Source organism: Leucobacter sp. Ag1 (genome assembly GCF_000980875.1).
Taxonomy (GTDB): Bacteria; Actinomycetota; Actinomycetes; order Actinomycetales; family Microbacteriaceae; genus Leucobacter; species Leucobacter iarius.
On the sequence record NZ_LAYO01000082.1, the window covers coordinates 1 to 44,535 of the forward strand.

45 protein-coding genes and 1 pseudogene are annotated in these 44,535 nt (G+C 70.7%); 22 read left to right on the top strand and 24 right to left on the bottom strand.

What is annotated here, in order from left to right:
* Positions 1–59: 59 nt before the first annotated feature.
* From XM48_RS05060 to XM48_RS05070, 3 genes are all read right to left on the bottom strand, one after another.
* Complete coding sequence (locus XM48_RS05060; protein WP_156174930.1) at positions 60–386, bottom strand: hypothetical protein; 327 nt, start codon at positions 384–386, stop codon at positions 60–62.
* Between the two features lie 547 nt (positions 387–933).
* On the bottom strand, positions 934–1,128 hold the full coding sequence (locus tag XM48_RS05065; protein ID WP_046454717.1) for a hypothetical protein: 195 nt from the start codon (positions 1,126–1,128) through the stop codon (positions 934–936).
* Positions 1,129–1,197: 69 nt separating this feature from the next.
* Entirely contained in the window at positions 1,198–2,889 is a 1,692-nt protein-coding gene (locus XM48_RS05070; protein ID WP_369699850.1) for a 2-isopropylmalate synthase, read from the bottom strand.
* Positions 2,890–3,153: 264 nt separating this feature from the next.
* Here XM48_RS05070 and XM48_RS05075 point away from each other — a divergent pair, with 264 nt between their 5' ends.
* Together XM48_RS05075 and XM48_RS05080 are read left to right on the top strand one after the other, a co-directional pair.
* Complete coding sequence (locus XM48_RS05075; protein ID WP_046454719.1) at positions 3,154–3,837, top strand: FadR/GntR family transcriptional regulator; 684 nt, start codon at positions 3,154–3,156, stop codon at positions 3,835–3,837.
* Between the two features lie 219 nt (positions 3,838–4,056).
* Positions 4,057–5,130, top strand: a complete 1,074-nt coding sequence (locus XM48_RS05080) for an FUSC family protein (protein ID WP_046454720.1) — start codon at positions 4,057–4,059, stop codon at positions 5,128–5,130.
* A gap of 64 nt (positions 5,131–5,194) precedes the next feature.
* Here XM48_RS05080 and XM48_RS18220 read toward each other — a convergent pair whose 3' ends face one another.
* A complete protein-coding gene (locus XM48_RS18220; protein ID WP_197074148.1) occupies positions 5,195–6,802 on the bottom strand; it encodes a DUF4822 domain-containing protein in 1,608 nt (535 codons plus the stop codon).
* A gap of 181 nt (positions 6,803–6,983) precedes the next feature.
* Here XM48_RS18220 and XM48_RS05095 point away from each other — a divergent pair, with 181 nt between their 5' ends.
* Positions 6,984–8,264 carry a threonine/serine exporter family protein gene (locus XM48_RS05095; RefSeq protein ID WP_197074149.1) on the top strand — a complete coding sequence of 427 codons (1,281 nt, stop codon included), beginning with the start codon at positions 6,984–6,986 and terminating at the stop codon, positions 8,262–8,264.
* 37 nt (positions 8,265–8,301) lie between these two features.
* Here XM48_RS05095 and XM48_RS05100 read toward each other — a convergent pair whose 3' ends face one another.
* Both XM48_RS05100 and XM48_RS05105 read right to left on the bottom strand, forming a co-directional pair.
* Positions 8,302–8,928: a response regulator transcription factor gene (locus tag XM48_RS05100; protein ID WP_197074150.1), complete on the bottom strand. Its 627-nt coding sequence runs from the start codon at positions 8,926–8,928 to the stop codon at positions 8,302–8,304.
* Positions 8,925–10,094: a sensor histidine kinase gene (locus tag XM48_RS05105; protein ID WP_084821004.1), complete on the bottom strand. Its 1,170-nt coding sequence runs from the start codon at positions 10,092–10,094 to the stop codon at positions 8,925–8,927. Before XM48_RS05105 ends, XM48_RS05100 begins: the two co-directional genes overlap by 4 nt.
* 78 nt (positions 10,095–10,172) lie before the next feature.
* Between XM48_RS05105 and XM48_RS05110 the strand changes: the two genes are divergently transcribed.
* Both XM48_RS05110 and XM48_RS05115 read left to right on the top strand, forming a co-directional pair.
* On the top strand, positions 10,173–10,991 hold the full coding sequence (locus XM48_RS05110; RefSeq protein WP_046454721.1) for a tyrosine-protein phosphatase: 819 nt from the start codon (positions 10,173–10,175) through the stop codon (positions 10,989–10,991).
* 26 nt (positions 10,992–11,017) lie between these two features.
* The gene (locus XM48_RS05115) at positions 11,018–11,917 is read left to right on the top strand and encodes an AfsA-related hotdog domain-containing protein (RefSeq protein ID WP_046454722.1); all 900 of its coding nucleotides are present in this window, start codon (positions 11,018–11,020) and stop codon (positions 11,915–11,917) included.
* Here the strand turns inward: XM48_RS05115 and XM48_RS05120 are convergent.
* Positions 11,833–12,546, bottom strand: a complete 714-nt coding sequence (locus XM48_RS05120; RefSeq protein ID WP_046454723.1) for a ScbR family autoregulator-binding transcription factor — start codon at positions 12,544–12,546, stop codon at positions 11,833–11,835. The two genes, XM48_RS05115 and XM48_RS05120, sit on opposite strands and share 85 nt — an antisense overlap.
* 92 nt (positions 12,547–12,638) lie before the next feature.
* Between XM48_RS05120 and XM48_RS05125 the strand changes: the two genes are divergently transcribed.
* Positions 12,639–13,562: an NAD(P)-dependent oxidoreductase gene (locus tag XM48_RS05125; protein WP_052961310.1), complete on the top strand. Its 924-nt coding sequence runs from the start codon at positions 12,639–12,641 to the stop codon at positions 13,560–13,562.
* 37 nt (positions 13,563–13,599) lie between these two features.
* On the opposite strand, the gene kdpC is transcribed toward XM48_RS05125, so the two are convergent.
* Genes kdpC through kdpF form a run of 4 tightly spaced genes read right to left on the bottom strand, consistent with a single transcriptional unit; the run spans position 13,600 to position 18,128 of the window.
* Positions 13,600–14,217 (bottom strand): potassium-transporting ATPase subunit KdpC, encoded by a 618-nt coding sequence (kdpC, locus tag XM48_RS05130; RefSeq protein WP_046454724.1) that lies wholly within the window; start codon positions 14,215–14,217, stop codon positions 13,600–13,602.
* Between the two features lie 13 nt (positions 14,218–14,230).
* A complete protein-coding gene (kdpB, locus tag XM48_RS05135) occupies positions 14,231–16,366 on the bottom strand; it encodes a potassium-transporting ATPase subunit KdpB (protein ID WP_052961311.1) in 2,136 nt (711 codons plus the stop codon).
* Positions 16,363–18,036: a potassium-transporting ATPase subunit KdpA gene (gene kdpA, locus XM48_RS05140; protein ID WP_046454725.1), complete on the bottom strand. Its 1,674-nt coding sequence runs from the start codon at positions 18,034–18,036 to the stop codon at positions 16,363–16,365. The genes kdpB and kdpA overlap by 4 nt, the downstream gene beginning before the upstream one ends.
* Positions 18,036–18,128 (bottom strand): K(+)-transporting ATPase subunit F, encoded by a 93-nt coding sequence (kdpF, locus tag XM48_RS18225; protein ID WP_158234942.1) that lies wholly within the window; start codon positions 18,126–18,128, stop codon positions 18,036–18,038. Before kdpF ends, kdpA begins: the two co-directional genes overlap by 1 nt.
* A 190-nt stretch (positions 18,129–18,318) precedes the next feature.
* Here kdpF and XM48_RS05145 point away from each other — a divergent pair, with 190 nt between their 5' ends.
* Together XM48_RS05145 and XM48_RS05150 are read left to right on the top strand one after the other, a co-directional pair.
* Positions 18,319–18,705, top strand: a complete 387-nt coding sequence (locus XM48_RS05145) for an MmcQ/YjbR family DNA-binding protein (protein WP_046454726.1) — start codon at positions 18,319–18,321, stop codon at positions 18,703–18,705.
* Positions 18,702–19,292, top strand: coding sequence for a hypothetical protein (locus tag XM48_RS05150; protein WP_052961312.1), 591 nt, complete (start codon positions 18,702–18,704; stop codon positions 19,290–19,292). The genes XM48_RS05145 and XM48_RS05150 overlap by 4 nt, the downstream gene beginning before the upstream one ends.
* Here the strand turns inward: XM48_RS05150 and XM48_RS05155 are convergent, their stop codons facing one another.
* Positions 19,293–19,841, bottom strand: coding sequence for a hypothetical protein (locus XM48_RS05155; RefSeq protein ID WP_046454727.1), 549 nt, complete (start codon positions 19,839–19,841; stop codon positions 19,293–19,295).
* A 69-nt stretch (positions 19,842–19,910) separates the two neighbouring features.
* Between XM48_RS05155 and XM48_RS05160 the strand changes: the two genes are divergently transcribed.
* Complete coding sequence (locus tag XM48_RS05160) at positions 19,911–20,495, top strand: TetR/AcrR family transcriptional regulator (RefSeq protein ID WP_046454728.1); 585 nt, start codon at positions 19,911–19,913, stop codon at positions 20,493–20,495.
* 4 nt (positions 20,496–20,499) lie between these two features.
* Here the strand turns inward: XM48_RS05160 and XM48_RS05165 are convergent, their stop codons facing one another.
* Together XM48_RS05165 and XM48_RS05170 are read right to left on the bottom strand one after the other, a co-directional pair.
* Positions 20,500–21,612, bottom strand: a complete 1,113-nt coding sequence (locus tag XM48_RS05165) for a hypothetical protein (protein ID WP_046454729.1) — start codon at positions 21,610–21,612, stop codon at positions 20,500–20,502.
* Complete coding sequence (locus tag XM48_RS05170; RefSeq protein WP_046454730.1) at positions 21,596–22,084, bottom strand: MarR family winged helix-turn-helix transcriptional regulator; 489 nt, start codon at positions 22,082–22,084, stop codon at positions 21,596–21,598. Before XM48_RS05170 ends, XM48_RS05165 begins: the two co-directional genes overlap by 17 nt.
* Positions 22,085–22,138: 54 nt before the next feature.
* Here XM48_RS05170 and XM48_RS05175 point away from each other — a divergent pair, with 54 nt between their 5' ends.
* Complete coding sequence (locus tag XM48_RS05175) at positions 22,139–22,864, top strand: hypothetical protein (RefSeq protein ID WP_046454731.1); 726 nt, start codon at positions 22,139–22,141, stop codon at positions 22,862–22,864.
* A 5-nt stretch (positions 22,865–22,869) separates the two neighbouring features.
* Complete coding sequence (locus tag XM48_RS05180) at positions 22,870–23,229, top strand: Fe-S protein (protein ID WP_156174933.1); 360 nt, start codon at positions 22,870–22,872, stop codon at positions 23,227–23,229.
* Positions 23,230–23,247: 18 nt separating this feature from the next.
* Here XM48_RS05180 and XM48_RS05185 read toward each other — a convergent pair whose 3' ends face one another.
* Complete coding sequence (locus XM48_RS05185) at positions 23,248–23,952, bottom strand: VOC family protein (protein WP_046454732.1); 705 nt, start codon at positions 23,950–23,952, stop codon at positions 23,248–23,250.
* A 95-nt stretch (positions 23,953–24,047) separates the two neighbouring features.
* On the opposite strand from XM48_RS05185, the gene glsA reads away from it, so the two are divergent.
* From glsA to XM48_RS18230, 3 genes are read left to right on the top strand one after another with little or no spacing between them, the layout of a single operon-like run.
* Positions 24,048–25,085, top strand: coding sequence for a glutaminase A (gene glsA, locus XM48_RS05190; RefSeq protein ID WP_046454733.1), 1,038 nt, complete (start codon positions 24,048–24,050; stop codon positions 25,083–25,085).
* On the top strand, positions 25,082–26,752 hold the full coding sequence (locus tag XM48_RS05195) for an MFS transporter (RefSeq protein WP_046454734.1): 1,671 nt from the start codon (positions 25,082–25,084) through the stop codon (positions 26,750–26,752). Before glsA ends, XM48_RS05195 begins: the two co-directional genes overlap by 4 nt.
* Positions 26,749–27,510, top strand: coding sequence for an META domain-containing protein (locus XM48_RS18230; protein WP_197074151.1), 762 nt, complete (start codon positions 26,749–26,751; stop codon positions 27,508–27,510). Before XM48_RS05195 ends, XM48_RS18230 begins: the two co-directional genes overlap by 4 nt.
* 34 nt (positions 27,511–27,544) lie before the next feature.
* On the opposite strand, the gene XM48_RS05210 is transcribed toward XM48_RS18230, so the two are convergent.
* The 6 genes from XM48_RS05210 to XM48_RS05235 all read right to left on the bottom strand — a co-directional run bounded on the left by XM48_RS05210 (position 27,545) and on the right by XM48_RS05235 (position 33,241).
* Positions 27,545–28,144, bottom strand: a complete 600-nt coding sequence (locus XM48_RS05210) for a hypothetical protein (RefSeq protein WP_046454735.1) — start codon at positions 28,142–28,144, stop codon at positions 27,545–27,547.
* Between the two features lie 61 nt (positions 28,145–28,205).
* A complete protein-coding gene (locus tag XM48_RS05215) occupies positions 28,206–28,979 on the bottom strand; it encodes an ABC transporter ATP-binding protein (protein ID WP_231580807.1) in 774 nt (257 codons plus the stop codon).
* Positions 28,976–30,043, bottom strand: coding sequence for an iron chelate uptake ABC transporter family permease subunit (locus tag XM48_RS05220; protein WP_046454736.1), 1,068 nt, complete (start codon positions 30,041–30,043; stop codon positions 28,976–28,978). Before XM48_RS05220 ends, XM48_RS05215 begins: the two co-directional genes overlap by 4 nt.
* Positions 30,036–31,022 (bottom strand): ABC transporter permease, encoded by a 987-nt coding sequence (locus tag XM48_RS05225; protein ID WP_046454737.1) that lies wholly within the window; start codon positions 31,020–31,022, stop codon positions 30,036–30,038. The genes XM48_RS05220 and XM48_RS05225 overlap by 8 nt, the downstream gene beginning before the upstream one ends.
* A 58-nt stretch (positions 31,023–31,080) precedes the next feature.
* Positions 31,081–32,076: a siderophore ABC transporter substrate-binding protein gene (locus XM48_RS05230; protein ID WP_046454738.1), complete on the bottom strand. Its 996-nt coding sequence runs from the start codon at positions 32,074–32,076 to the stop codon at positions 31,081–31,083.
* Between the two features lie 241 nt (positions 32,077–32,317).
* Entirely contained in the window at positions 32,318–33,241 is a 924-nt protein-coding gene (locus XM48_RS05235; RefSeq protein WP_046454739.1) for a LysR family transcriptional regulator, read from the bottom strand.
* A 130-nt stretch (positions 33,242–33,371) separates the two neighbouring features.
* On the opposite strand from XM48_RS05235, the gene XM48_RS05240 reads away from it, so the two are divergent.
* Entirely contained in the window at positions 33,372–34,556 is a 1,185-nt protein-coding gene (locus tag XM48_RS05240) for an NAD-dependent formate dehydrogenase (protein ID WP_046454740.1), read from the top strand.
* A 2-nt stretch (positions 34,557–34,558) separates the two neighbouring features.
* Positions 34,559–35,092, top strand: coding sequence for an HPP family protein (locus XM48_RS05245; RefSeq protein WP_046454741.1), 534 nt, complete (start codon positions 34,559–34,561; stop codon positions 35,090–35,092).
* A gap of 67 nt (positions 35,093–35,159) precedes the next feature.
* Here XM48_RS05245 and XM48_RS05250 read toward each other — a convergent pair whose 3' ends face one another.
* Complete coding sequence (locus XM48_RS05250) at positions 35,160–36,101, bottom strand: Dyp-type peroxidase (protein WP_046454742.1); 942 nt, start codon at positions 36,099–36,101, stop codon at positions 35,160–35,162.
* A gap of 131 nt (positions 36,102–36,232) precedes the next feature.
* Between XM48_RS05250 and XM48_RS05255 the strand changes: the two genes are divergently transcribed.
* Positions 36,233–37,054 (top strand): endo alpha-1,4 polygalactosaminidase, encoded by an 822-nt coding sequence (locus XM48_RS05255; RefSeq protein WP_046454743.1) that lies wholly within the window; start codon positions 36,233–36,235, stop codon positions 37,052–37,054.
* Between the two features lie 27 nt (positions 37,055–37,081).
* Here the strand turns inward: XM48_RS05255 and XM48_RS05260 are convergent, their stop codons facing one another.
* Positions 37,082–37,906 carry an ABC transporter ATP-binding protein gene (locus XM48_RS05260; protein ID WP_046454744.1) on the bottom strand — a complete coding sequence of 275 codons (825 nt, stop codon included), beginning with the start codon at positions 37,904–37,906 and terminating at the stop codon, positions 37,082–37,084.
* Positions 37,907–38,093: 187 nt separating this feature from the next.
* Here XM48_RS05260 and XM48_RS05265 point away from each other — a divergent pair, with 187 nt between their 5' ends.
* Positions 38,094–39,764, top strand: a complete 1,671-nt coding sequence (locus XM48_RS05265) for an ABC-F family ATP-binding cassette domain-containing protein (RefSeq protein WP_046454745.1) — start codon at positions 38,094–38,096, stop codon at positions 39,762–39,764.
* Positions 39,765–39,766: 2 nt separating this feature from the next.
* Positions 39,767–40,189, top strand: a pseudogene (locus XM48_RS05270) (YbaK/EbsC family protein); the annotation flags it as partial.
* Between the two features lie 101 nt (positions 40,190–40,290).
* Here XM48_RS05270 and XM48_RS17465 read toward each other — a convergent pair.
* Complete coding sequence (locus tag XM48_RS17465; RefSeq protein ID WP_231580808.1) at positions 40,291–40,890, bottom strand: TetR/AcrR family transcriptional regulator; 600 nt, start codon at positions 40,888–40,890, stop codon at positions 40,291–40,293.
* Positions 40,891–41,062: 172 nt separating this feature from the next.
* Between XM48_RS17465 and pdhA the strand changes: the two genes are divergently transcribed.
* From pdhA to XM48_RS05285, 3 genes are read left to right on the top strand one after another with little or no spacing between them, the layout of a single operon-like run.
* On the top strand, positions 41,063–42,211 hold the full coding sequence (gene pdhA / locus XM48_RS05275) for a pyruvate dehydrogenase (acetyl-transferring) E1 component subunit alpha (protein WP_046454746.1): 1,149 nt from the start codon (positions 41,063–41,065) through the stop codon (positions 42,209–42,211).
* The gene (locus XM48_RS05280; protein WP_046454747.1) at positions 42,208–43,200 is read left to right on the top strand and encodes an alpha-ketoacid dehydrogenase subunit beta; all 993 of its coding nucleotides are present in this window, start codon (positions 42,208–42,210) and stop codon (positions 43,198–43,200) included. The genes pdhA and XM48_RS05280 overlap by 4 nt, the downstream gene beginning before the upstream one ends.
* A 21-nt stretch (positions 43,201–43,221) precedes the next feature.
* Positions 43,222–44,472 carry a dihydrolipoamide acetyltransferase family protein gene (locus XM48_RS05285; protein ID WP_046454748.1) on the top strand — a complete coding sequence of 417 codons (1,251 nt, stop codon included), beginning with the start codon at positions 43,222–43,224 and terminating at the stop codon, positions 44,470–44,472.
* Positions 44,473–44,535: the final 63 nt, after the last annotated feature.

The following is a 44,535-nucleotide window of genomic DNA, read 5'->3' on the forward strand; positions in this document are numbered from 1 at the left end:
GACGGGCCTTCGCCGTTCCCGGTGACGATCCCCGGCGCCGCGCCGTCGGACCGTTCGGATCAGAAGAGGCGCAGGCTCGGTGCGTAGCCGACGCGGAGCGCCTCGTGCTCGGCGAGCGCTCGCTGCGCGGCGAGCTGCGCTTCCCGGAGCTCGAGCGCCCGGAGCCGGGCGGACTCGGTGCCCGAACAGGCCTCCGGTGTCGCGACGCCCCGCCGAGGCAGGGCGCGATCGGGTTCGACCGCTCGCACAGCCGGCAGCGGCTCAGCGGGTCGATCGGTGGTGAGGAGAGTGGAATTCACGATCGTGACTTTCTTTCGAAGAATGCGTGGAATATTTAAAATTTGGCGCGACGAATAGACCTTTTTCGGGTCGGCGAAATCGCGCAACAGCGAATTCGCCGGATCGGATCATCGATTCGAGATTCGATCCGGGGACCCGGCGAGCCGGGTCAGGGCCCCGGCGCGGACGCCCCGATCGAGCGGGGCGCCCGCGCGTTCAGCGGGAGCAGGAGCTCACCGCCGTCCGATCCGGTGCCGCCCCTCGCTCCTCACGAAATCGCGCGAGGAGTCAGGCGAGTGCCGGAAGGCCCGGGATCACGGAACCCGACGGTTCACAGCCGATCTCGGTGACGAGTCGTCTCGCGGCCCCGAAAGCGGAGCGACGGTCGACCTAATCTGCCGTGCGGCAGAAGGAGCCACGGGGAGCGGCGGAGCCGAAGGAGTTCCCGACAAATGGAACTTTGATATCAAACTTAGGCATCTTACGCACCTCCCTCTCGTGACTTGATTCATACAGACACTATTGAACGACCGAGCCACCTGTCAAGCGATTCGAGCGAAAAGAATAGCGACGGGTGAAATCCTCGGCACGACCCGAGAACGCAGAACACCCCCGCTCCCGGAAACGGGAGCGGGGGTGTTCGCACGATCGGACTCAGTCGCGGAGCTGATCCTTGGCCTCGTTGCGGGCCTTCACCGAGTCGCGTTCGGCCTCCGCCTTCTTGACCTCGGCCTCGGCCTGCAACTCCTCGGCCTTGTCCTTCACCTTGTCGACGGTGTCCTCCACTGCGCGGCCGGCCTGCTTGGCCGCCTCGCCGATGGTCTCCTTGGCGTCATCGAGAATCCCCATGTTCGCCCCTCTCTGTCGGTGTTCGGGCTTCCAGCCCAGCAGACGAAGCTGCACGTCCGGTGAGTGCGTTCAGGATCCGGAGCCGATCGCGTTCGCCGCCGCGATCACCGCCGCGAGGCTCGCGGAGAGGACCGATTCCGCCCGCCCGCCGGCCCAGCCGGTCTCTCCGGCATGCCGATACTCGATGAGCGTGAGCGCATCGCTGTCGCTCCCCGAGCGCACGCTGGCCTGGTGCAGTTCCAGCACTTCCAGGGCGGTTCCCCGCTCGGCGAGCGCCGACACGAGCGCCTCGACCGGGCCCTCTGCGGTCCGCTCGTGCACGGAGCGGGCCTCCCCCACGCGGATCGACATCCGGGCCCGCGCCGCTCCCGCGGCCTCCGCGACCTCGTACTCTTCCAGTTCGACCCTCCGGCCCACCGCTTCCGCACCGAGATAGACCCGCTGGAAGATCCGGTGGACCTCGGCCGCGGTCACCTCGGTGCCGGTCGCATCGGCGTGCAGCTGCACGTGCCGCGCCAGATCGATCTGCATCCGTCGCGGCAGCTCGATCCCGTACTCGGACTCGAGCAGGTGGGCGATCCCGCCCTTGCCGGACTGCGAGTTGACTCGGATGACCGCGTCGTAGCTGCGCCCGATGTCGGCCGGATCGATCGGCAGGTAGGGCACCCGCCACGCGATCTCGCGCTCGGACCGCCCCTCCGCCGCGGCCCGGGACCGGTGCTCCGCGAACCCCTTCCGGATCGCGTCCTGGTGGGTTCCGCTGAACGCCGTGTGCACCAGATCCCCGACGTAGGGGTGCCGCGGATGCACCTCGATCCGGTTGCAGTACTCCACCGTGCGCCTGATCTCGTCGATGTCCGAGAAGTCGATCATCGGATCCACACCCTGCGCGTGGAGGTTCAGCGCGAGGGTCGCGATGTCGACGTTGCCCGTGCGCTCGCCGTTCCCGAAGATGCACCCCTCGACGCGCTGCGCCCCGGCCAGCACCGCGAGCTCGGCGCAGGCGATGCCCGTGCCGCGATCGTTGTGCGGGTGCACCGACAGGATCACACCGTCCCGGCGCTCGAGGTGCCGGTGCATGTACTCGATCTGGTCCGCGTACACGTTCGGCGATGCGATCTCGACCGTGGCCGGCAGGTTCAGGATCACGGGCCGCTCGGGGGTCGCGTCCCACAGCTCGGTCACCGCGTCGCAGATCTCGAGCACGTAGTCGGGTTCGGTGAGATTGAACACCTCGGGCGAGAACTGGAACCGCACGTTCGGCAGCTCCCCCGCGAGCTCCAGCAGATCACGAGCGCCGTCGAGGATCATGCGCTTCAGCTCCGCGCGGCCCTTCCGCAGCACGGACTCCCGCCAGGTCGGCGCCGTCGCCGCGTACATGTGGATCACGATCGGGTTCGAGATCCCGCGGATCGACTCGACGGTGCGCTCGATGAGGTCGCGCCTCGCCGGCGTGAACACCACGACGGTCACATCGGCCGGCGCGATCCCCGCATCGGCGATCAGTCGCACGAAGTCGAAGTCCGTCTGAGACGCCGAGGGGTAGCCGACCTCGATCTCGGTGTACCCCATCGCCACCATCAGTTCGAAGAAGCGGCGCTTGCGCTCCGGATCCATGGGCTCGGCGAGCGCCTGGTTCCCGTCGCGCAGATCCACCGGCACCCACAGGGGCGCGCGGGTGAGCCGACGGCGCGGCCATTCGCGCTCGAGCTCGGGGACCTCGACCCTGGCGTAGGCGTCGCGGTAGCGGTGCGAGGGCATCTGGGAGCGGCGCTGCCGATTCCAGGGCGGCGCATCGGCGGGTACGGGACCGGCGGGCGTATCGATGCGGTTGAATGTTGACGTGGACATGGCGTCTGGGCTTCCTTCTTCGATCGGTCTGGTCGATCGGCGCAGCGCTTCACTCCGCAGCGGGACGCCGATCGCACAGGTCCCCGCCGCGGCGGCGAAGAAGGAGGAACCCGTGGAACGTCATGCGCCGAGAATACCACAACTCCTCAGACAAGTAGAAGAGATGAGAAGATCATGGCCCAGGTGAAACGCACCCCCCTGGCCGATCAGGCGGCGGAACTACTGCTCGAACGGATCCGCTCGGGCGAATGGACCCTCGGCGAGAAGCTCCCCGGTGAGACGACGCTCGCCCCGCAGCTGGGCGTCGGCCGCTCGACCGTCCGCGAGGCGATCCGCCAGCTCGCCGGCCGCGGCGTCCTCGCTTCCCGTCAGGGATCGGGCGTGTTCGTCACCGCCCTCGACGCCCCCGAGGGCTGGGACACCGTCGTCCGCCGCAGCGACATCGTCGCGGTGATCGAAGCGCGGATCGCGATCGAGACCGAGGCTGCGGCGCTCGCCGCAGAACGCCGCACCCCGGGCGAACTCCGCGCGATCCGCCGAGCCCTGGGCCTGCGCGCGGAGCGTCGCAGCGAGCTCGCCGCGCACGTCGACGCCGACACCGGCTTCCACCGCAGCGTGGTCGCCGCCGCCCAGAATCCCATCCTCGCCGAGCTCTTCGACGGGTTCACCCCCCGCCTGCGTGACGCGATGATCGAGATGCTGCGCACCCGAGGAGCATTCGGAGACGACGCGGACCACGACGCGCACGCCCGCCTCGTCGAAGCGATCGCCGACCGCGACCCGGACCGCGCACGAGCCCTCAGCCGCGCACACCTGCGAGCGCTGGCCGAGACCTTCGAAAGCGCCACCGGGAAGTAGCCCCGAGGAATGGTGGCCCATGCGGATATGCAGACTGGGGTCCTCGTCGCCACGCATGGGCCACCCTGCCGGAGCCCCAGGGGGGGGATTGAGGCCTCACGACTGGAGATCGCCGAACCGCGATCCCAGACATACTGTAACCGGTTACCGCCTACAGCGCAAGCGACTCCCCGTCCGGTCCTGCCGTCCGCGCGTTCACGGAAGAATGGACAGGTGAGTATGCGTCAGAAGATCCAGAGGCGGCTCCCCCGCGCGCACGGCGCGGAGGTCGCACTGCGCACCGCGCTCTCGCTCGGCATCGCGCTCTGCGCCCTCGCGCTCTTCGAACGCCTCGACCTCGCCTCGTACGCGATGTTCGGGTCGTTCTGCGCGGTTTTCGGATTCAACGAGCCGTATCGGGTGCGCGCCCGGACCGTCGGTCTCGCGGGGATCGGAATCCTCGTGGCGATCAGCACGGGGATCCTGCTCTCCGCGGCCGACGCACCGATCGCGGCGATCGGTGCCGCCACCCTGATCATGCTGGCGGTCGCGGTGCCCGCGAACGTGGTGATCGGGCTGATCCCGACTCCCCCGTTCTTCCACATCATCGCCCTGCTCGTCTGCACGGCGATCCCGGTTCCGGGGTCGGGGCCGGAGATCCTGCTCCGCATCGCGGTCGCTGCGGGAGCCACGGTGCTCGCCTGGCTGATCAGCCTCTCGGGCTGGGCGGTCCGGCGCGCGTGGCCGGGGCACGCGCGTGCGTCGTACGCTCTGGCCCGACCGTTCTTCAAGGATCTGAGCCGCACTCCCCGCGTCGACTTCTCAGCGCTGCGCGACTCCCGAGTGTGGCGCAGCGTCGCCGAGAACCTGGCCGGCGCGGTCCTCGCCTACGCCCTCGCTTCGGCGTTCGGCGGCTCGCGCCCCTACTGGGCGGTGCTCACGGTCGTGTGCGTGATCGCACCCGCGCGTGCGCGACCGTCGGCCGGGCACGCGATCGAGCGGGTGATCGGCACCGCCGTCGGGCTGGTCGTCGTCTGGCTGCTCGAGCCGCTGCAGCTCGGAGCCCCCGCCGTGATCGCGATCATCGTCGTCTGCCAGTTCTTCACCCAGCTCTTCGTCGTGCGAGCCTACGCCGCGGGACTGGTCTTCATCACCGTCATGGTGTTCGCCAGCCTGTCGTTCGTGATCCCCCTCGACGGTCCGATCCTCGTCGAGCGGTTCATCGAGACGGTCATCGGTTCGGCCTCCGGGTTGCTGGTCATGCTCCCCGGATGGATCCTCGACCGACGGGCGGCCCGCCGGCCGAGCGCGTAGCTCGAGCGAACGCCTCGGCCCGCTCCCCGGACGCGATTCCGGAAGAGCGGGCCGAGCACCGCGATCAGCCGCGAAGGCGCCGCATCAGGACGCGACCGCCGAGCAGTCCGCCGCCCGTGATCGCCGCGATCGCCGCCGCCACGATGCCGGCGACCGCCGACTGACCGCCGGTCACGGCGAGGCGATCCTTCGCGCCCTGCGCGTTCTCGCCCGAGCCGTTGCCGCCGCCGTTCGACCCGGCGTTGCCGCCACCGTTCGCACCGCCGTTCGACCCGTTCTGACCACCCTGTCCGTTGCTTCCGCCGTTGCTTCCGCCATTCGCACCGCCGTTGCTTCCGCCGTTCGCACCGCCGTTCCCGGTGCCCGGCTCGGGGTGCGCGGTCGGAGTGTGGACGATGTCGACCCACTTCGAGGCGTCGTTCGCGTCCACGACCCGGTAGGTGAACTCGGCGTCGGTGAGCGCGACGATCGGCACGATCCGCTCGAACAGGACCGCGCCGGCATCGTTCTTCGCCGCGATCCAACGAGCGAGCTTGCCGTCGACGACGCGCATCTCCCAGTCGCCGTGCATCTTCGGGCTGTCATCCAGGTTGAACATGGTGAAGGTGCCGTCGGCCGTGAAGTAGGCGTTGCCCACGAAGTTCGCCGCGCGGCTGTCGTCGAGCGCGACCGGGTTGCCGTCCTGGTCCACCGCGCTCGTCGTCTCCCAGGGAGTCGCTGCGAGGGCCGCCGTCGCGGCGGCGAGGTCGACGGTGCCCGGCTCGACGTGGGTGGTCGGCGTGTGCACGATGTCGACGTACGCACCGCCGGCGCCGGCGACGCGGTAGGTGAACTCAGCACCGTCGAGATTCACGATCGGGACCTCGCGCTCGAACAGCACGTTGCCGTCGGCGTCCTTGGCGTTGATCCAGCGCACCAGCTGGCCGCCGATGACGCGCATCTCCCAGTCGCCGCGGAGCTTGGGCGAGTCGTCGAGGTTGAACATCGTGTAGGTGCCGTCGGCCGTGAAGTACGCGTTCCCGACGAAGTTCGCCGCGCGCGGATCGTCGAGCGCGACCGGATTGCCGTCCTGATCCACCGAGCTCGTGGTCTCCCACGGCGTCGCGGAGAGCGCGGCGGTCGCGGCGGCGATCACGGCCGCTTCCGTTCCGGGCTCGACGTGGGTGGTGGGCGTGTGCACGATATCGACCCACTGGCTCGCGTCCGTCGCATCGACGACCCGATAGGTGAACTCGGCTCCGGTGAGGGTGACGATCGGCACGGTGCGCTCGAACAGCACGTCGCCCGCGGCGTTCTTCGCGTTGATCCAGCGCGACGAGCCGTCGGCCGCGACGGTCCAGTCGCCGCGGAGCTTCGGCGAGTCGTCGAGGTTGAACATCGTGTAGGTGCCGTCGGCCTTGAAGTACGCGTTGCCGACGAAGTTCGCCGCGCGCGGGTCGTCGAGCGCCACCGCGTTGCCGTCCTGGTCCACGGCACCCGAGGTCACCCACGGGGTCGAGGCCAGCACGTCGGTGGGCGTCGAGGCGGCGGGAGCGAGCGCCGACACCGCGGTCGTCGGGGCCGGGCCGCCGACGGCGAGCGCCGCGCCCGCGGGCAGCAGGCAGGCCGCGGCGACGGTCGCGGTCGTAGCGGCGAGCATCCATCCGCGTGAGGACGAGGGGCGAGCGATCATGTGCGGGTTCCTTTGCAGATTCGATCCGGGGGCAGGCCGGAGCCGATGGGGCTCAGCGACACCTTCCACGCTAGGAATCGACGCACCGACCGAGCATCAACCGATCGGTTGAAGCTCACCCGCACCGCTAGAATCGCAGCATCGGCAGAGCCGCTGCGGCTCCGGGAGAACAGGGCTGAGGGTGGCTGAAGACATCGTGCTGGGCGAGCTCGGCGCGCTCCTCCTCGACGGAGGATCCTCCGTGACCGACGTGCGCGGCTCCCTCGAGCAGGTGCAGCGACGCAGCGGCACCGATTCGGATCTCCGCTTCGCGGTGCTGCCCGAGCTCGTACTCGTCAGCCGCGCGGGCGTCTCGGCGTCCACGAGCATCGCGTACGCCGGAGCGAAACCGCTCTCCTTCCGGCAATCCGCCCACGCGAACCGGTTCGCCCGGGATCTGGAGGCCGGACGCCAGGCACTCTCCGACGCACCGCGACGCATCGCCGAGATCCGTTCGATCCGCGAGCGTCTGCCCGCCGCGACGAACATCATCGGGATCGCCATCCTCTCGATGGGTCTCGCAGCTCTCGTGCGCTGCCCGTGGTGGGCGATCCTGTTGGCGTTCTTCGTCGGCGCACTGGTCGGCACGATCACCAACGCCATGTCGCGGGTCCGGTCCGCCGCCGCCATCGCCCCGTTCGTCTCGGCTCTCGTCTCGACGGTCGCCGTCGGTGCATTCGCCGGCTGGCTGGAGCTCGGCCCGGTCCCCCTGTTCGCGGTCTGCGCTCCCATCGCCATCCTCGTGCCGGGCGCGATCATCACCAACGGGCTCCTCGAACTGACCTCCACCGACATCGTCACGGGCGCCTCGCGTCTCATGTACGGCCTGATCATGCTCGCGTTCATGGCCGCGGGCGTCTTCGCCGGCGCGCACCTCACCGGGCTCAGGATCGATTCCGGATCCGCTGCGCTCGTCGCCGAAGCCGCCCACTCCGTGAGCGAACGCTCCGGATGGGAGGCGCTGCCGCCGCTCTGGCTCTCCTGGATCGGGGTCGTCCTCCTCGCCGTCGGCATCGGTCTCGCGTTCGGAGCCGGGCTCCGCCTGACGCTCGTGAGCGCCGCGGTGATGACGGGGACCTACGCGGTCCTCGTGCTCCTCACCCCGGTGCTCGGGAACGCCGTCGCGACCGGCCTCACCGCAGCGCTGCTGTTCGTCGCGGCTCGCGCGCTCGAGCGGCTCACCCTCGCGATTCCCGCGACCGTGTCGTTCCAATCAGCCTTCCTGCTGCTCGTCCCGGGGACCGTCGGCCTCGTGGCGCTGACGAGCTTCGACGCGTCGGCTCTCGCGTCCGCGCCGATGATCTTCCTCAGCCTCTGCATCGGGACCAAGGTCGGAGCGCTCACCGCCGATCTCGCCCACATCACCCGCACATCGCTGCGGTCGCGACGGCGAACCCCGGTAGTGCCGTCCGCCGGAGTGTGACCCGCGCCGGAGTCACCCGCTCGGAACCGGGACCGACTCAGATCCGGATCAGCCCGCGCTTCACCGCGATGGCGATCGCGGCCTGACGGTTCTCGGCCCCGAGCTTCGTGAAGGCGTGGTGCAGGTGGGTCTTGACCGTCGCCTCGCTGACCACCAGCGCCTGCGCGAGCTCCCGGTTCGAGAGACCCGATGCCGCGAGCGCGAGCACCTCGAGTTCGCGCGCGGTGAGGATGTCGTCGGGGTGCCTGCTGCGGTCGCGCAGCCGCTCCGAGATCCGACCGGCGAGCGCCCCCTCCCCGGCGGCAGCGGATCGGATCGCCCGGAAGAGCTCCGCCGGGCGGCTGTCCTTGACCAGGTAACCGGCGGCTCCCGCGTCGATCGCGCACACGATGTCCGCGTCGGAATCGTAGGCGGTGAACACGAGCACGTGCGTCCCCGGGCTGGCTCGCAGAATGCCACGGGTGGCCGCGATCCCGTCGGGCAGGTCGTCGCCGAGATCGAGGTCGACGAGCGCGACATCGATCCCCGCACGGCTCGCGAGGTCGACGGCCTCGTCGGCCGAGCCCGCCTCCGCCGCGATCTCGAAGTCGGGCTGCGTACCGAGCAGTGCGCTCAGCCCGTGGCGGAGCACCGGGTGATCGTCGAGCAGCAGGATCCGGATCACGATGGAGCTCCTTCGTCCGGGGTCGGCAGGATCGCGGCGACGACCGTGCCCTGTCCGGGCCCGGACTCGATCGTGAGGGTCCCGCCGAGGCTCTCCGCGCGCCAGGTCATCGCGCGGAGCCCGAAGCCGTCGCCGTCGCCGCCCGATTCGAATCCCCTGCCGTCGTCCGAGACGTCCACGCCGACCTCGCCGGCGAAGTAGGTGAGCGTCACCCGCACGGTCGCCGCGGCGGCGTGCTTCCTCCCGTTGATCAGCGCCTCCTGCACGATCCGCTGCAGGGCGTGCGCGACCGCCTCGGGCACCGGCCGTTCGTCTCCGACGACCTCGAATCCGGCGCCCGAGGAGTTCGCCTGCGCGCTCAACGCGGAGGTGAGCGAGGCCGCGGTCTCGCGGGGATCGGCCAGGCCGTGCAGCAGCTGCCGGGTCTCGACCAGCGCCTCGCGCAGCGTCTCCCGCGCCTCCTCGACCGACGACGACGATCCCTCCGGCCGCAGTCCGTCGGTCTCGAGCAGCAGGAGCGCGCTCGCGGTCCGCTGCACGACGGTGTCGTGCAGTTCGCTCGCGACCCTTCCGCGCTCGGCCAGCGCCCCCGCCTCCCGTTCGCTGCGCGCGAGCCGTTCGCGGGCCTCGAGCAGTTCGCGGTTGAGGCGGCGCTGCTCCGACAGCGCGCGATCGAGCGCGGCGTAGGCTGACGCGAGCACGAGCCCGCCGAAGAACGGACCGAGCACGAGACCCGGATCCTGTCCGTTCGACATGATGAGCAGGCCGAGGCTCACCGCGATGACGATCACGGCCGAGAGCCACAGCGCCGCGCGGCCCCGCAGCACGCGATGGACCGCGACGAACAGCGCGAACGCGCACCAGCCGAACGACGGGGCGATGATCGTGAGCGGCAGCCAGAAACCGGTGGCGAGCAGCAGCCCGACCGTCTGGCGCAGACCGCCGCCGGGGCGCCCGAGGACCGCGGCCGCGTAGCTCGCGCCGGTGCCGATCGCGAGCAGCAGCACGAGGATCCCCTCGCCCGCGAGTTCGTGCCGCGAGAAGTAGCGCAGCCCGCAGACGAGGAGCAGCACCGCGAATCCCAGGTCGACCGCGCGATCCACCCCGCTCCGTCGAACGGGCAACGGTTCCGCCGTCCGGTACCCCGGTCGCTTCGTTTCGGTCATGATGGGGTCAAGTATCCCTGAACTCCGCGGCTCGAGCCTCAATCGATAGGCTGAGTCCAGCGACGAAAGCTGGTGCACATGAACCTCACAGAAGTTCTTCCGGTCACGCACAATGCCCGCGGTCTCGGCGGTCTCCCGACCGAGCGCGGCGAACGGATCGCCCCCGTGCTCTTCCGGGCCGATGCGCTCGCGGGGCTCACCGACGCCGGCCTCGCCGGCCTCGCCGAGCTCGGCATCGGCACCGTCGTCGATCTGCGCACCGAGCACGAGCGCGCCCGATCAGCCGATTCGCTGCCGGAGGACGGCAGCGTCGAGTTCATCGCGCTCCCGGTGCTCGGCGGCGCCATGGACGAGATGGCCAAGAGCCTGATGCCAGCCGAGGGACTGTCGAGCGGCGCGGGCATCGACCCCGAACGGATCGCGGCGCTGCTCGACACCGTCCCGACGCTCGACGAGCTCTACCTCTCGATCCTCGCCAGCAGCCCCGCGCAGTTCGCAACCCTGGCCCGCGCCGTCGTCGATGCAGCCGGAACCGACCGCCCGGGCATGCTCTTCCACTGCACGGCGGGCAAGGACCGCACGGGCCTCGCAGCCGCGCTGCTGCTCGCGGTCGCCGGCGTCCCGCGCGAGACGATCGTCGCCGACTACGCGCTCACCGAGCACAACCTCGCCGGGCCCTTCGCGCAGACGCTGCTGGGCTACATCTCCGCCACCGGGATCCCGCTGACCCCGAAGCTCGAGGAGCTCGCCACGAAGTCGCCCGCGAGCGCGATCAGCGCGGCCCTCGATTGGGTCGAGCGGGAGCACGGCGACGCGGGGACCTACTTGCGGTCCGGCGGGCTCTCAGCGGACGAACTGCTGCGGCTCCGCAGCGCACTCGTCGCTCCCGTGGCCTGAGCCGCACACGGATCGACGGCCCGAGCATGCTCCCCGACGAGGCGGTACCGATCCCTCTGGAGTACACGCACAAGCGTCACCCCGAGGAGGCTCTGCTGCGGGCGTATCGACCGGTGCCTCGCGGGTCGGAGATCGAGCTCTTCCTCACCCCCGACTGGGCTGCGAACTTCGATACCCGCGCGGCGGAGTTCGCGCTCCGGGTCGCCGAAGCGCTCCGCCAGTCGGTGATCGTCGCGGCGCATCTGGCTCACGACGTGCCGCTCGGAGACGCGTTCGTCATGGAGCGGATGCGCCTCCGCGGGGCCTCCCCGCGCACGGGTGCCGGCACGACCGTCCGCGTCGCCGCCCGGTCTCCGCGGATCGCGGGAGGGCGGCTCGTCTCGATGATCGCCGAGGTGCGCTTCTTCGCCGACGGCGAGGAGGTCCTCAGCGGAGAGGGGTATCTGCGCGTGGTCCCCGACCACGTCTCCCGCCGCATGCGCAGCGGCAGGACGAGATCGGACGAGCTCGAGGTCCCGACGCCGATCGAGCAGGGGTTCACGGTGCACCCCTCGCCCGAGGGCGGGCTCGCCGTCGTCTACGACGCGAGGCACCCGCTCTTCTTCGACCACCCGGTCGACCACGTTCCGGGGATGCTGCTCATCGCGGTCGCGCTCGACGCTTTCGCGAACCGGTTCCCGGGTCGCCCGGTCACCGCATTCGATGCCCGATTCCTCGACTTCATCGAACTCGACGGATCACGGCACCTGTCGATGCGCGCATCGACAGGACGCACCGCGCTGCGCAGCCTGCACCGCGTGCACTTCGGCCCGGCGAACCGGGCCTCCGCGGTGATCGACGTCTATTCGGCTTCGGCGGTGCCGCTCTCGATGGCCGAAGCGGCCTCTTCCTCGGCCGGGGTCTCGGCGTCGATGAGGGTCGAGTGATCGTCGAGCAGGCGCTGCACGGACTCGCTCGTGCAATCGGCCTTGACGACCTGCGAGAACAGGATCGGCCACAGGCGCGCGAGACGCTCGGGCAGATCGCTGCTGCCCGAGACCGCGGACGACATGAACTGGGTTCCCGTGAACGCGGAGTTGATGACCTCGGCGAAGTGCTCGAGGTCGATGCCCTCGGCGAGCTCGCCGGCGGCCCGCGCCTTCTCGAGCAGCTGGACGCACTGCCGGGTCCAATCGAGGTACGGCTGGGCCGAGCTGATGCCGAGGTCCTCGACGGACTCGGTGCTGAGCCGGAGACCCGCGCGCACCACCGGATTGGTCGAGATGAGGTTCGCGAGCTTCGCGGACACCACGATGATGTCCTGGATGCCGCTCGGCGAGTTCATCTCGTCGACGGCGGTCGCCGCCTCCATGACGATGCGGTGCTGCTGCTCGATGACCGCGTTCGCGATGTCGGTCTTCGCCGGGAAGTGGAAGAGCAGGGTGCCGAGCGCGGCCCCGGCTCGCTCAGCGACGTCGGCGACGCGCGTCGCCCGGTAGCCGCTCTCGGAGAAACACTCGCCGGCCGCGGCGATGATACGGGCGCGAGTCCTGATCGCGCGCTGCTGTCGTGCCACGGGGTCCTTCCCATTGGTCCAGGCGGTTCCGGTCGGAACCGCGTGATGCAATCCAGACGAGTCTATCCATCGAAGGCGGAAAAGGAACGAGTATGAGGATTCTTGTCACCGGCGGCACAGGTTTTCTCGGTTCCCACGCCATCGCGGAGCTCTCAGCGCGAGGACACGACGTCGTCTCGCTGTCGCGCTCCGGCATCGCCCGACCCCCCGCGACCGCTGACGGCGGCAGCGTCGAGCATCTCCAGGCCGACCTCGCCGGCGAGCTGCCCGTCGCGCGCATGGGAGCCGACGTCTACCTGCTCTGCGCCGCGTACGTCGGGCCCGACGCCCGCACCGCCGAAGCGGTGAACACCGGCGGCGCCGAGCGCCTGGTGCGGGCCGCGCAGACGCACGGCACCCCGGTCGTCGCCCTCAGCACGCTGTCGGTCTACGGATCGGGGCCGCACCGGGGCCAGGCCGAGGGCGAGCTCGAACCGAACCCGGAATCCGTCGCCTCGCGCACCCGTGTCGCAGCCGAGGAGATCGTGCGGGCGTCCGGCGGAGCGGTGCTGCGCACCGCGCTCACCACGGGTGCGGGTGACCGCTGGGTGATCCCGACCCTGACGCGGGTCGCGTCGAAGCTCGGCGCGCCCGACGAACTGCGCGCCGTGCGCAGCTCGGTGATCGCGGCGCCCGCGCTCGCGCGGGCCGCAGCAGGAGCCGCCATCCGGCTGGCCGGGGACCCCGACGGGGCGTTCCGCGCACGGACCCTCCACCTCGCCCATCCGGAGCCCGTGAACCTGATCGGGCTCTGCGAGCGGTTGACCGGGATCGCAGTGCCCCGCGTCTCGTCCGAAGCGTTCGCGCAGGGAGTGGAGGGGCTGGGTCTCAGCCCGCACCAGACGCGCCTGCTCACCGAGGATCACTGGTACGAGTCGTCGGCGATCTGGGAAGCTCTGGGCGAGGACCCCGGCCCGGCCGTCGACCCGAGTCCCGACGCGGTCGCCTGGTACCGGGAGCGCCTCGCCGAGCGCTGACCCTGCGTCGTCGGCTCCGTCGCTCGCGCCGCTCCCGCTACGGCTTCGCGGCCTCGTCGAGCGCGAGGTTGAGTTCGACCACGTTGACCCGGGTCTCGCCGATGAATCCCAGGTCGGGCCCGGACGTGTGCCGGTCGACCAGTCGCTCCACCTCGGCCTGCGGCATGCCGCGGGCCTCCGCCACGCGCCGCACCTGCAGCCGCGCGTAGGCGGGGCTGATGTTCGGGTCGAGACCGGAACCCGATGCCGTCACCGCGTCGACGGGCACCCGGGACTCCGGTACGCCGTTGAACTCCGCCACCTGCGCCTTCCGCTCGCCGATCTGCTGCACGAGCTCCGGGCTCTCGGGTCCGAGGTTCGATCCGCCGGACTGCGCGGCGTCGTACCCCTTCCCCGCGGCGGAGGGGCGCGGCTGGAAGTACTGCCGCAGCGGCTTCCCGTCGGCGTCCGAGAAGCTCTGCCCGAGCTGTGCGGAACCGACGACGCGGCCGTCCGCGGCCCGCACCGGCGAGCCGTTCGCCTGCCATGGGAACGCGAGCTGGCCGATCCCCGTGACGAGCAGGGGGTAGGCGATGCCGAGCAGCACGGTGAAGATCAGCATGAGGCGCAGCGCGATCCAGGTGCCGCGCGCGGCGCGGTTGATCGGTCGTGGCATGTCCGGTCCCCTCTCAGTATCCCGGCAGCAGGCTGACGACGAGGTCGATGAGCTTGATGCCGATGATCGGCACCAGCAGGCCGCTGAGCCCGCAGTAGATCAGGTTGCGGGTCAGTGCGGAGCGCAGGTTCTCGGTGCGATACGGCACGCCGATGAGGGCGAGCGGGATCAGGATGCCCATGACGAGGCTGCTGAAGATCACGGTCGACAGGATCGCCGAGGCCGGCGAATGGAGCCGCAGGATGTTGAGCGCGTCGAGGCCCGGGAACGTGCCGACGAACAGCGCGGGGAAGAGCGTGAAGTACCGCACCGCGTCGTTCGCGAAGTTGAAGGTCATGAGCGCGCCGCGGGTCGCCATCTGCCGACGGCCCACCTTGATGATGTCGACGAGGTGCGTCGGGTCGTCGTCGAGGATCACCATGTTGGCCGAGGACTTCGCCGCGGCCGTGGCCGTGTTCATCGCGATCCCGATGTCGGCCTGTGCGAGCGCGGGCGCGTCGTTGATCCCGTCGCCGCTCATCGCGACGATGTGCCCCTCCTCCTGCTCCCGCTGGATGAGGGCGAGCTTGTCCTCCGGCGTGGAATCCCCGACGTACTCGTCGATCCCCGCCTCGGCGGCGATCGCCTTCGCCGTGAGCCGGTGGTCGCCCGTCACCATCACGGTGCGGACCCCGAGGGCGTGCAGCGCCGAGATCTTCTTCGGCACCGAGTCCTTGACGACGTCCTGCAGGTGGATGAGCCCGAGCGCGTGACCGATGCCCGACGCCGGCTTGACCGCGACGACGAGCGGCGTGCCGCCGGTCTGGGCGATGCGTTTGGTGCTCGCCTTCAGATCGAGGATGATCTGCCGCTGCGGCTGGGTCCCCTGCTGCTTCAACCAGGCCACGACCGCCGACACGGCGCCCTTGCGGATGCTCGTCCCGTCGGGCAGGTCGATGCCCGAGATCCGCGTCGCCGCGCTGAAGTGCACGGTGCGCCCGCCGGCCGCATCGTCGGCCAGGATCCGCACGCCCTCCTCCTCGGCGAGGCGCACCGTCGAGGCGCCCTCCGGAGTCGGGTCGCCGATCGAGGCGAGGGCCGCGGCGCGCATCAGCTGTTCGAGGTCGGTGCCGCCGACCGGCACGAACGCGATCGCGCTGCGACTGCCCCGGGTCACGGTCCCGGTCTTGTCGAGCAGCACGGTCGTGATGTCGCCCGCGGTCTCGAGCGATTTCGCCGAGGTGACGAGCACGCCGCGCTGCAGCAGCTGCGACATCCCGGCGATGCCGGTCACCGACATGAGCGCGGCGATCTCGGTCGGGATCAGGCAGACCACGAGGGCGACGAGCACGGGGACCGACACCGGTTCGGCGACCGGCGACACGACCGAGTTGAGCGTGAGCACGAGCAGCACGAACGAGATGGAGAACGAGGCGAGCAGCGTGCTGAAGGCCACCTCGATCGGCGACTTCTTGCGCCGCGACTTGCTGGCCAGACTGATGGTGCGAGCCGCCGCGCTGGCGTCGCGCGACGCGCTGATCCGGACCACCAGCCGGTCCGACAGCCCGCGGCTGCCGCCCATGACCGCAGTGCGGTCTCCCCCGGCCTCGCGGATCACCGCCCCCGGACGACCGGTGATCTCGGACTCGTCGACCTCGGCCGCGCCCCACAGCACCTCCCCGTCCGAGGGGATCGTCTCGCCCGCCTCGACGACCACGACATCGCCCGGTCGGAGCACGCGTGAGTCCACCCGCTCGACCGCGGTGCGCCGTACCGCCGGATCCTTCGACCGGCTGTAGCCGGCCACCCGGCACGCCGTCTCGGTCGCGTTCGAGCGGCGCAGCGACTCCGTCTGCTGGCGACCGTGCCCCTCGGCGATCGATTCCGCCAGGGTCGCGGTGAACAGGCAGGCCCAGAATCCCGCGGCGAGCGCCCAGGTGAACCCGAAGGGCATCTGCGTACCGCCGGAGGGCTGCTCGGTGCCCGCGATGGAGTCGAGGATCGCGATCACCGTGGTGAGGGCGGCTCCCACCTCGGTGAGGAGCAGCACGGGGTTGTGCCAGAGGTAGCGCGGGTCGAACTTCCGCAGCGCGTCGAGCAGCACCGGCCCGAGCGTGCGCAGGGCGATAACCGCGTTCCTCCGCTTCTCGCGGGCGAGCTGGGAACTCATCCGTTCAGCCCCTCGGCGAGGGGGCCGGCGAGCATGATCGGGACGAACATCGGCACGGTGATGAAGATGATGAGGCTCACGAGCAGCACGATGAACTGCGGCCGGTGCAGGGGCATCTCGACGGTGGTGGCGACCTTGCCCTGCGCCGCGAGCGACCCGGCGAGGGCGAGCACGAGCACGATCGGGAGGAACCTGCCGAGCATGATCACGACGCCGAGGGTGATGTTCAGCAGCGGGGTGTTCGCGTAGAGACCGGCGAACGCCGATCCGTTGTTGATGGCCGCGGAGATGAAGGCGTAGAGCACCTCGGAGAGGCCGTGCGACCCCGCGTTGCCAGTGCTCGCGATGATCTCGTCGTGCACGGCGGGGATCGCGAACCCGACCGCCATGCCGCCGATCGCGAGCGTCGGCATCACGAGGATCGAGATGCTCACGATCTTGAGCTCCCGCACGCCGAGGCGCTTGCCGAGGTAGACGGGCGAGCGCCCGAGCAGGAGCGTGGTGAGGAACACCGCGATGACGAGCAGCACGAGGATCGCGTAGAGGCCCGAACCCGCTCCGCCCGGCGCGACCTCGCCGAGCATCATGTCGAACATGAGCATGAGGCCGCCGAGCGCGGTGTAGGAGCCGTGCATCGAGTTCACCGCACCGCCGGTGGTGCCGGTCGTCGCGGTCGCGAACAGCGTCGATCCGATGATCCCGAACCGCTGCTCCTTGCCCTCCATCGCGCCGCCGGCGAGCTCGGGCGCCGTGCCGACGCCTGCGAACTCGAATGCCGTCAGCGGAATGTAGACGAGCACGAACAGCACGGCCATCGTGAGCAGGAGCGCGTAACCGGCCCGCTGGTCGCCGACCATGGTGCCGAAGGTCCGCGGCATCGCGAACGGGATCAGCAGCAGGAGGACCGTCTGGAGGATGTTGGTCCAGGGGGTCGGGTTCTCGAACGGGTGCGCGGAGTTCGCGTTGAAGAAGCCGCCGCCGTTGGTGCCGATCATCTTGATCGCCTCCTGCGAGGCGACGGGTCCACCGGGGATCGTCTGCCCGGCCCCCGCGACGGTCGTGATCTCGGTGAAGCCCGCGAAGTTCTGGATCACGCCGCCGGCGATCAGCACGATCGCGGCGACGATCGAGAGCGGCAGCAGGATGCGGATGTTGGCCCGCACGAGGTCGACCCAGAAGTTGCCGAGCCCGCTGCGCCGTCCGCGCGAAGCGAAGCCGCGGATGAGCGCGACGGCCACGGCCATGCTCACCCCGGCCGAGACGAAGTTCTGCACCGCGAGCCCGCCCATCTGGGCGGCGTAGCCGAGCGTGTGCTCTGGCGAGTAGGACTGCCAGTTGGTGTTGCCCACGAACGAGATCGCCGTGTTGAACGCGAGGTCCGGGCTCATGGGCGGCAGCCCGAGCGAGAACGGCAGTACCGGCTGCAACCTGAGGATCAGGTAGAGCAGCGCGAATCCGACCGCCGAGAACAGCAGCACCGCGGCGAGGTACCGCCGCCAGGTCTGCTGCCGGTCGGGGTCGATACCCGACAACCGGTAGACGAGCCGTTCGATCCCCCAGTGCCGATCGGAGGTGAACACCCAGGCCATGTAGTCGCCGAGGGGGCGGTAGAGCAGGCCGAGAACGACGATGACGGTGAGCAGCGCGACCGCCGCGAGGATCCACTCCATCAGAAGCGGTCCGCTTTGAGCAGGGCGTACACCAGATAGACGAGCGCCGCGACGCCGATGATCACGGCGACGATCTCGATGATGCCCAACAACTTCCGACTCCCTTGTGAGGACTGCCCGTTGAGCATAGTGCCGCAGCCTCGGCGTCGCCATTCCACCGGAGATTCGGTGCGATCTTCGTGCGCGAGCACTGCATCGGCGGGGCTCGGCCGATTCCGACGGTGCTGCGCCACGAAGCATGCGCATACACTGAGCCCGGATCCTGATCCGGGAGGAGGCGCGATGCGCGACGACGTACTGCAGCGGTGGGCGAGCGACCGCGCCGAGGAGCTTCCCGGTGCGCACGTCGAGTACCCGTTCGGCCCCGACTTCGAGGTGTACCGCGTGCGCGACCTCATGTTCATGGCGCACACCGTCAGGACCGGCGCTCCGATCGTGATCCTCAAGGCGAGGCCCGCCGACGCCGAGGTGCTGCGCGAGGCATTCGCCGAGATCACGCCGGGGTACCACATGAACAAGAAGCACTGGATCACCCTCAACCCGGGCGGCCGGCTCGAGCGGCAGCTCGTGGAGGACCTCGTGACCGAGTCCTATCTCCTCGTCGTCGAGAAGCTGCCCCGCGCCCAGCGGCCCGTCGACCCCGCGACCTTCGGGCAGCGTCCGGCATGAGTCCCGCGGACGAGCCGAGCGGCCTGGGCGTCGTGCGTTTCGTCGACGTGCTCGATCCGGCCTCGCCGCCGCAGGAACTCCCGCTGCCACGCCGGCTGGGCGGCCTCGGGCGCGCGATCCTGGCACTCGTGTTCGCCGCGGCGACCGCGCTCGGCGCCGTCGGCGCCGTCGAGCTGTGGACGATGCCGACGCCCGGCACCTGGTTCTCGGTCCTCTTCACGGTGTTCATCGCGGCGCTCGTCGCGGCCGCCTGGTTCGCGTTCGCGACCGCGTTCCGGCGGGCGCGGCGAGAGCGGGACGCTTCGCTCCGATGGCTGCGGGAGCTCGGGAGCGTGACCGCCGAGGACGGCCGCATCGTCGACCGCTTCGTGAATCTCGGCGACGACGGCGACGTGGCCGCGTTCGAGGTGACGGTCGAGATCGCGGGCTCCGCGGCGGCGTCGGCCCAGTGGGAGCCCCTCGCAGGTCTGCGGAGGCTGCTCCAACCGCAGCTGCCGGGGGTCGGATCCCGAGTGCTCGTCTGGCGCGCACCGGGATCGCCGAGGCTTGTCGTCGATGTGCTCGACCCGACGCGCGTCGGCGACTGATCAGACGCGCTGCACGGCCTCCGCCGGAGCCTTCTTCGGCCAGATCGTGTAGCTGATCGCCCAGATCACATCGATGCCCAGGATGATGCCGAGGATCCGGTAGGTGTCGCCGAGCGCGGTGACCTGGGCGGGGTCCGGGGCGATCGCCGTGAGCAGCCAGAGGAGCCCCGCGGCGATGCCGACCGCGAGCAGCGTGAACGGGACGTCCTTCCAGCATTTGAGCGCATAGGCCGAGCCGCTCAGCCGGACCGGTGCGGGGCCTCCGGCGAAGCGGTGCGCGAAGCGGACGTCGGCCCACTTGACCATGCGGTGCCCGTAGGCGACGGAGAACCCCAGGTAGATCGCGGCCAGGGTGTGGGCGAAGTCCGCACGTCCGCCGCCGCGCAGATCGATCGCGGCGGCTGCGAGCAGGACCAGGTCGACCACCGGGGTGAGTAGGAGCAGCGCGGCGCCGAGGCGCGGCCGGCGCAGCAGGTACCGAGCGGCGAGGCCCGCGGCAATGAGCACCCAGAACGCGATTTCGCAGCCGATGATGATTGCATAGATCATGCGGAGAGCCTCCTCGAGTCGATCCACCCACTTTAATACACTTGTATCAAAACTGAACCGGGAACTTCCGTGACCCCACGCACCTCAGCCGAGCAGCGGCGCGAGCGCATCGCGCGAGCCGCGTGGACCGTCATGTCCGAGCGCGGCCTCAGCGCCGTCTCCGTCCGCAGCATCGCCGCCGAGGCCGGGCTCTCGGTCGGTTCCCTGCAGAACACCTTCCCGACCCGCGCCGACCTGATCGTCCACGCCGCCGAGCTGATGATCCGGCGTGTGGTCGAGCGGGTCGCGGCCGAGGACCAGGAGGGCGATCCGATCGAGGTCACGCTGCGCATCTTCACGCACCTGCTCCCGCTCACGCCCGAGAGCCGCGTCGAGATGGACGTCAACGTCGCCCTCATCGCAGAGAGCCGCGCGCTCCCCCAGCTCGAGGAGATCCGCGACGAGGCGCACCGGGCCCTCGCCGCGGGATGCCGCAGGGCGATCGACCGGATCGCCCCGGGAACCGCCGACGACGAGGCGAATCGGCGCGCGGCCCGTTTGCACGCGCTGACCGACGGGATCGCACTGCACCTGCTGCACACCCCGGCCGACGGCGATCGCTCCTGGGCGCTCGAGATGCTGCGGAGCGAACTGGAGGACCTGGCCCGAGCCTGAGTCGTCAGGCCGACGCGGGTGCGTCCCGCACCGCGAACGCCGCCCGCTCGAAGGCGATGCCGTTGACCTGCAGCGCGACCCCGTAGGCGCCCGGGTAGTAGCTCCGGGTGGTCAGCGCACGGAACGACCTCGACGCATCGACGCGGGTCCGTTCGCCCGGCGCGAGCGTCCGCCGCCCGATCTTGAAGACCTTGGTTCGCTCCCGGCCGCGGGCGTCGGGGAAGAACAGCGCATAGTCGATCACGAGGTCCGCGGACTCGATGCCGGCGTTGCGGATCTCGGCGCCGAAGCGGACGGTTCCGCCCGGCTCGATGCGCCGCTCCGCGATCTCGATGGGCGAGACCTCGACCTCGGCGGCGCGGAACCCCAGCAGCGCGAGGGCGTCCGCGTCCCCGCGCTTGACCAGGGTGCGCAGCGCGTGGCTCGCGGTGCGGGCGACGTGCGGACCGCCCCGCCGCTGCCAGCCGCGGACGACCTCGACCGCGTACCCCGGGTGCGCCCGACTGTGGTCGTTGAGGTGATTCGCCACCGAGCGCCGCACCACCTCGTCCGGGTCGTCGTGCAGGGCGTCGAGGATCCCGCGGGTGAGGTCCGGATCCTCGACGAGGCCCGGCACGCGTTCGCCCCAGGGCAGTAGCGGCCGGGTGCCTTCGGAGGCGAGCCTCCGCACATGCGGGTCGGGGTCGGAGGTCCAGTCCGCCATCGTTCGGAGCGCCCGGTGCAGGTCGTGCCGCAGCATCGGCCGCACCGAGAACTCCGAGGTCATGCGCGGCGTCAGCTCGCGCAGCAGTGCGAGCCCGTCGTCGAACGCCGCATCGCTCCCGTCGTCGATCGCTCGGCGTCCGACCGCGAGGCCGACGCCCCAGAGCATCCAGCCGGCGAAGCCCGGATCCGCCGTCGCGCTGCGGACCACCGCGTTGAGCCGGCCCGCTCCGCCGTCGAGATCCGCGTCCAGCGCCTCCGCGAGCGCGCGGGCGCGGGCGCTGAGCGTGAGCTCGCCCAGTCGCGCCGCCGCCGCGCGCAGCCCCGCGAACCCCGCGGCGGGTTCGGCTGCGGCGAGCGCCGCGATCAGCGCTTCCGCTTCGTCGGCGCCGAGCAGTTCATCCGCGAGCGGCATCGCCCGCGTCCTTCCGGCCGTATCCGGCGTGCACGTCGGGGTCCAGGCCGTGGGCAGCGGAGAGCTTGGCCACGAGCGCAGAGAACGCTTCGCGCTCCTCGGGTTCGAGCGGTTCGAGGATGTCGCGGCTCTGCGTCTCGGCGGCCGTGCGCAGGGTGCCGAGCACCCGTCGTCCGGCGTCGGTCGCGTCCAGCCGGTGATGGCGGCGGTCCGCCGGATCCCGGGTGCGGGAGACGAGACCCGCGCCCTCGAGCGAGTCGACCAGGACCACCACCCGGCTGGGGACCGAGCCGAGTCGGGTGGCGAGTTCGCGCTGGCTGAGGCCGGGTTCCATCGCGATGATGCGGAGCACGCCCGCGGTGGCCAGGGTGAGGCCGGCGGGCTTGATCAGCTCGGCGAATCGGGCGGCCGCGAAGCCGCCCAGCTGCGAGACGAGGAACCCGGTTCGGGGCGGGCGTCGAGGAGTGGTCACCTCATCATCATATCCCGGTTGACAGAATCATTCACACTATGCATCATTATTGCCATGACCGATTACTCGCACCCCCCTCGCCCGCACCGCCGTGCCGGTGGCCCGCCCCTCGGCCCGCTCGCGATCGTCGCCCTCGCGCTGACCGTCGCCGGTGTCGTGACCCTCATCGCCGGGACCGGCTCGGCGCCCGCACCGTTCGCGTCTCCCGCAGAAGTCGCCGCCTGGTACGCCGCACATCCCACGGCGATCCGGATCAGCGCGCTGCTCCAGTTCGGTTCCGCCGTACCCCTCGGGATCCTGACGGCGTCGGTGTACGCACGCCAGCTCCGCCTCGGAGTGCGGGTCCCCGGCCCCGTGATCGGCCTCTTCGGCGGTATCGCCGCGTCGATCGCGCTCGCGACCTCGGCGCTCGTCACCTGGACGCTCAGCTTTCCCGATGCGCTCGGCTCGCCCGACGCGGTGGCCCTGCTCGCCCGATTCTCGTTCGGCCTCGGCGGCGTCGCCTACGCCACCGGCCTCGGCCTGCTCATCGCGGGCATCGCCGTACCGGCACTGATCCTCCGATTCGTGCCGCGCTGGCTCGCGATCTTGGGGCTCGTGCTCGGCGTCGCCGGTGAGCTCTCCTTCCTCTCGCTCGCGCTCGAGCCCCTGCAAGCCCTGCTGCCGATCGTGCGCTTCGGCGGCGGGGTCTGGCTCATCGCCGTCGCGTTCCTGCTCCCGCGCGCCCGTCCCCGCCGGGATCCGAGCGACCCCCGCGTCGAGCACCGAGCGGAGGGATGACCGCCATGGATCCGCTGCTCCTCCTGCGCGAGCTCCTCGTACTCGTGCACCTCGTCGGGTTCGCTCTGCTCTTCGGCGGCTGGGCGGCGCAGGCCGCCCGCGGACGCACCACCACAACCACGCTGTTCCGCACCGGCCTCGGCATCATGATCGTCTCGGGCCTGCTGCTCGCGATCCCCTTCCCCGCGGGCATCCACCTCGACTACGTCAAGCTCGCCGTCAAGCTCATGATCGCCTTCGCCATCGGCGGCACCTTCGGCGTCGTCATCACGCGCGAACGCGCCGGCCGCCCGACGAAGGCGCCGTTCTGGACCATCGGCGCGCTGTCGCTGCTGAACGCCGGCATCGCGGTGCTCTGGCACTGAGCGGTACCGCGGCGGGGCTCAGATCAGCGAGAACTCGTTGCCATCCGGATCGAGCAGGATCCGCCCGAACACCGGCTCGGTCCCGAGATCGTCCGCGCCGAGGGCGAGCAGTCGATCGACCTCCGCCGCGAGCCGCTCCGGACCGGCGTCGAGCGCGCTCAGCTCGAAACCGATGCGCATGCGCTCGGTCTTCGGCGCCACGGGCGGACCTCCCCAGGTGATCTTGGTGCCGCCGAGAGGCGATTGAATCGCCGTCTCCTCGTCCTGGTCCCACACGAGCGGCCAGCCGAGTGCCACGCTCCAGAAGCGGCCGACTTCCGCGGTCCCGTCCCCCGCCAGAGCCCCGATCGCACCGGTGTTCGCGAGAAAGGCGTTCCCCGGCTCGATCACGCAGAACTCGTTCCCCTCGAGGTCGGCCAGCACCACATGCGGCTCCTCCGGCAGCTGCCCGACGTCGTGATGGCGGCCCCCGGCGGCGAGCGCCCGTTCCACGATCGCCCCCTGATCGTCGAGCGAACGGCTCGTCAGGTCGAAATGGAATCGATTCGCTCCCGTCTTCGCCCGGCCCGAGGGGCGGAACCGGATCGGGATCTCACGAGGATCCGCCGCGAGCAGCACGGTCCCATCGTTCGAGACATCGCGCTCGAGCACGTCGCCCCAGAACCGGGCGAGCGCCGAAGGGTCGGCCGCGTCGAAGGTCAGGGCGTGCAGTTCGGACGGCATTCGGGCTCCTTCGCTATGCCCCCACGATAGGGGGTTTGTGAATTCTCCGTCCCCAACCACTCGAAGATCGTCCCGGGAAGCGGGATGATGAGGGCATGCTCGAAGCAGACGTGAAAGACATCGCGCAGCGCAGCTCGACGGGAGCGCTGCCGCAGCACGATCGCGTCGGCGATCTCGTCGCCCACGCGCACGAGCGCTACGCGGGCGTCGACGACGGTACGGTGGCCGACTACATCCCGGTGCTGGCGGAGGCCGATCCCGCCTGGTTCGGGCTCTCGCTCGCGAGCATCGACGGCCGATGCCACTCGGCCGGCGACACGGGGATCGGATTCTCGATCCAATCGATCTCGAAGGCGTTCGTTTTCGCCCTCGTCTGCGACGCCATCGGGCACGACGAGATCCGAAGGGTCGTCGGCGTCGACAACACCGGCATGGCCTTCAACTCGGTCGTCGCGATCGAGCTCAACGGCGGCAGCCCGATGAACTCGATGGTCAACGCGGGCGCGATCGCGACCACCGCGCTCATGCCCGCCACGAACGCGGACGAACGCTGGGCACTGATCCGCGACGGCCTGAGCCGCTTCGCCGGCCGCCCGCTCATGCTCGACGGCGAGGTGTACCGCTCGGAGTCGTTCACGAACCACCGGAACCAGGCGCTCGCCCGTCTGCTGCAGAGCTACGACCGGCTCGCCATCGGCCCGCGGGAGGCCGTCGACATCTACACGCGGCAGTGCTCGCTCTCGGTGACCGCGGACGACCTCGCCGTGATGGGAGCCACCCTGGCCGACGGCGGCGTCAATCCGATCACGGGCGAACAGGTCGTCTCGGCCGAGACGAGCCGCGACACGCTCGCACTCCTCGCCGCCTGCGGCATGTACGAGCGCTCCGGCGAGTGGCTCTTCGAGATCGGCATCCCCGCGAAATCGGGGGTCGCGGGCGGCATCGTCGCCATCGCGCCCGGCAAGGGAGCGGTCGGTGCGTTCTCGCCCCGGCTGGACAGCGCGGGCAACAGCGTCCGCGGGCAGCGGGCGTGCGCCTATCTGTCTCGCGCGCTCGGCCTCAACCTCTTCGCGTCGGCCCCGCACGGTGCCGACTCCGGCATCGACACCACCACCGAAGGAGCGCTCCGATGACCGCACGCACGGATTCCGGGCGGAGCGACGGCTCCGCGCAGGCGCCCCCGGCCGGCGCCGAGGAGCGCCGCTCCTGGGCGCCGATGATCGGCCTGTTCCTCGCCCAGGTGCTCATGTCGTTCAACGTGGCGGCCCTGCCGATCTCGCTGGGCGGCATGGTCGAGGACTTCGGGGTTCCGCCGACGACGGCGAGCACGACCATCGTGGTCTACGGCCTCGCGGTGGCCGCGCTCGTCATGACCGGCGCCAAGCTCGGCCAGCGCATCGGCTGGGTGCTGATCTTCCGGATCGTGGTCGCGGTGTTCGCCGTGTCCTCGCTGATGATGATCCTCTCCCGCAGCATCGGCTGGGCCATCGGCGGGCAGGTCCTGGCCGGCGCCTCGGCCGCCATCATCGTGCCGGCGCTCGTCGCGCTCATCGCCGAGAACTACCGCGGCGCGCAGCAGGCCACCGCCGTGGGCTCCCTCGGCTCGGCACGCGCGTTCTCGGGCATCAGCGCGTTCCTCATCGGCGGCACGCTCGGCACGCTGGTCGGCTGGCGCCCCATCTTCTTCATCACCCTGGGACTCGCCGCCATCGTCTTCGTGCTGAGCTTCCGACTCCGCAGCGACCGGGGCAACCCGAGCATCCGCATCGATCTCGTCGCCTCCGCCCTCATCGGAGCCGCGATCGTGCTGCTGACCCTCGGCTTCAACAATCTGAACGCCTGGGGAATCCTGCTGGCCGAACCCGGAGCGCCGTTCTCGGTGCTCGGGCTCTCCCCCGCCCCGGTGTTCGTGGTGCTCGGCGTCATGTTCGGCCAGGCCTTCTTCATGTGGACCCGCCGCCGCATGCGGCTCGGCAAGGTCCCGCTCGTCGACCTCGGCGTGCTCGCGCAGCCGACCGAGCGCGCCGCGATCTACGCGATGTTCATCATCGTCTCGATGGAGGCCGCGGTGAATTTCACCGTGCCGACCTACATCCAGGTCGTGCAGGGCCGCACCCCCTTCGACACCTCCCTCGCGATGATGCCGTTCAATCTCACGGTGTTCGTCACCGCGACGCTCATCGTCCGGTTCTACAACCGGTACAGCCCGCGCACGATCGCGCTCTTCTCCTTCGCCCTCACCACGGCCGCGCTCGTCTGGCTCGCGTTCGTCGTGACCAACAACTGGGAGACGCTGCCCACGATCCTCGGACTCGTGGTCTTCGGCATCGGTCAGGGCGCGCTCGTCACCCTCGTATTCAACGTGCTCGTCACCGCTGCTCCGAAGGAGCTCGCGGGCGACGTCGGCTCGATCCGCGGCACCACGCAGAACCTTGCGAGCGCCGTCGGGACCGCGGTCATGGGCGCACTGCTCGTCACCGTGCTGAGCCTCGGCTTCACCCAGGCTGTCACCGAGCACGACGACCTGCCGAAGGCCCTCGCCGAGGAGGTGCAGCTCGACCAGGTGAACTTCATCAGCAACGACGAGCTGCGCACCAAGTTCGAGGAGACGAGCGCGACCCCCGCGCAGATCGACGCCGCGGTCGCGATCAACGAGGAGCAGCGCCTGCGCACGCTCAAGATCGGCTTCCTCGTGCTGGCCGGGCTCAGCGCGATCGCCGCGCTCCCGGCATCCCGCCTGCCCCGGTATCGTCCTGAAGAGATCCCCGCACCCGCGAACGTCGAAGGAGCCGCATCATGACCCGACCCAGCCCCGTCCCGCACTCGACCGGCCGGCGCATCGGCCTCGCCGCTGCGGTCGCCGCCGTGGCGAGCGCAGCGCTGCTCCTCGCCGGCTGCGCCGGCTCGTCCGGCACGGATCAGACGCCGAAGCCGACCGCCACGTCGAAGTCCGCGGACGTGACCGGATCCTGGGGCGACGCCGCGAAGGAGTCCGCCCCCGCCATCGAGCTCGCCGGTGACGGCACGCTGACCGGCACCGACGGCTGCAACCGGCTCACCGGCAGCTGGAAGCTGGAGGGCGACACCATCGCGTTCGGCGAACTCGCCTCGACGAAGATGGCCTGCATCGGGGTCGACACCTGGCTCTCCGGAGCGCGAACCGCGACCGTCTCCGGCTCCACCATGACCGTGCTCGGCGAGGGCGGAGCGGAGCTCGGCACGCTCGACCGAGCGGATACGAGCACGAACACGAAGGATCCCGTCTCCGAGGCCTTCCTCGGCTCCTGGGGATCGACCGATCAGGGGAAGCCGAACCTGTCGATCTCGGGCGACGGCCGTTTCACCGGCAACGACGGCTGCAACGGACTCAGCGGCAGTTGGAAGGCGGAGAACGCCGACGCGATCACGTTCTCGGAGGCCGTGAGCACGCTCATGGCGTGCCCCGGGATCGACGCGAAGCTCGGGCAGCTCGCCTCCGCGAAGGTCTCGGGCGACACCCTGACGGTGCTCGATGCGAAGGGTGCGGAGCTCGCGAAGCTCGAGCGGAGCCGCAGCTAGACCGGCGTGCGGGTGAGTCGCGGCGGGCCGGGCGTCAGCGCCCGGCCCGCCGCGTCACCGCGCCGATCACCGACAGCACGAGCAGGAACGCCGCGAGCAGCGGGCAGACCACCGCGCAGAAGACGAGGATCGTGCCCACCGCGAAGTCGTTCCCGCCGGTGCGGCCGAGACCGATCGATCCGGATCCGAAGCTGTCCCCGGCAATCACGAAGCCGCCGTCGTACACGCCCATCCGGTCGACGCAGCGCACGTCGACCGCACCCGCGTTCGGAGCGGTGAACGCGCGCACCTGCTCGAACCCGGTGCGCGGCGTCGCCCACCAGAGCGCGTCGTCCCACGAGAGCGCCGGTGCGCGACGCAGGTCGAGCTCGCGCCCGCGCTCATCGGTCACCGTGCACTCGAGGGTCTCGAGCGCGGCCGCGGCGCTGTCGGTCCAGATCCCGGCGCGCTCCCCCGATTCGAGCGTCACCGCGATGGGCTCGCCCAGCGCCCGCGGGTGCGCGTCGCGGACCGAGCCGCTGATGGGCAGCACCCAGAGCAGCCACACCAGCGTGCCGATGATCGCGGATATCGCCGCGATCGGCAGCATCCTGCGCGGGTTCAGCCGATCGGATCGCGCGGTGGGAGCTCGCATGGGAGCCCCATGCTACCGATTCGCGATCCAGTTCCGGTAATTGCGCATCGCCCCAGGACGCTCAGTAGTAGACGGCGAGCGGCCCCGCCGGGCCCTCGATCACGCGCACCTCGGTGTCGAACACGCGGCTCAGCACTTCGTCGGTCATGATCTCCGCCGGCGTCCCGAACTCGATCACCGTGCCGTTCTTCATCGCGCAGATCCGGTCGGCGTAGTGGCCGGCGAAGTTGATGTCGTGCAGCACGATCACGATCGTCCGACCCAGCTCCTCCGCCGCGCGGTGCAAGTGCTTCATCATCTGCACCGAGTGCTTCATGTCGAGGTTGTTGAGCGGCTCGTCGAGCAGCACCACCTCGGTGTCCTGCGCGAGCACCATCGCGACGTACGCGCGCTGCCGCTGCCCGCCCGAGAGCTCGTCGAGGTATCGGCCCTCGAGCTCGCCGAGCTCGAGGAAGTCGATCGCCCGGCTCACGATCTCCTCATCGGCGGTCGCGAGTCGGCCCCGCGAGTGCGGGAAGCGTCCGAACCCGACCAGCTGCCGCACCGTCAGCCGGGTCACGAAGTGGTTCTCCTGCCGCAGCACGGAGACGACCTTCGCGAGATCCTTCGACTTCGTCCGAGCGACGTCGAAGCCGGCCACCTCGATCGTCCCGTCGTCCATGCCGAGCAGCCGCCCCATCATGGTGAGCAGCGTCGACTTGCCGGCACCGTTCGGTCCGACGAGCGCGGTGATCCCACCACCCGGGATGCTGAGGTCGAGCGGACCGATCGCGACCTCGTCCGAGTACTGCTTGCGGACGCCCCTCACGAGCACGGCCGGGGTCTGCTGGGTCACAGGCGTCCCTTTCTCAGGATGACGATCAGGAAGAGCGTGCCGCCGACGACCTCGATGATGATCGAGACGACGCCCTGCGCGCTGAAGACGTGCTTCATGACGAAGTAGGCGCCGCCGAGCACGACGAAAGCGGTGAGCGCGGCGATCGGGAGCACGACCCGGTGGTCGAAGGTGTCGGCGAGCTGGTAGGCCAGCGCCGCGACGAGGAAGCCGAGGAACACCATCGGCCCGACGAGCGCGGTCGAGGTCGCGATCAGCACCGCGACGAAGAACAGCGTGCGCATCAGCTCCCGCCGGTGCTGCAGACCGAGGCTGTTCGCCACGTCCCGCCCCATCGCCATCACGTTGAGGCGGCGCGACCCGCTCCAGAGCACCGCCGTCGAGATCACGACGAGCGGGATCGCGTAGGGCAGGCTGTCGGCCGAGGCGTTCGAGATGCTCCCGAAGAGCCGCGCGGCGAGCACGTCGAACTCGCTCGGCGTGAGCATGCGCTGCATGAAGGTGGAGACGGCGCCCAGTCCCCCGCCGATCACGATACCGACGAGCAGCATGATCTGCAGATTGCCCCGCTTGCCGCTGAGCAGCCAGCCGTAGAGCAGCACGGCGAGCCCGACCATGAGCCCGATCTGCAGCAGGAACTGCACGGGACCGGCGAGGAGCGCGATCCCGGCGATGCCGAAGAGGTACACCGAGGTGGTGTGCACCGCGGTGTAGAGCGCGTCGAAGCCCATGATCGAGGGGGTGATGATCCGGTTGTTCGCGACGGTCTGGAACGCGACGGTGGCGGTGGCCTGCGCGACGGCGACGACCGCGATCACGAGCACGCTCTGCTGCCGCCGCTCGGCGATGAGCCAGAAGCCCTCGCTGCCCGGCGGCATCGGGTTGCCGTGGGCGAGCAGGCCGAAGACGATGAGGCCCGAGAGCAGCACGAGCGCCGAGATCACCACGACGGTGCGCCGGGAGGATCCGTGCCCGGCGAACGGGCCCGAATTGCGCGGAGCGGTTCCCGTCCGCCGTGGTGCGCCGCCGCGGAGCGGGGTCCGGCGCTGCGCGGAATCAAGCACGGCGCCTCCGTCCGACGAGCAGCAGCACGAAGACGGCCGCGCCGACGACCCCGAGGATCAGCGACACCGGGACCTCGAAGGGCATGATGATCGTGCGACCGATGAGGTCGCACGCCGTGACGATCCCGATGCCCGTGAGGCACACCCACGGCAGGTTGCTGCGCAGGTCGTCGCCGCGGATCAGCGACACGAGGTTCGGCACGATGAGCCCGAGGAAGGGCAGGTTGCCCACGACCACGGTCACCACGCCCGTGGCGACCGCGATGAGCACCGTGCCGAGGAGCATCACGCGCTGGTAGTCGACGCCGATGCCGGTCGCGACCTCCTGCCCCAGGCCCGCGACCGTGAAGCGGTCCGCGGCGATGAAGACGGCGACGGCGACGATCGCGACGATCCAGAGCAGTTCGTACTGCCCCCGCAGCACCGTGGTGAAGCTGCCGGCGAACCAGACGCCGAGGTTCTGCAGGGTGTCGGTCTGCAGCGCGATGAAGGTCGTGACGGCGCCGACGACGGCGCCGAGCATGATGCCGACGATCGGCACGATGAGCGAGGATCGCAGCGAGACCCGTCGCAGGAAGAGGAAGAACACCATCGTGCCGACGAAGGCGGCGACGACCGCGACGAACATGCGCACGGCGATGGGCGCCTGCGGCGCGAGGATCATGGTGAGGAGCAGCCCGAGTCCGGCCCACTCGGTGGTGCCAGTGGTCGTGGGCTCGACGAAGCGGTTCTGGGTGAGCAGCTGCATCACGAGCCCCGACATCGCCATGGCGGCGCCGGCGAGCATGAGCGCCGCGGTGCGCGGGACCCGCGTGATCGCGAACATCTCGGCGCCGTCCGCGCCGCCCGCGATGTCGTACACCCCGGTGAAGAGCGACAGGACGAGCAGTCCCGCGACGACGAGCACGCCGATCGCGAGGGCGGGGTCGATCAGGCGTCCGCGCGAGCGGGCGGACGTCTGGGCGGTGGTGGTGGTCATGGTGCGGATGGGGCGGGCCGCGACTCCGGGAGTCGCGGCCCGCCCGTCCCGATCTCGATCAGGCCTTCGACTTCTCCAGGGCATCGGCGAAGTCGTTCAGGAACTCGGTGTAGGTCTGGATGCCCTCGTTCAGGTAGGTGTCGGTGGGCATGTAGACGATGCGCTTGTTGGCGACGGCCTTCACGTTCTTGAGCGCGTCGTTCTTCTCGAGGATCTCGGCCGCGGGCTTGTAGTCCGCGCCGCGCTCGGCCTTGTCGAACGAGGCGTCGCGATCCATGACGAGGATCCAGTCGGGGTTCGCCGAGGCGATCGCCTCGACCGAGATCTCATCGCCCTTGTGCCCCTCGGAGGACTTCTCCACCTTGAGCGCCGGGGTCAGGCCGATCAGGTCGTAGACCGGGCCGAGGGTGCGTCCCACGGTGGGCGCGATGTTGCCGATGGCACCGCCCGAGGTGTTCACTGCGAGCACCGTGTCGGAGCTCTTGTAGGCCTTCTTGGCCCGGTCGACGGCCGTATCGAAGTCCGAGACGAGCTTCTTCGCCTCGGCCTGCTTGCCGAACACCTCGCCGAGCACGGTGACCTGGCGCTTCAGCTCGCTGTCGAAGGGCTTGCCGTCTCGCGGGTCGAGCTCGAGCACGGTGGCGTCGGGTGCGAGCTTCACGATCTCGTCGTGGAAGCCCTGATAGCGCTGCCCGTTGATCACCAGATCGGGCTTCGCCGCGACCAGCAGCTCGAGGTTCGGCTCGCGGTGGGTGCCGAGATCGACGAGGCCCTTCTGGGTCTTGTACGACACCGTGTCGGGCATCAGCGATACCGCTGCGGCCGAGAGCGGGACGCCCCAGTCGCTCAGCGTCTGGAAGGTGCGGTTGTCGGTCGCGACGACCGACTTCGGCGGGGTCTGGACGGTGTGCTTGCCGGTGTTGTCCTCGACCGTCACGCTCTTGGCCGCGGGCTTCTCGGTCTCGGCGGCGGGTTTCGCGCCGGAGCATCCGGTGATCGCGAGAACGGCGGCGACGCCCAGGGTCGAGACGGCGAGCAGACGGGGCACGGACATGGTGAGGCTCCTTGTTCGGGTGCGGTGCGCGGGCGCCGGCCGGCGTGGCCGGCGCGCAGGTCGGCGCCGATATTAGGCGACCCTTACCTACGTCAGATCAACCTAGCACACGCGTTTTCCCGGCCCGACGCGAGCCGCGTCGGAGCGCGGAGGATACGGCGAATGCACGCAAAAAATCCCTGGAGAGCGCAGCTTTCCAGGGATTTGCAGAAGATTCGGAACGGCGCCGAATCGCCGCTGGTCAGGCGAGGGGTCGCCACTCGCGGGCCGCGCGCAGCAGCTCCCGGGCCGGCCGCGATGCCGGCTCCTGCCCGGACTTCCAGACGGCACTCAGTTCGCGGTGGAACGCGACGCTCCCCACCCCGATCCGCACCAGCCGTCCGTCGTCGAGGTAGGACTGCGCCGGCCGGGTGCTGATGACCGCCGGGGCGACGTTCGCCGCGGCCGCTTCGAGCACCGCGGTGTTGCTCGGCAGCTCCAGCGCGGGGGCGGCGAACCGCTCCCGTTCAACACCGTGCGCGAGCAGGGTCGCGAGCAGCACCGAACGGCACCCCGACCCGGCCTCCCGAGTGACGAGCGGGGTCGACGCCAGGGTCCAGGGGCTCACCCGACGTCCGCGAGCCCACTCGTGCGCGGGCGACACGTAGACGGCCAGTTCGTCGGCGGCGAGGAACGCGTGACGCAGCCCCGGCGGCGGTTCGCTGCCCTCGACGAACCCCAGGTCGGCCTCGCCGTCCGACACCAGCCGCACGACCTCGCGCGTGTTCGTCGCGCGCACCCGCACGGAGCCGACCTCGTTGCCGTTGCGCACGTAGGCCATGATCCACTGCGGAAGGAAGTGCTCCGCGACGGTGAGGCTGGCCGCGACCGCGACCCGTTCCTCCGCGTCGAGCAGGAGCTCCAGCGCTTCGTCCATCGCCGCGGCCGCCGCGATCACCGGCTGCGCGATACCGAGGACGGCCAGCCCGTCCCCCGTGAGACGCGACGACCGCGACGACCGCACCACGAGCTCGCGCCCGACCCGCTGCTCGAGCCGCCGCAGGCGCAGCGACGCGGCCTGTTGGGTGACGCCGAGCTCGGCCGCCGCGAGCGTGATCGACCCGGTGCGCGCGATCGCTTCGAGCAGCTCGAGCGCCCGCAGGTCGGGCAGGCGGGGACTGTACACGCCGCCAGTCTACGCACAACCAGGCGTTGTATTGCGGCAATCCCCGGTTCGTGGTGGCCGGTCTGCGCCAGTCGTAGCTTGGAAATCGAGGGGGCGCATCCCAGGCGCCCCACCTGGAATTGGAGACACCGTGGCAAAAGTTCTCATCGTCCTCTACCCGGACCCGGTCACCGGCTACCCGCCCGAGTACGCCCGCGACACAGTCCCCGAGATCACCGAGTACCCGGGCGGCGCGACCCTGCCCGATCCGCAGGCGATCGACTTCGTGCCCGGTCAGCTGCTCGGCTCGGTCTCGGGCGGCCTCGGCCTGAAGCGCTGGCTCGAGTCCGAGGGGCACACCGTCGTGATCACGAGCGACAAGGAGGGCGCCGACTCGGTGTTCGAGCGCGAGCTGCCCGACGCCGACGTCGTGATCTCGCAGCCCTTCTGGCCCGCGTACCTCACCGCCGATCGCATCGAACGGGCCGAGAAGCTCCAGCTCGTCATCACCGCGGGCATCGGCTCCGACCACACCGACCTCAACGCGGCGAACGCGCGCGGCATCACCGTGGCCGAGGTGACCTACAGCAACAGCATCAGCGTCGCCGAGCACACGGTCATGCAGGTGCTCGTGCTCGTGCGCGACTTCGTGACCCAGCACCGCATCTCGGAGGAGGGCGGTTGGAACATCGCCGACGCCGTCTCCCGCTCCTACGACCTCGAGGGCATGCGCGTCGGCGTCTTCGCGGCCGGCCGCATCGGCCGCGCGGTGATCGAGCGGCTGGCGCCGTTCGGCGTGCGCCTGAGCTACACCGACCGGTTCCGGCTCCCCCGCGAGTACGAGGAGCGCTACGGCCTCACGTTCCACGACAGCATCGAGAGTCTCGTGCGCGAGGTCGACGTGCTCACCGTGCACGCTCCGCTGACCGACGAGACGCGGGGGCTGCTGGACGACGAGCTGCTCGACACCATGCCCCGCGGCGCCTACATCGTGAACCCGGCCCGCGGCGCCATCGCCGACCGCGACGCGATCGTGCGCGCGCTCGAGTCCGGGCGGCTCGCGGGCTACGCGGGCGACGTCTGGGACCCCCAGCCGGCCCCCGCGGATCACCCGTGGCGCACCATGCCGCACAACGCGATGACGACGCACACCTCGGGCACCTCCCTCTCGGGCCAGGCGCGCTACGCGGCGGGCACGCGGGAGATCCTCGAGCGCTGGTTCGCCGGCGAGGAGATCCGCCCGGAGTACCTGATCGTCGAGGGCGGCGGCTACCGCGGCACGGGCGCGCACTCGTACGCCCAGCAGCCGACGCAGGCCGCCGGCGAGCAGGCCTGACCGTGGCGGAGCGGCGCACCCGGCGGCCATCGCTGTGGTCCCGGGTGCGCCCGACCCAACCAGCGATCCCCTGGCACACGATCGTCGGCGCCTCGGTGGCCGGCGCGCTGACCATCGCGGTGCTGGGACTCGGCGGCGATCTGGTGGGCACGCCGATCCTGATCGCGGCCTTCGGTTCTTCGTGCGTGCTCGTCTTCCTGCTGCCCGATGCGCCCCTCTCGAAGCCGATCAACGTGGTCGGCGGCCACCTACTCTCGGCGCTGTGCGGGCTCGCGGTCCACGCGGTCCTGCCGACCGCATGGTGGAGCCTCGGCCTCGCGGTCGGCATCGCGATGGCCGTCATGGCTGCGGCGCGGGTGGTGCACCCGCCGGCGGGCGGCACGCCGATCGCGATCATGCTCGCGCACGAGGGCTGGGGCTATCTACTCACCCCCGTGCTCGCCGGTGCACTCGTGCTGAGCGCGTGCGCGCTCGCCTACCGGTTCCTGCTGCGGCGTCTCGAACGGCGTCCGGGTGCTCCGGCTCCGCGCGGCTGAGTCCGCGGAGCCCGGTGACCCGAGCGGCTCCGGCGGCTCGGCCGGAGCCGACCCGAGCGGCTCCGGCTCAGTCGCCGAGCGCGGCCAGCATCTCGGGGGTCGGCACGAAGTACGCGCTGCCCGTCTCGGCCGTCGAGAAATCGAGCAGCCGGTCATGCCTGCCCGCGGGCTCTCCGACGAACATGCGCTCCAGCATGCGCTCGATCACCCAGAGGTGCCGCGAATAGCCGATGAAGTAGGTGCCGTACTCGCCCGCACCCGGACGCGCGAACGGCATGTTGTCCCGCACGATGTCGTGCTCACCGGACTCGTCCTCGATCGTCGCGAGCGACTTGTGCGCCTGCTGCTCGCCGTCCGGCACATCGTCGAGCTCGACGTTGTCGGACTTGGTCCGCCCGATGATCGCCTCCTGCTCGCCGGTGCTCAGCCCCTGCCAGGCGTCCAGATCGTGCAGGTACTTCTGCACGACGACGTAGCTGCCTCCGGCGAAGCCGGGATCCTCGTCGCCCACGAGCGCCGCGACCGGCAGGTCCGGCCCGATCGGGTTCGCGGTGCCGTCGACGAATCCGAGCAGGTCCCGCGAGTCGAAGTAGCGGAAGCCCGACACCTCATCGACCACGGAGACGGCCGAGCCGAGCCGTCCGAGCAGGAGACGCGCGAACTCGACCGCCAGATCCTCGCGATCCGCCCGGATGTGGAACAGCAGGTCACCCGGTGTCGCGACCGCCGTGTGCACGGCGCCGGCGATCTCGCGGAACGGACGCAGCTCGGCGGGCCGATCGTCGCCGACCACCGCGGCCCAGACGCGGGCACCGATCCCGACCGTGCACGAGAGCCGCGCCCGCGGGGCCCGGAACCCGACCGTCTTGACGAGGTCCTCGAGCCCGGCGAGCGCGGCGCGCACGGTGTCCACCGCTGCGCCGCCGTCGCCCACGCGCGCCACGAGGAAGGTCGCGTTCAGGGTCAGCGGCCCCTCGACGTGCTGCGTACGGTACTCGCTCTGCTCCATGCGCCCACGCTAACAGCGTGCGGCACGGACGGGTGCGGCCGAACCGGATCACGACGCGCACCGATCGGTCGCCGATCGAACGCGGTCGTAGGCTTGACCCGAGCACCACGCACTCCCGGGAAGGACCGCCCATGTTCAGACGCCGGACGGTCGTCGCGCTGTCCTGCGTCGCCCTCGCGTTCGCGCCCCTGCTCGCCGGCTGCGCGCCCGGCGCGGCCGCGCCGCATCTCCCCGACCCGTCGGCGGGATTCGACTACCAGCTCGGCGGCACCTACGACCCGCCGTCCGGGGCGACCACGATCGCCCGCGACCGCACGGCGGAGCCCGCCGGCGCGGGCTACGACATCTGCTACGTGAACGGCTTCCAGACCCAGCCCGATGCGTCGCAGCGGTTCGCTGCCGAGCACCCGGAGCTGCTGGTGCAGCACGACGGCGGCCCGCTGGTCGATCCCGGCTGGCCCGACGAGTACCTCTTCGACACGTCGACCGCGGCGAAGCGCAGCGCGCTCGCCGACCTCGTGGGCGCGTGGATCGTCGGCTGCGCCGACTCCGGGTACGACGCCGTCGAGATCGACAACCTCGACTCGTACACGCGCTCGGAGGGCGCGCTCGGGCGCGACGACAACCTCGCCCTCGCCGCGGAGTACGCCCGGATCGCGCACCGCGCGGGACTCGCCATCGGGCAGAAGAACACCGCGGACCAGTCGAAGCGCTTGCGCGGCCTCGGCTACGACTTCGCCGTGACCGAGTCCTGCGCGGAGTTCGACGAGTGCGGCGCCTACACCGCGGTCTACGACGTCGTGCTCGACATCGAGTACACCGACGAGCTCGGCGAGGAGCGCTTCGCCGATACCTGCGCGAGCCCCGATCGCCCGGCGACCATGATCCTGCGCGACCACAGCCTCACGACGCCGGGTTCGGCCGACTACGCGTACCGCAGCTGCACCGGCTGATCCGCACGACCCCGCACGCCGCCGCGATCAGCTCGCGGCGCGCTCCCGCCGCTTGGCGCGCGCTCCCCAGCGCCCGCCCTCGCGCGTCACCTCGATCGGGTGCTCGAACGCCCGCGAGATGACCTCCGTCGTGACGACCTCCGACGCCGCCCCGGCCGAGACGATCGCCCCGTGCGCGATCACGACCGCGTGCGTCGTCGACGCCGGCAACTCTTCGAGATGGTGGGTGACGAGCACCGTCGTGAGCTCGGGATGGTGCTCGGAGAGATCGTCGAGGGTCTCGAGGAACTGCTCGCGCGCGGCGACGTCGAGCCCCGTGGTGGGCTCGTCGAGCAGCAGCAGCCTCGGATCCGACACGAGAGCCCGGGCGATCAGCGCACGCCCCCGCTCCCCCTGCGACATGGTGGGCCAGACCACCTCGCGCCGATCCTCGAGCCCGACGAGGTCGAGCATCGCATCGGCCCGGGCGATCTGCGCGGACGTCGGCGTCCATCGCATCACCGTCTCGAGGGTTCCGGTGAGCCCGGTCAGCACGACCTCGCGCGCGGTGATCGCCGAGCGCACGGCGTGCCTCGGATTCACGTGGCCGATCTCGCGGCGCAGCGCCTGCAGCTCGACGCGGCCGATGCGCCGGCCGAGCACGTCGACGGTGCCGCTCGTCGGGTGCTCGACCGCTCCGCAGAACCCCAGGATCGTGCTCTTGCCCGCCCCGTTGGGGCCGAGCAGCGCCCACCGCTCCCCCGGATCCACCCGCAGGTCGATCCCGTGCAGGATCTCGGTGCCCTCGCGACGGAAGGTGACCCGGTGGAGTTCGAGAACGGCACCCGGATCCGGATCGCGGCGGTGGGTCATGTCGGTGCTCCTTCCCCGCAGCGGCGCGCGAGGCTTCCACGCTAGCAGGAAACACGCGAAATTCCTCAACTCCTCTGCGGAGTTCACTGCTCGCCCGGGGCGCCATAGTCCGAAACGCATCCGCCATCCGTCGAGCTTTGTCCACCGGCACCGCCCACGCGGGCCCGCCCCTTGCTAGCGTGGCGGGATGGCCCATCTCGATCTCTCCGGCATCAGCTACGGACTCCCCGACGGCCGCCCCCTGCTCAACGACGTCTCGCTGCGCGTCGGCGCCGGCCAGCGCGTCGCGCTCATCGGCGCGAACGGCGCGGGCAAGTCGACCCTGCTGCGCATCGCCCTGGGCGAGCTCGAACCCGACGAGGGCGCCGTCGCGCGCTCCGGCGGCCTCGGCGTGATGCGCCAGTTCATCACCGGATCCTCCGTGCGCGAGCTCCTGCTCGGCGTCTCCTCGCCGCGGGTCCGCGAGGCCGCCGACCGCGTCGACCGGGCCGAGCGGAACATGCTCGAGAAAGGCACCGAGACCTCGCAGATGACCTACGCGAACGCGCTGGCCGCCTGGGGCGAGGCCGGCGGCTACGACGCCGAGGTGTTCTGGGACGTCTGCACGACCGCGGCGCTCGGCATCCCCTACGACCGGGCCGCGGCGCGACCGATCGAGACGCTCTCGGGCGGCGAGCAGAAGCGGCTCGTGCTCGAGGCGCTGCTGCGCGGGCCCGACGAGCTGATCGTGCTCGACGAGCCCGACAACTTCCTCGACGTGCCCGGCAAGCGCTGGCTCGAGGATCAGCTGCGCGCCTCCGACAAGAGCGTGCTGTTCGTGAGCCACGACCGCGAGCTCCTGGCGCGTTCCGCGACCGCGATCGCGACGCTCGAGCTCGGTGCGCTCGGCAGCACCGCCTGGATCCACCCCGGCAGCTTCGCGAGCTACCACGCGGCGCGCGAGGCCCGATTCGCCCGGCTCGACGAGCTGCGCAAGCGCTGGGACGAGGATCACGCCAAGCTCCGGGCGCTCGTGCTGATGTACAAGGAGAAGGCCGCGTACAACTCCGACATGACCTCGCGCTACCGGGCGGCGCAGACCCGGCTCGCGCGCTTCGAGGCGGCGGGACCCCCGCACGAGCAGCCCCGCGAGCAGCGGCTCGACATGCGGCTCGCGGGCGGCCGCACCGGCAAACGGGCGGTCGTCTGCGAGCAGCTCGAACTCACGAACCTCATGTTCCCGTTCGACGCGGAGGCCTGGTACGGGGATCGCATCGCGGTGCTCGGTGCCAACGGATCGGGCAAGTCGCACTTCCTCCGGCTGCTCGCCGCGGGCGGCACCGACCCCGATCTCGAGCACGAGCCCGTCGGCGATCTGCCCATCGAACCCGTCGCGCACGAGGGACGTGCTCGGCTCGGCGCCCGCGTGCGCCCGGGCTGGTTCGCGCAGACCCAGCGCCGTCCCGACCTCGCCGGACGCACCCTGCTCGAGATCCTGCACCGCGGCGACGAGCACCGCGCCGGGCGCGACCGCGAGGCGGCCGCTCGGGCGCTCGCCCGGTACGAGCTCGCGCAGGCGGCGGAGCAGGCGTTCGAGTCGCTCTCGGGCGGCCAGCAGGCACGGTTCCAGATCCTGCTGCTGGAGCTCGGCGGCGCGACGCTGCTCCTGCTCGACGAGCCCACCGACCACCTCGACCTCGAGTCCGCCGAGGCGCTGCAGCAGGCCCTCGGCGCGTTCGACGGCACCGTGATCGCGGTGACGCACGACCGCTGGTTCGCCCGCGACTTCGACCGGTTCTGGGTGTTCCAGGAGGACGGCGAGGTCGTGGAGTCCCCCGTCGCCGTATGGGACGAGGGACGCGTGGTGCGGGAGCGGTGAGCATGGATACGGCACGCGTGCGCGCGCACCTCGACGCACTTGGGTTCGCCGGTGCGATCGTCGAGACCTCCGGATCGAGCGCGACGGTAGAACTCGCGGCCGAGCAGCTCGGCACCGAGCCCGCGCGCATCGCGAAGACGCTGGGGTTCACCGACCCGAGCGATCCGAGCCGGGCCGTGCTCGTCGTCGCCGCGGGCGACGCGAAGGTCAACGGAGGCCGGTTCAAGCGCCGCTTCGGCGGCAAGGCCCGCATGCTGCGCGGCGACGAGGTGCCCGAGCTGACCGGGCACCCGATCGGCGGCGTCTGCCCGTTCGCGGCGAACGATCGCGCGCGGATCTTCCTCGACGCGTCGCTGCGCCGGTTCGACCGCGTCTACCCGGCCGCGGGCACGCCGAGCTCGATGGTCGAGATCCCGATCGACGAGCTGCAGCGGCTGAGCGGCGCGGAGGACTGGGTGGACCTCACGACCGGTTGCAGGACGCCGACGGCACCGGTTTCCCTGGCTGAGGCGGGATCGGGACGCGGCTACCGCAGCCCGAGCGCCTCGATCGCAGCGAGGGCTTGCGACTCCGCTTCGGCACGCGTCGGCGCCGAGGTGAGCCCGAGCAGCCGCTTGCGGTGGGGTTCACCCAGCAGCAGCGCGAACAGCGCCTCCGCCCGGTCGACGGAGCGATCGGGCATCCGTTGCCGGAGCGCCGCGATGTAGGCGGCCGGTCCGTCCGCATAGAAGCGTTCCGCGAGCCCGGGGAAGGTGCGCGCCTCGGCGATCACGAGCCGATGCAATCCGATCGCCTCGTCCGAGTGCAGGGCGAACACGATCGTAGCCGCGGCCTCCGGGAGTCCGTGGTGTTCGGCGGGGGCCGCCAGTGCGCGGTCCCGCAACCGCTCGACCGCTGCGAAGAACACCTCGGACCGATCGGCGAAGTCGGCATAGATGGTGCGCTTCGTCACTCGCGCCTCCTCGCGGAGGTCATCGAAGGTGACCCGCGCAAAACCCCGTTCGACGAACAGCCGGACCGCCGCGTCGATGATGTCGTCGCGCCGCTGCGCACGCTCGGCCCCGGTCGGGCGCCCCCGCTTGCGCGGAGTCGGTTCGGAACCGGGGCTCCCCTGCTCGCTCGCCACGCGTCTCCCTCGTTTCGACAACTTCTCCCGCTCGATTCTATAATGAAACGCGTTTCGTATCATTAATGATCATGAAACCCGGAGCATCCTCCGGACCGGACAGCAGATCCGTGCCCCACCCGAGCCACCCGCCGGGTCCGGCGCGATTCTCGGGCGAGAATGGAGACCCCGCATGCCCCAGACCCAGAAGCCACGCAGTGCGCCGGCACGCGCAGCACGCGCGACCCGCGGAACGTCCACGAAGCGCACGCGCACGACCGCGGAGTCCGAGTCGCCGCCCGACGAGCAGCTGCTCGACTTCTACCGCCGCATGGTCCTGATCCGGCGGTTCGAGGAGCGCGCGGCGCGCGCCTACACGGAGGCCAAGGTCGGCGGGTACTGCCACCTGAACCTCGGCGAGGAGGCGACCGTGGTCGGGCTCATGTCGGCCTCCGCTCCCGGCGACTACGTCTACACGAACTATCGGGAGCACGGCTACGCGCTCGCCCGGGGTATCGCGCCCGAGCGGATCATGGCTGAACTCTACGGGCGCACGGACGGGGTCTCCCGAGGTTGGGGCGGCTCCATGCACATGTTCGATTTCGCTTCGCGGTTCATGGGCGGCTACGGGATAGTCGGCGGCCAGATCCCGCTCGCCACCGGCGCCGCCCTGGCGATCGACTACCGCGGCGAGAACGACGCCGTCATCTGTCTCATGGGCGACGGCACCACCAACATCGGCGCGTTCCACGAGTCGCTCAATCTCGCGGCGATCTGGCACCTGCCGATCGTCTACGTCGTCGTCAACAACGGCCTGGGAATGGGAACCACGGTCGAGCAGGCCTCGGCCGAGCCAGAGCTCCACAAGCGCGCCGCCGCCTACCGCATGGACGCCGCACGGGTGGACGGCACGGATCCCGTCGCGGTGCACACCGCGGCGCAGCGCGCGCTCGCGAGCGCACGGGCCGGTCGCCCGTTCCTGCTCGAGACCGTGTCCGAGCGCCTCAAAGGGCACTCCGTCGTGGATCCGGCGCGGTACCGGACCAGGGAGGAAGCCGAGGCCCTGCGCGCGGCAGACCCGGTCGCGGCCTTCGCCGCGCGCCTCCTCACCGAGGGGGTCCTCGGTGAGGAACTCGTCGCCGAGATCGACGCGGAAGCCGTGGCCCGTGTCGCGGAGGCTGCCGCATTCGCCGACGCGAGTCCGCACCCGGAGGTCTCGACGCTCTTCGACTACACCTATGCGACCCCCGTGCCGAACGACTCGCGCCGGCTGCCGGGCGAAGCGCTGTTCCCTGCGCCGCCGAGACCCGGAACCCCCGAACCGACGGAGGTGCTCGCGTGAGCCGCATGAGCTATCGCCAGGCGCTCCACGAGGCGCTGCGGGAGGAGATGCTGCGCGATGAGAGCGTGTTCCTGATCGGTGAGGAGATCGGCCGGTTCGAAGGCTCGTACAAGATCACGGCCGGAATGCTCGACGAGTTCGGCCCGAAGCGGGTCCGCGACACCCCGATCGCCGAGGAAGGGTTCACAGGCGCCGCGGTCGGGGCCGCGATGCTCGGGCTCCGGCCGGTCGTCGAGATCATGACGATCAACTTCTCGCTGCTGGCGCTCGACCAGATCGTGAACCACGCGGCGAAGATCTACGGCATGTTCGGAGGCCAGGCCCGGGTTCCGATGGTGATCCGGACTCCGGGCGGCGGCGGGCAGCAGCTGGGCGCGACGCACTCGCAGAACATCGAGCTGTACTACGCGTTCGTGCCGGGCATGAAGGTCGTCGCCCCCGCGACCCCCGCCGACGCCAAGTCACTCATGCGAGCGGCGATCCGAGACGACGACCCGGTGCTCGTGCTCGAGAACCTCGCGCTCTACAACACCACCGGCGAGGTGCCCGACGATCTGGAACCCGTCGAGATCGGCCGCGCGAAGGTGGTGCGTCCCGGTTCCGACATCACGGTCATCTCCTACTCGCGCATGGCGACGGTGGCCGTGCAGGCGGCCGAACGACTCGCAGCGGAAGGGATCGACGTCGAAGTCGTCGATCTGCGCAGCCTCCGCCCGCTCGACCGCGGGACCATCGTCGACTCGGTGCGCAGGACCAACTGCTGCGTCGTGCTCGAGGACGACTGGCTCACCTACGGCATCGGGGCGGAGGTCGCGGCGACCGTGTCGGACGGGGCTTTCGACTGGCTCGACGCACCCGTGCGGCGAGTCGCCATGGCGGAAGTTCCGATGCCCTACGCCAAGTCGCTGGAGACCGCCGCACTGCCCTCGCTCGACGATGCGATCGCCGCGATCCGAGAAACCCTCGACGCCGTCGCCCGACGGCGCTGAACCGACCCCGAAGGAGACGTCATGATCGACATCCTCATGCCCCGGCTCTCGGACACGATGACCGAGGGCGCGATCACCGCCTGGCACAAGCAGCCGGGCGACCCCGTGCACGCCGGCGACCTGCTCGTCGAGATCGAGACCGACAAGGCGCTCATGGAGCAGGAGGCCTACGACGACGGGATCCTGTCCGAGATCCTGGTCGCCGCGGGCGAGAACGTGCCCATCGGTACGCCGATCGCCCGGCTCGATGACGGTTCGGAGGCGGCCGCGCCGAGTTCGGGGACCGCCCCCGTGCAGGCAGGGGCCGCTCCTGCGAGCCCCGTTCCCGCGAGCACCGGTTCCGCGACGCCGGTCGCCGCCGAGCACCAGGCGGCGACCCCGCTGGTCCGCAGGCTCGCGCGCGAGCGCGGGATCGACCTCGCCGAGGTCGCGGGCACCGGGCCCGGGGGTCGAGTCGTCCGCGCCGACCTCGAAGCCGCGATCGGACGACGGACCGCCGACACCCCCGCGGAGCCCATCGTCCCGGCCGAAACACCCATCGCAGTCGAGACGCACGTCCCGCCCTCCGACGCACGGGCCTCCCGCGCGGTACCGTTCGACGCGATCCGCCAGCAGATCGCTTCACGGCTCAGCACGAGCGCTGCCGAGATCCCGTCGTTCACGGCGACCGCGTCCGCGTCGGTCGACGAACTGCTCGCGCTGCGCGCGCGGATCAACGAGCAGCGCCCCGGAGACGCGGGACGCATCAGTGTGAACGATCTGCTCGTCCGGGCCGTCGCGGTCGCGCTCCGGCGGCACCCCGGCGTCAATGCCTCCTACGCGCCGGGCGGGCGGGGAGCGACGCTGCTGCACGACCGGGTGCACATCGGGATCGCGGTCGCATCACCGGCGGGCCTCGTCGTACCGGTGCTGCGGGACGCCGATCGACTCGCAGTATCCGACATCTCGACGAGGACGAGGGACCTGGTGGATCGCGCCTCCGAGCGCACGCTCGGCACGGTCGACATGAGCGACGGCACGTTCACGATCAGCAACCTCGGCATGTTCGGCGTAGATCATTTCACCGCGATCATCAATCCGCCGCAGGGGGCGATCCTCGCGGTCGGAGCGATCCGCGATGAGGTCGCGCTCGTCGACGGTGAAGCCCGACCGAGCAAACGGTTGAGCATCACGCTCACCGCGGATCACCGGATCATCGACGGCGCGCTCGCGGCGCGGTTCCTCGCCTCGCTCACCGAGCTGCTGGAACAGCCGCTCGCCGTCCTGGTCTAGACGGAGCCGGCCTGACCGTCGCCGGTGGAGCGGCGCGCTCCGAGACACGACGCGGCCCCGCCG

Coding starts and splice junctions, on each gene's coding strand:
- XM48_RS05065 (WP_046454717.1), bottom strand. CDS start 1,128: ATGGGGATTCTCGATGACGCCAAGGAGACCATCGGCGAGGCGGCCAAG.
- XM48_RS05070 (WP_369699850.1), bottom strand. CDS start 2,889: ATGCCCTCGCACCGCTACCGCGACGCCTACGCCAGGGTCGAGGTCCCC.
- XM48_RS05075 (WP_046454719.1), top strand. CDS start 3,154: ATGGCCCAGGTGAAACGCACCCCCCTGGCCGATCAGGCGGCGGAACTA.
- XM48_RS05080 (WP_046454720.1), top strand. CDS start 4,057: ATGCGTCAGAAGATCCAGAGGCGGCTCCCCCGCGCGCACGGCGCGGAG.
- XM48_RS18220 (WP_197074148.1), bottom strand. CDS start 6,802: ATGATCGCTCGCCCCTCGTCCTCACGCGGATGGATGCTCGCCGCTACG.
- XM48_RS05105 (WP_084821004.1), bottom strand. CDS start 10,094: ATGACCGAAACGAAGCGACCGGGGTACCGGACGGCGGAACCGTTGCCC.
- XM48_RS05110 (WP_046454721.1), top strand. CDS start 10,173: ATGAACCTCACAGAAGTTCTTCCGGTCACGCACAATGCCCGCGGTCTC.
- XM48_RS05115 (WP_046454722.1), top strand. CDS start 11,018: ATGCTCCCCGACGAGGCGGTACCGATCCCTCTGGAGTACACGCACAAG.
- XM48_RS05125 (WP_052961310.1), top strand. CDS start 12,639: ATGAGGATTCTTGTCACCGGCGGCACAGGTTTTCTCGGTTCCCACGCC.
- kdpC (WP_046454724.1), bottom strand. CDS start 14,217: ATGCCACGACCGATCAACCGCGCCGCGCGCGGCACCTGGATCGCGCTG.
- kdpB (WP_052961311.1), bottom strand. CDS start 16,366: ATGAGTTCCCAGCTCGCCCGCGAGAAGCGGAGGAACGCGGTTATCGCC.
- kdpA (WP_046454725.1), bottom strand. CDS start 18,036: ATGGAGTGGATCCTCGCGGCGGTCGCGCTGCTCACCGTCATCGTCGTT.
- XM48_RS05145 (WP_046454726.1), top strand. CDS start 18,319: ATGCGCGACGACGTACTGCAGCGGTGGGCGAGCGACCGCGCCGAGGAG.
- XM48_RS05150 (WP_052961312.1), top strand. CDS start 18,702: ATGAGTCCCGCGGACGAGCCGAGCGGCCTGGGCGTCGTGCGTTTCGTC.
- XM48_RS05155 (WP_046454727.1), bottom strand. CDS start 19,841: ATGATCTATGCAATCATCATCGGCTGCGAAATCGCGTTCTGGGTGCTC.
- XM48_RS05165 (WP_046454729.1), bottom strand. CDS start 21,612: ATGCCGCTCGCGGATGAACTGCTCGGCGCCGACGAAGCGGAAGCGCTG.
- XM48_RS05175 (WP_046454731.1), top strand. CDS start 22,139: ATGACCGATTACTCGCACCCCCCTCGCCCGCACCGCCGTGCCGGTGGC.
- XM48_RS05180 (WP_156174933.1), top strand. CDS start 22,870: ATGGATCCGCTGCTCCTCCTGCGCGAGCTCCTCGTACTCGTGCACCTC.
- XM48_RS05185 (WP_046454732.1), bottom strand. CDS start 23,952: ATGCCGTCCGAACTGCACGCCCTGACCTTCGACGCGGCCGACCCTTCG.
- glsA (WP_046454733.1), top strand. CDS start 24,048: ATGCTCGAAGCAGACGTGAAAGACATCGCGCAGCGCAGCTCGACGGGA.
- XM48_RS05195 (WP_046454734.1), top strand. CDS start 25,082: ATGACCGCACGCACGGATTCCGGGCGGAGCGACGGCTCCGCGCAGGCG.
- XM48_RS18230 (WP_197074151.1), top strand. CDS start 26,749: ATGACCCGACCCAGCCCCGTCCCGCACTCGACCGGCCGGCGCATCGGC.
- XM48_RS05210 (WP_046454735.1), bottom strand. CDS start 28,144: ATGCGAGCTCCCACCGCGCGATCCGATCGGCTGAACCCGCGCAGGATG.
- XM48_RS05225 (WP_046454737.1), bottom strand. CDS start 31,022: ATGACCACCACCACCGCCCAGACGTCCGCCCGCTCGCGCGGACGCCTG.
- XM48_RS05230 (WP_046454738.1), bottom strand. CDS start 32,076: ATGTCCGTGCCCCGTCTGCTCGCCGTCTCGACCCTGGGCGTCGCCGCC.
- XM48_RS05250 (WP_046454742.1), bottom strand. CDS start 36,101: ATGGAGCAGAGCGAGTACCGTACGCAGCACGTCGAGGGGCCGCTGACC.
- XM48_RS05255 (WP_046454743.1), top strand. CDS start 36,233: ATGTTCAGACGCCGGACGGTCGTCGCGCTGTCCTGCGTCGCCCTCGCG.
- XM48_RS05260 (WP_046454744.1), bottom strand. CDS start 37,906: ATGACCCACCGCCGCGATCCGGATCCGGGTGCCGTTCTCGAACTCCAC.
- XM48_RS05265 (WP_046454745.1), top strand. CDS start 38,094: ATGGCCCATCTCGATCTCTCCGGCATCAGCTACGGACTCCCCGACGGC.
- pdhA (WP_046454746.1), top strand. CDS start 41,063: ATGCCCCAGACCCAGAAGCCACGCAGTGCGCCGGCACGCGCAGCACGC.
- XM48_RS05285 (WP_046454748.1), top strand. CDS start 43,222: ATGATCGACATCCTCATGCCCCGGCTCTCGGACACGATGACCGAGGGC.